This is a genomic window from Nitrospiraceae bacterium (genome assembly GCA_020632595.1).
Classification (GTDB): domain Bacteria; phylum Nitrospirota; class Nitrospiria; order Nitrospirales; family UBA8639; genus Nitrospira_E.
Genome location: JACKFF010000009.1, coordinates 1 through 57,671, shown reverse-complemented (window position 1 = coordinate 57,671; position 57,671 = coordinate 1). Strand labels below are relative to the sequence as shown.

Here is a 57,671-nt window from a genome sequence, read left to right as displayed (position 1 = left end):
GGAGCCACTCCTTTACCCAAGGACTGGCGCCCAGAAGTTTTATGGAGCAATACTCTCAACAGTCTTCTTTAACCTGTCCGTGAAACCGGGGGAAGACCAAAGCTCGACCTGTAAGCGCTGGCCGTTCTGTGGGAGTCGGCGTCTGTGCGAAGAACTCCGGCAGCGAGGGGAACGGGTGAATTGGAAGCGGGTGCGCCGGTTGATGCGGCAGATGGGCCTCCGGGCCGTCTATCCGAAGCCGCGCACGAGTCAACCAGGGGCCGGGCATAAAATCTACCCCTATCTCCTCAACGGCCTCATTATTGATCGGCCTAATCAGGTGTGGGCGAGTGACATCTGCTATGTGCCGATGGCGAAGGGGGGGCATGTACCTGACAGTGATCATGGATTGGTATTCTCGCCGCGTGCTGGCCTGGCGCGTGTCGAATACGCTCGATGCCGAACCTTGTATTGCCGCCCTGGAAGAAGCCCTCATGCGCTACGGCCCCCCGGAGATCTTTAACATCGATCAGGGAGCCCAATACACCAGTGAGGCTTTCACGAAGGTCCTACGGGCCCACCATATTCACATCAGTATGGATGGCAAAGGCCGGTGGGTCGACAATGTGTTTGTTGAACGGTTATGGCGCAGCGTGAAGTATGAGGATGTGTACCTGCGGGCGTATGAAACTCCAGCCGATTTACGCGCAGGTCTAAATTGCTACTTTCAATTCTATAATGCCCAACGGCGGCATCAAACGCTCAACCGCCAGACACCGGATGCCGTGTATTTTGGGGAAACAAAGGAAAAGACGGCGGCATAATGACAGGCAGAAATTGCACTTATCGAGCTGTCTAAAAATCGGGGACCATTTCTGTGTGCGCGGCCGATTTCATGGGCGATGTCCTGCACCACGCCGCGCGGTTTCGTGCCTTCAAATCATTGATGACTTGAATTGGGAGACCTTATCCACTGAAATTTGTACCTCCCTTCTGGCCGAGCGGGTCATTCTAGTCCTCGACCTGTTGAAGGAATCACGAGAGTCACCGCATAGGATTCGGGTGGTTAAGGTACCAGAGGTCCTCGTGTAGCGCCTCCAAGACCACGGGAGGGACAATCGTGTGCCGATCTATCACATTCAACCCGGCCACCCTCACGCAGAACGCTTTTATGGAGCGGTTTAATCGTACCTGTTGGAATGAAGTATTCAATCTTTATTTATTTCGGATTTTGGAAGGCGTTCGGGAGATCATGGCTCGTCGCGTGGGTGTCCATAATGAATACCGACCTCCATGACGTTTTACCCGGATAGCCTCGTGACTCTATCAGAAATCACCGCTGGGAAACTCTACCCTGCAACTGTCCGCTTGACGGGGAAGCTTTCATTGGGAGGACATATTCCCCCAAAATTATCCTTAAAGATTCTTGAGAAGCTCTGCCCCTTGGTGTGCAAGTTTACCTAACATTTGGTGAAGAATCTAATTTCTTTACCACCGAATCATTTTCGCTGGCTTTGTATTGGTAACTCATTGCACAGTCAAATTTAAATTTTGTGGCGCTGCTGGTGGTATCGTGTCTCCCCCTCCACCTCCCCCTCCAGAGGAGTGTTTGTACAAGTACACAGCGGAATTGCTGAAGTCATAATGTATAAACATAATGACTCCATAAGTGGCTATTGAGGCTTCGATAGTTCCCCAAGCAGGGTTGCCGGAGGGGTAAGTGACTCCAAGGGTAGTCCATTGATCTTTTACGACGTTATAGGCATACATTTTTCTATCCGACTTTAACACAATATAATCACCACTGACTGGATCTACCGATACTCGACTTTCATCGGTTCCCACTCCCAAACCAACTGGAGCATCTCCCATCCGTGTGATGGAACCCCCAGAATCCATTTTGTAGACCGTTTTGTCATTTTGGCCACCGCCAAATATAACAACCTTATGTACCGGATTGTATTCAATAAATGTATGGTAAGACCCCATTGGAAGGGCATTACTTCTTTTGGTCCATGATCCGGTGCCGAGGTGACGGGTCCAGACTCCAATGTGAGAATCGACATACACCAAACTGTTCATTTCTGGAAAAAATTCGAGCCCTCCGGTGATTTGAAAATTGGATTCTGGTAAGGAGAATTGTGACCATGTCCCATTTGATGGGCTGAATTTATGAATGGTGGAGTTATTAAATGGTCTGTGAAAAAAATCACCAGTGGTTGTGTTGACAGCATTGTGGTCATAACCGTGGAGGGTGCCATTTGGTATAGGAGTTGGAATCGTGGCCCAGGAGTTAGTGGAATCTGCGTATCGCACATAGGTGGTAAGGCTATTGTCGTGCGACGCACCAATAAAATGAACGGTTTTATACTTGGGGTCCCACTCTGCGCTGTCGCTAAACATGGTGATAAAATTTGAAGGCCCACTTGGCGCCAATATAGCCCCGTTGCTGAATCCATTCGTTTGTAAAGTTTTAAAGGTACCGGGTTGCATGGAATTGGCCAGGTCCCCCAGGGCTGTACCTGATGCAAGGGTGGGGCTGAAGGAATTGAGACCTAGGGTAATTAGGCTGGATATCACAAACAGCACCGCTTGCCGTGATCGGAAAAGGCGCATCATTATTTTCCTCCATTGGTAATCATCATCGGATGGATTTGAGAAAATTTGTGTTTTACTCTAAAAAGATTAGATGACTTTCGGAGACAGAATTCTATCTTTCGAGTCACCCCTCCGTAACTTCTTTGTTGTCGGTAAAATAAAAAAAATCTTTAGCTGGGGGAATCATTCCCAGCAACCTAATTAATAGGGGGATTTGAGGCAACACAGGATCTTGAACTTCTTACTATCCTTTAAAAAGTGGGAAACTTCATGAGCCCTCCCCAGGGAGCTATGGGGCTTTGCAGGCTAAAAAAATGGTTTTCAAATTCCATTAGTCAATCATTTCCAAACGTTAGGCATTTATGATTTGAACCCGATTCTTGTTACTGAAAGATTTTCTTTATCAATACGGATGTAGGGTCCGTTCCCTCTATCTTCTAGACTGGATTGCCCCTCCGAATTAAATGACCGTTCCTTTCATCGAGAGCACGCTGTAAGTCACAAATACATGCTCTCCAGCGATCAGATCAAATGGTATGGATTTAGGTGTAACTGTCCTCTCGGCTGACACTGTTACTTCCGCATTCCTGGTCCCACTGCATGTGAATTAACGGTTGGGCACATTTACGCTATTAAGGGTTTTTCTCTCTCGCTCCACCATAGAGATAGATCCACTGAACGATGTCATCCCAGGCAGTCTGGTCATTTATGGTCAGTTAGGCCATGGTTCCGTTTATGGTGATGTTACTTCTATCGAGTAGGCTCAGGAAATTCCGATAATCCCTAATGGAGTTGCTTAAACTGCCACTAGGGTTTTTATCGGTGGCCTACCCGGTAACAATGGGTGCTCCTCTCCCTTTCAAAGATTACTGTGTGTTAGAAGATTTGACCTGGACATAGTTGAGCTTGCTATTGCTGCTGCTGGGGCCAAGGGTAATGGTCAAGGCGCCATCAGCAATGGTGATGGGAACGTCGGTGATGGTTATAAAAGTATTTGGCGTGGATGTGCCAAGATTGTCAATGACCACCTTCCCTTCGACGGTGACGCGTTGGGGGCTTAGGGCATAATCGGGATCGCCACTTACCAAGGTAATGGTGTAGTTTCCATTGGGCATATCATAACGCCAGGTATTTGCTTCCTCGGGCTTTAATTGGACGAAGGTATCCAGGCGTTGGTCACTGTTGGTGTTACGCTCGCGCATGGTATTGCCGCCGTTGGTCCAGCCATATCCCCGGCTGCTGGTGTAGACACTGCCGTCATCTTTTTGATAGCCGGAAGGCACCGTGGCATTGGCCGGTTGAAAGTTGACTTGAATACTTGACGTTGAGGGCGGAGGTGGCGTGCTGGTATTGCTCACCGTGACCGTACGGGGAGCGGCGGTGGTCGTATTGCCCGCGGCATCGCGGGCGATCGCCGTGAGGGTGTAGGAGCCATTGGGCACGGTGGTGGTATTCCAGCTGGTGCTGTAGGGATTGGTCGTATCTTCAGCCCCGAGGTTGGTGCCCTGGAGGCGGAATTGGACGCCGGTCACGCCGACATTGTCGCTGGCGCTGGCGCTGACCGTCACCGTGCCGGAGACGGTGCCCGCACCGGGGGCTGTCAGCGTGACTGTCGGTGGGGTGGTGTCTGCGGGCGGCGGGGGAGGTGTGGTGGTATTGCTCACGGTGACCGTGACGGCGGTGGCGGTTTTTGTATTGCCTGCGGCATCGCGAGCGATCGCCGTGAGGGTGTAGGAGCCATTGGGCACGGTGGTGGTATTCCAGCTGGTGCTATAGGGGTTGGTCGTATCTTCAGCCCCGAGGTTGGCGCCCTGGAGGCGGAATTGGACGCCGGTCACGCCGACATTGTCGCTGGCGCTGGCGCTGACCGTCACCGTGCCGGAAACGGTGCCCGCACTGGGGGCCGTGAGTGTAACCGTGGGTGCGGTGGTGTCCCCTGAGTTGCCGCCATCTGATTTGACGATGACGGAATACATGCTGCAACATCCTCCGCTAGTATTGCCCCCGAGGGTAATGGTGCCGGCGGGGAAGGACCGCACGAACAGCCGGAGGGTCGTATCCGAGTTCACCAAATTTGTGCCGGTATCCGTAAAGTTGGTCAACCATGAAGGCTTCGTGGTGATTCGCACGTCATGGGCGACATACACGGCTACGGGTTGATTGGCCGTAAAGCTGACGAAATTGGTATTGGTCGCTGCCTTGTCGTCATTTGCAGTTCGGATATATGCCGCTCCCTGCACGAGAGCAGGGACGGTCGTATAGGTAAAGGGGCGGTCGATATAGACCGTGCCTCCAGCTTGGAGACCGGAAGAGGGTACCAGATAGGTTTTCCCACTGGCGACGGTCAAGTTCGAAATATTCAGTGCTGTGGGAGGCGGGGGCGTGCTGGAATTGCTCACCGTGACCGTGACGGAGGCGGCGGTTTTCGTATTGCCTGCGGCATCGCGGGCGATGGCCGTGAGGGTGTAGGAGCCATTGGGCACGGTGGTGGTATTCCAGCTGGTGCTATAGGGACTGGTGGTATCTTCAGCCCCGAGGTTGGCTCCCTGGAGGCGGAATTGGACGCCGGCCACACCCACATTATCGCTGGCGCTAGCGCTGACTGTCACCGTGCCGGAGACGGTGCCCGCACCAGGGGCTGTCAGGGTGACTGTCGGTGGCGTGGTGTCTGCGGGCGGCGGGGGAGGTGTGGTGGTATTGCTCACGGTGACTGTGACAGATGTGGCGGTTTTCGTATTGCCTGCGGCATCGCGGGCGATGGCCGTGAGGGTGTAGGAGCCATTGGGCACGGTGGTGGTATTCCAGCTGGTGCTATAGGGACTGGTGGTATCTTCAGCCCCGAGGTTGGCGCCCTGGAGACGGAATTGGACGCCCGCGACGCCGACATTATCGCTGGCGCTGGCCGTGACCGTTACCGTGCCGGAGACGGTGCCTGCGCTGGGGGCCGTGAGCGTAACCGTGGGTGCAGTGGTGTCCGTTGGGGAACCGCTATCTGGTTTGACGATAACGGAATACATGCTCAAACTATTTCCGGCATTGGCACTGCTGACATTACCCCCGAGGGTAATGGTCCCCGCAGAAAAGGTCCGCACAAACAGACTAAGGGTTGTATCCGAGGTCACCAGATTTGTGCCGGTATCGGTAAAGGTATTCAACCACGCAGGTTTCGGGGTAATGCGATCGCCATGGGCGACATACACCGACACGGATTGATTGACCGTAAAGCTGAGGAAGTTGGTATTGGTCGCTGCTTTGTCATTGTTGGCGGTTTGGATATACGTGGCTCCCTGTACGAGAGTAGGGACCGTTGTATAAGTATAGGAGCGGTCGATATAGACCGTGCCTCCAGCTTGAAGACCGGAGGAGGGTACCACATAGGTTTTCCCACTGGCGACGGTCAGATTCGAAATGTTCAGTGATGAGGGCGGTGGTGGCGTGCCGGTGGGTACAGTAATTTGTTTCTCAGCGGAAGGGGCGCTTTCATTTCCGGACGTATCAAATGCGGTTGCAATAAATCCATAGGTTTTTCCCTCAGAAAGTCCCGTTACGGTCGTTGAGGGTGAGGACGGATTACTGGGCATACCTGAAAATGTGGGTTGTCCAAAATCTAGAGAGGGAAGCGTCCTTTTGTAAATTTTGTATCCTGCTAAGTCCGATTCGGTGTTTTTGTTCCAGGTCACCGAAACGTTAGCTGAAAAAACCGGAGAGGCAGGTATGACGGTTATCAATGCTAACAAGAGAATGTAAAACGAAATTTTTTGGGAGTTGCAAGAAGTTAGGCCATCGATGGATTTTGTAAAAGCCTCTACGACATTTTTGGGAAACCGTTCAAAGGTTTGCTCTAGTTGAAAAATCGGGCTTTTAAATTTTTTTGTAAGGAGGCTTTTTCTAAATAAAGGGAAGGTGCATGGGTATTTCATTATTCATCTCCTGTTTTTGGTAGACTTTTTCCATATCCTAAGAAACAGCGGAGTATACCTCTCAGCTTGCTGGGGGGAGCTCCACTTTTAAAAATTATTGTTCTTTCGATTTAGGCTTTCCTCTCGGACATGCTTGTTTTTAAGTCGGTTCCTCAAGTGTCGTTTCGATCTGAGTGAAAAACGATAGCTGTCCTTTTACTCAAATCCCTCCAAGGAGGAACAAGACAAGGCAAAATATTCGTTTCAGCAATAAAACCTGATCTTCCAAGTACTACCTAAGAAAACGGGAAGATGTTTTCAATCCTTAGGGGGAGGATAATGAAAAACTATGAAGATGGATAAATTTGGGGGCGGCGACTTTGGGAGATCCATAATGAGGTAAAGTTATTATCACTATAAATAAAATGCCAATATCAAAATTTTCATCAGACAGAAGTATTTATTGAAGAAGTAACCTTTTGATGGAATGGACGGGTTCCTATATTATTATGGTTGCTACGGTGGCATATGCAATATAGGGACCATCGAAATCTTGCCCAACCTATCGGATTGTTTATAAAACGAAAAATTCGTGGGTAGTTTTCCAGAACCTTCATAAAACATTGGAATTCTGGTGTAGGATTACTCAATCTCATGTAGGAAATAGAATTCAGCATTGCTACGTAGCCAACTTTTATGTGAAAGTTCCTTGGTCTAGCTGAAAAAGGAGGAATCCTTGAATTTGCAATGGAGAGAACAAAAACAGTTTGTTTGAAAATTTTTTCACTCCGACTAGAGTCCATAAATACAGATACTTTTGTTGAAATGTTTCTCTTCGTTTTGGTGGTTTAAAAATGTTGACACGTCTATCTATATTTTGGCGATTAACCCTTGGGTACCTGACAATCCTTGCGTTGGTGGTAGGCGTGAATTTATATATTCTCCATCAATTTCGTGCCTTAACGGAATTAGGCGCTGAGTTAGCAACCCATCACTTTCCAGCTGTGGAGACGGCCAAGCGACTCATTACCAGTCTATATGCGCAATTAAAAAGTGATAAGCAATATTTGGTGCTTCGGGATACCACTCTTCTGAAAGATTTTCTTCAGGAGGCTGAGAATTTTCGCAAAACCCTAAAGGCGCTCCAGGAACAGGAAAACCCTGGCAGTACGCTGGAAGCCCTTGCAAAAACCAAAGAACTTCATGAAGAATTTCATACCTTATTTTTGAGTGTTGGCGTTGAACAAGCCGACCGTTCTCCTCAGGCTATCGCCAGCTATGAGCAAAACCGGGATACCTTGATTACGGCCATAACCCAATCCATTAATGCTTATATTACTGCTCAGGAAGCCAGTGTCGGTGCGATTCTCAAGGATTCCCATCTTCGTTCGGTGCAGGCCCAGGAAATTACGAAACAGCTTCTGGTGATGGCGTTGGTTCTAGGTCTTGGCTTGGCCGGGATCGCCAGCTATAGTATCCTTCGGCCTCTTCGACGAGTCAAAGCTCAAATCCGCAGAATTGGACAAGGTCAATTTGGAGGGACGATCTCCCTTTCTGTTCCACAGGAGTTACGTGAACTGGTGGGCCAGGTAAATTGGATGGGCGAAAAACTACAAAAGTTAGATGAAATGAAGTCGGAATTCCTGGCAAATATTTCTCATGAGTTACGGACCCCGTTAACGTCCATTCGTGAGGGCTCGCAGCTTTTGCTGGATGGAATTCCTGGAACGCTGACGAAAGACCAGCGCGAAACGCTCACCATTATTTCTGAGAGTAGTCAGCGGCTCAATCATCTAATTGGGAATCTCTTAGATTTATCCCGGATGGAGGCCGACATGGTCTCCTACAATTTTAGTCCCACCGACTTAAATCGTTTGGTCGTCCGGTCGACAGAAAAAGTCAAATTTCTCGCAGAACGAAAAAATATTCATCTGACTCTCGATTTGTTTCAGAACAAGGTGAGGTTCTATGATCTGGATGGGCCAAGGATGGAACAAGTGTTGGAAAACCTTTTATCAAATGCGATTAAATTTAGTCCTGAAGGAACGACCGTGTTGATTCGATCAAGGCCGGATAGTAGCGGAGAAGGGCTGCAATTTTCCGTGTCTGACACGGGACCGGGAATTCCCGAAGCTGATTTGCCTCATATTTTCGAACGATTTTACCAGGGGAAAACCCAAGAAGGCCGTGTGTATGTGGGGAGTGGAATCGGGCTGGCTTTGGCGAAGCGGGTCGTCGAAGCCCATGGTGGAAAAATCTGGGCTGAGAGTATTCTGGGAACCGGGACGGCATTGCATTTTACCATTCCCAAACGAAAACATACGGGGAATGCCCATTGACACGCAAAAAAATTGAGTTATTCATCCTGGTGTTTTTGGGGTCCGTAATGGTCCTGTATTTTCTTGAATGGGGTGGGTTGACCCTCATCAATTGGAATTCTTCTGCCATGGCTCAATCGGGTTCAACCGGCTACTCTGCGATATCCTCGGTGTTAACTCCTGATCCTGAAGATATTCCATTTTTTCGGGCCATTGCAGATGATCAGGAAAAGAAGCTGAGTACGTGTAAAAGTGAAGATGAATGCCGTGCGGTTCATTTTCTTCGCGGAGTCGTCGCATTATATGAAAATAGGGAATTAGCCGCACTGCATTTTCGAAAAGTGGTGGCCTCCAATCCCAATAGCGTTTTGGCGGGTGAGAGTCGATTTTGGTTGTGGTTGTTGGACGTATTGAATGCTCCGGGAGGAGGGATTGCTTCCGAAGGCTTAACGAAACGATTGGTTCGTGAAATAGTGAATAAAGAATTACTGGTCCATGAATTAAGTCGTCAATTGGAAGCAGATTCGGTTGACGCACTGAAGCAAGAATTGACAAACCGGGAAAAAGCTGTCGACGAATTGAATCAGGCACTCTCGAATCTTTCCAAACAAACAGAACAATTAAAAAAGGAGCAGGCGCTCCGCCAGGATGTGCAGCAGGAACTGAAGTCCAGTGAGAAAAAAGTTCAAGAACTGACGAATCAATTAGAGGCTTTACGCCGTATCGATCAGGAAATTCGGGAGAAGGCCCCACCGACCCGCCCGTCTGAAAAAATGGCCCCAACCCCCAAACTCGAAAGAGCCGAGGAGAAAGAATTACCACATGAAGGTGAAGGAAAAAAATAGAGGTATTGCGATGGCTGATGAACGAATTCTTGTTGTTGATGACGATCCAAGTTTACTGACCCTCCTGAAAATGCGCCTGCATTCCATGGGGTTTGTGGTGACGGCGTGTGGTTCCGGAGGGGATGCGTTGAGTCGGGTCCAGGAAGATCCCTATGATTTTGCCATTTTGGATCTTCGATTGCCGGATGCTGATGGCTTGGATCTGATGGAGGAATTGCACCAGCATCAAACGAATCTTCCAATCCTGATTTTAACGGCGCATGGCTGTATTCCTAATGCGGTGGAAGCCATGAAAAAGGGTGCGTATGGGTATTTAACCAAACCGTTTGATGACAAAGAATTACTGGAGAGTATTGATAAAGCCCTCACTACCAAACGAATGAGTCAGGAGATTCATCGCCTACAACTGCTGGTGAACGAATTATATGGGCTTGAAAACGTCGTGGCCCGGAGTGCGGAAATGCATACGGTGTTGAAGCAGGTGGCTCAAGTGGCGAAGACCGATACCACCGTCTGTATTTCCGGAGAAACCGGAACAGGGAAAGAAGTTATTGCACGCGTGCTGCATTGTAATAGCCCTCGAGCTTCGAAACCGTTTATGGCTGTCAATTGTGCAGCTATTCCAGAAACGTTGTTCGAAAGTGAGTTATTCGGGCATATGAAGGGTTCCTTTACCGGGGCCCATCAGAATAAACGGGGATTAATCCAAAGTGCTGACAAGGGAACGTTATTTTTAGATGAAATTGGTGAAATGCCTTTGTCATTACAGGGAAAACTCTTGCGGGCCATTCAAAATCGAGAGGTGGTGCCCGTCGGAGGGCAAGTGCCCGTGAAGGTGGATGTGAGAATTCTGGCCGCAACCAATAAGGATTTGGAGTTAGCCGTCCGGGAAGGACGATTTCGAGAAGATTTGTATTATCGGATTCACGTCGTTCCCTTGTGGATTCCTCCGCTACGGCAACGACGGGAGGATATTCCTTCCCTCGCCCAGTTTTTTCTTAAACGGAGCATAGAGCATCACGGAAAAATCGTCAAAGGATTTTCCCCGGAAGCCATGCAGGCCTTAATTACGTATCCTTGGCCCGGGAATGTTCGAGAGCTTGAGAATATGATTGAACGCGCGGTCGTCATGTCTCCTCAAGATATCATTACGGCAGAATTTCTTGCACTTTCTCCTCAGGAACAAAGCAAGCCAGGTGGCCTTCAGCCATTAACTGATGCGAAGGAGGCATTTGAGAAGGAGTACCTCCAAGACCTGCTCAAAGCCACCCAAGGAAACATTTCAAAGGCGGCACAAATTGCCGGGCGCTATCGGGCAGATTTTTATAAACTGCTCAAAAAATATGGATTGCATCCCTCTGATAGACAGGATGATGCGTCTCATTCGACCGGCCAACCAGGACTTCAATAATTTGGGTACAGCAGTCAAGATGGTTCTATCCCACCATAGGGTCTGGAAGGTGCTCGATTCGCTCTACTTAAAAAACGACAAATAGTCGTCTGCTCGTTCATACTTTGAGATTCCCTGCAGAAATGGGCTGAAGGTCCATGTTTCCCTGATAGTTTCATCCCGGCAGTTCAGACACGTCGCTCCGTCGGACAGCATCACGTTCCCATTATCGGCTGACGAAATTTATTGGCTCAAACGGAATGGCTCAGGCTTTTTTGATGGAGAACCTAAAAACACTCCTATTCACCAGAACCGAACCCTAGCTTTCGTTGCCAGGCGAGAGGCAAGGTCGATTTGAAAGGCCGAACCCTACAGTCCCCCTCCTCATCTTCCGAAAAAACTACTACAGCTTCCTTCTGATTATTGTCCTGTGAGGCAGGCTAGGGTGGTGCTTCATCCTGGGCTCTCTTTCCGTGATAGATGTGTCAAAGAAACCTGTTGGGAGAAATTCCTTCATCTATTTACCCAACCTTTAGTAGCTTGGTGAATGAATCCTCATGAGCTTGGCCAGAAGGGATAATTTACCGTAATACCCAAAGGGTTCGATGGCCAGCGTGGGTAGTCGGTTGCCACTTCCATGCAATCAGGTGCGCCCGAGTGCGTAAAACATGTGTTACCCAGCATGGGGCCATCAATCAGAACAACGAAAAGGCTGTGTCCTTTGGTAGCAGCGAGAAATGAACATGTGTCTGTCTCTAACTCTCAATAGGTATGAAGGGTCAGTATGAGTGTGTGGGCTATTCCATTTATTCTCACGGCAGGAGTTTCCCTATTTTTGGCGACGATCATATTTGTGAAGAGAAAAGATGGGGCACATTTTTTCCCTTTATTTTTGCTGATGGCGGTTATGATTTGGATCCATGGGCTGAATGGGATACAAGAAGTGTTTCCAGCCCATCTCATTATCTCCAAAAAACTTATTCTCATTGGTGAGGTCATGCTGCCGGTCATGATCGGCCTGGTCGGTTTTTCATTGTTACATGAATTTTCTGCGAATTCTGTGGCATTGGGCAGAGGGTGGTGGAAGATCATCGGGTGTGGAGCTGCTCTCTTAGCAATGGTGATCCTGGGTACTCCAGATGGATTCATGCAGGTCAATCCTGAGGGGGAAATTGTATTCAGACAACCAGAGGGATTGATGATTTGGGGGTTTATCGTATTGGCCTCCTTTGTGGGAATATTTCAGCTGGAACGAATCCTTCAGTCTTTTCCCGATCCTCTGCGATATCGATTGAAATACGTGCTGATTGGATTGGGTGGTCTGGCCTGCATATCAATCGTGCAGGCCTTTCATTTGATCGTGGTGTCGGTGTGGCGACCGGAAGATGTGTGGGCGGGGGGACTCGCATCGTTCAGTTCCCTGGTTATCATGGCACTGGGATTGAGGCGATGGCGAGGACCGCAGGTGGTCCAGAAGATTCAGGTCAGTCACCAGGCTCTATACGCCTCCCTGGTCGTCGTGTGTGTTAGTGGGTATTTCGTTCTTGTCGCTATGGTGACCGTAGTGGTGCAACAAACCGATTGGGAGGTCAAGGAATCACTGGGAATGGTTCTCATGTTTCTTGCCGTTATGGGTTTGGTGGTTGCCATGCTTTCCAGGCGTGTTCGAGTCGAATTTCTGCAAGTCGTTTCTCGTCATTTTTTTAAGGCGAAATATGATTATCGAGAGAAATGGTTAGAGGTGACTGAAACGTTTTCGGCCTGTCAGGATGTCTCTGAGCTTTTAAACCGATACCTTGAGTGGCTCGGTCGAACATTTGGAACGTCTCGGGTCACAATTTGGAAACTTTTCGATGTTGATGGACGGTATCATCAAATACGAAAGGAACGGCGTCGAAGGAAATTGACGGAGAATGATCGGTCATCGAATGTGTCAGAGCCGATTCCTATTCCTGCAACACACCCTCTTATTCAGCAATTGAAAAAAAACCAAGAACCCGTGTTGGTGAAAGGGGGGCAGCGGACGGCTGAGGATTGGAGGGAATTTCTTGATATTACTCACGCCCATGTGTGTGTGCCTTTGGTAACGGATCAAGGCAGACTGCTTGGGTTTTGTACCTTGAGTCAGGAATCGGTGCATGACCATTACGATCAAGATGATTTGGATTTACTCCGAGCCATTGCGCATCATGTGACCATGCTGCTCATTCAATTTGAGTTAGTTGAAGAGCGTAGTTCATCCGCCAAATGGGAAGCCGTGCATCGGTTCTCGGCTTTTTATTTACATGATTTAAAGAATTTGGCGTCGAGTTTATCTATGGTGGCTCAGAATGCTGCACAATACGGGAGTAATATTGAATTTCAGGCATCGGCCATGCAGACCGTTAAAAATACGTCTCAGCGAATTATCGATTTAATGGGAGAATTATCTCGTCAGGCGAATGAATCAAATTTGAGTGGAGAAGTCCCGACAGAGCCCGTGGATGTGAATTTGTTGATCAAGGACATTCTGGCGGCCGTCAACGGCCCTGAATGCCGACCAACTTTTTCCCCGGGGCTAGAGGTCCCGGTCCTTCAGCTCAAAAGGGAGGCCATCAAACAGGTTCTGTTAAATCTCATTCTTAATGCCCGCCAGGCGATCCAGGGGCAAGGCACGATAGATATATCCACCGCCTATGATGGCAAGCAGGTGATCGTTGAATTGGTCGATACAGGGGGTGGTATGTCTGCGGCCCAGCTTGAAAATATTTTTCAGCCATTCAAAAGCTCCAAGAAGAATGGATTGGGTGTCGGACTCTTTCAATGTAAGCGAATTGTGGAGGACCATCATGGGGTCATTCACATTGAGAGCCAGGAAGGGCGAGGCACAACGGTGATAATTACATTTCCCGTAGAAAGTGCCGATAACGCAAGTACTAGTGTCTTTGGTGTGTCTCCAGTCGGAGTAGAATATGACTCCAGAAGAAACAAGTGATCATGAAGTCTAATCCGCCTGCTGAACATTCACATCGTCCTTCACTCCTTCTGGTTGATGACCGGCAAGAAATTCTTGAACAGATGAAGTGGGGATTACAATCCTCCTATATGATCTATGAGGCAGATCACCGTGCGGCAGCTGTCGATATTCTTCAACGAGAGAAGATCTCACTGGTCACCTTAGATTTAGGTTTGCCACCTGATGCCGGTGGGGTGACGGAGGGACTGTCTGCCTTGGAACAATTGCTTTCGGTGAATCCTTTGGTGAAGGTGGTCGTCATCACGGGGAATCAGGATCGAGCGAATGCGCTCAAGGCTATTCAATTGGGTGCATATGATTTTATGGAAAAGCCTGTAGACTTGGATGTGTTAAAAGTTGTTCTGCAGCGGGCCGGATATTTGGCCGGCCTCGAAAAAGAAAACCAAAAACTTCTGGAGCGTGAGGCGAAACGGGGGTTTCCTCAAATTATCGGGAGCAGCCCGGTCATGGTTAAAGTATTCGATACCATCCGGAGAGTGGCCGGTTCGGATATTTCTATTTTAATTGTTGGAGAAAGTGGGACAGGAAAGGAGTTAGTGGCTCGGGCGATTCATCAGCAAAGTCACAGAAAGGATGGCCCCTTTATCGCGATTAATTGTGGGGCTATTCCCGAAACGTTGCTAGAAAGCGAGCTGTTTGGACATGAGAAAGGTGCGTTTACCGGAGCCCATCTCCAGCGTCCAGGTCGAATTGAGTCGGCCCAGGGCGGGACGCTTTTTCTAGATGAGATTGGTGAGATTTCTCCTGCATTACAAGTCAAGTTGCTTCGGGTTTTACAAGAACGAAGTATCGAGCGGGTCGGCGGACGCGTCGAAATTCCAGTAGACACAAGGGTCCTGGCAGCCACCAATATGGATCTTCAACTGGCAATGAAAGATGGCCGCTTCCGGGAAGATCTATATTATCGATTGAATACCGTGACCATTACGGCTCCCCCCTTACGGGAGCGGGGTGGCGATATTGTGATGTTGGGCAAATCGCTGCTTCAACGTTACTCAGAAGAAGCGAAAAAGAAGATTTCCGGCTTTACCAGGGAAGCTTTGATGTCACTCGAGCAATATCATTGGCCCGGGAACATTCGGGAATTAGAAAACAGGATTCGTCGCGCCGTGACGCTAACCGACAATCCAAGAATTGCTCCGGAAGATTTAGATTTATCCCCTCCCGATGAGAGTCAAGATGGGCTTACGTTGAAGGTAGCCAGAGATACGGTCGAAAGGCGAGTGATTGAGCAAACTCTAGCCAAGACAGGTGGAAATATTACCAAGGCTGCGACCATCCTTGGAGTGAGCCGCCCGACCCTGCATGATTTAATCTCCCGCCACCATATAAAAAAATAACTATCCCTCTTCGATAATAGACAATTCCCAATTTCCAAATTGAACAGAGAAAAAGAGTTAGGATCGATAAGATGCGTTAATTTTTACGTAATCGTAGGTCAGGTCCGTTGTCCAGATCTTGGAAGATCCTTTGCCCATTCCGAGTGAAATAAGGATCTTCAGAAAGGGCTTCTTCATTTCCTGTTTAATTCGGCGCTCGACCTGAGGCCCCAGCCCTTTCCCGTTTTTGACGATGGGAATCTCATTGAATCCAATGAGAAGGTTCTCCGCTTTAACAGGGACACCGGCCCGTCCTAATGCGGCCACAATTCTCCCCCAATTGGGATCCGTCCCAAATATAGCGGTTTTGACTAAAGGAGAGGTGGCCAGGGTATTGGCACATTGTTTGGCGGCCCTGTCACTGGAGGCATGCGTGATCTGGAATTCAATGATTTTGGTGGCACCTTCGCCATCCCGAACAATTTCCAGGGCCAGATGGTGACAGACTTGAAATAAGAGGGCTTCAAATTTGCCATGCGCCGTCGTTCCGGTTTTGATGGGTAAGTTTCCGGCTTCCCCGTTGGCCAGACATAAGGCCGTGTCATTGGTGCTGGTTTCCCCATCAACAGAAATACAGTTAAATGTTTGGTTGGTGACAGCGCGAAAGGTCGTTTGTAGCGTTTTTTTGTCAATGGTTGCATCTGTGGTGACATAGGCTAACATGGTCGCCATGTCCGGGTGGATCATTCCTGAACCTTTGGCAATTCCCCCTATTGTCACTATTTTTCCGCCAATTCGGTCTTGAACCGCGATTTCCTTGGGAAAAGTGTCTGTTGTCATGATCGCCTTGGCAGCTTCCTGGTGACCGGTCTTACGTAGACGTGAGATCAAAATGGGGATCCCGTTTCGTATTGCCGGCATCGGTAAGGGAACCCCAATTACACCAGTGGATCCGACAAACACATGGTGAAGGGGAATTGTGAGTGCGTCGGCAACTCTCCGGCCCATTTCCCTGGCATGGGCCAATCCTTCCGATCCGGTAAATGCGTTAGCGTTGCCACTATTAACAATGAATGCTTGACCCGTGCCTCTTTTAAGATTAAGCCGGTCGAGAATCACGGGAGCAGCCGGAAGCTTGTTGGCAGTGAACACCCCGGCAATAGGTCCGGGCTTCTCTGACACGATCAAGGTCATATCAAGCTGCTTGTTCTTTTTGATTCCAGAATGAATGCCTGCGGCTAGGAACCCTTTGGGGGCAGTGATCCCGCCTTTTATGCGTTTAGACATGAGAGCATCCTCTTCTCGTCAGGAGAAACCGGTTAACAATGTTTTAGGGAAAGAGGCCTGGCGCGGCCAATCCGAGTGTTTCGGGAAGTCCTAGCATAAGATTCATACATTGAATCGCTTGCCCGGCTGCGCCTTTTACGAGATTGTCCAGTGAACCTGTGGTGATGAGATACCCCGTTCGAGGATCATAGGTGCAACTGAGATCACAAAAATTTGATCCTCGCAGATTTTTCGGATTTACCGCCTCGGAACTGGGAAAGAGTCGAATGAAATATTCATCTCGGTACCGACTGTCATAAGCTGCATCCAGATGGGTTTGCTCAATACCAGGTTTCAATTTGGCATAGGCCGTGCTAAGAATGCCTCGGTTAATCGGTATTAAGTGAGGCGTGAAAATTATGGATGGACCGGATAACGCTGTTTTTGAAGATGGAGCAGGAATCAGTCGTGTTAACTCCTGTTCGATTTCCGGCACATGGCGATGTTTGCCGATCTTATAGGCATGAATGGCTTCATGAGATTCAGGAAAGTGGGTTCCCAGTGCAGGTGTGCGACCGGCTCCTGAAATGCCGGACTTTGCGTCAATGATAATTGAGGTATGCTCAATGAGGTCTTGGGCCACAAAGGGCGCAAGTTGCAAAATAGCGACGGTGGGATAACATCCGGCAACGGCGACAAGATTGGTCTTGGCGATAGCCGCGCGATTGAGTTCTGGGAGTCCATACACCGCATGTTTGAGCAGGCTAGGGAAGGTATGGGGTGTTTGATACCATTGCTCATATACCATCGGATCTTGAAGACGATAATCGGCACTCAAGTCAATGACATGTTTTCCCTGTGAGAGAAAATCGGCTACTGGTTGCAGGGATTGCGTATGAGGAAGCGCGAGAAAAACCACATCAACTTCCTTGGCGATCGAGTCGACATTCAATGAAGACAATGAACAGTCATAAATCTTCGTAAGATGAGGAAGTAACGAAGCGACAGTGAGGCCTTCAGATTTTTCAGACGCTACCACACGGGTCAGTATGACCTGAGGGTGGAGAGTGAGTAATCGAAGTAATTCTCCACCTGTATAGCCGCTGGCTCCAATTACCGCGACACGAATTTTTCCATCCATGGGCATTTTTCAAGAAAGTTGATTGAGGGGGAGAAAGGTTGAGCAGGATACCTATTGTGAAATGAATTTCCTTTGGGCCAACCGATAGTTGGTGAACAGTTAGATTGGAATGGCAACGGCATCATACAGAAGTTGGATTAAAAAAGGGGAGGCCGGAAGGCCTCCCCCATAATTCTGCGTGAATGGTGAACCGGCCAATTATCGTTTGGAATATTGGAACCTGGCTCTGGCGCCTTTTTGCCCGTATTTTTTCCGTTCTTTCACCCTGCTATCTCTGGTAAGCAATCCGTTTTTTTTCAGGGGATCCCGCAGCGACGGATTATATAAGGCCAAGGCCTTGGCAATCGCATGGCGAAGGGCTCCCGCCTGACCTGAAACGCCTCCCCCTGTCAATGTGGCTTTGACATTAAATTGCCCGCCTGTTTTAGTGACCTCGAATGGCGTTTGTATTTGGATTTGATGCGTCAGTCGAGGGAAATATGAATCGACTGATCGTGCGTTGATGAGAATGTCACCTTGCCCTGGTTCTACCCAAGCTCGGGCAATCGCGTTTTTCCTTTTTCCGGTTGCGTATTGAATGGTATCGACCATGTGAGAATAGGTCTCCTTTTTTCGTTGGAACAGTAACTGATGAATTTAGAGGTTTAGAGGCGTTGGGCTTTGCGCTTGATGCAGATGCTCGGCACCAGGATAAATTTTGAGCTTTTTGGCCATTTGTTTACCTAAGGTACATTTTGGAAGCATCCCACGAATGGCTTTGGTAAGGACTTCGGTTGGTTTCTTTGCATGAAGATGCTCAGCGGTAATGGCTTTGATTCCCCCAGGGTAACCGGTGTGATGATGATAGATCTTTGTACGAAATTTATTACTGGTGAATTGAATTGCACTGGAATTTATGATGACGACATGATCGCCTGTATCGACATTCGGGGTGAACGTCGGCTTATGCTTTCCACGAAGGATAGAAGCAACCTTCGCGGCCAAGCGTCCAACGGTTTTCCCTTTAGCATCGACTAAGAACCATTGTCGTTCAACTTCCAGCGGTTTAGCTTGATAAGATCGCATGAGTGTCAGAGTTCCTTTCCTCTACTTGATTACATCTCTAGATATCGGTTTGTTCTAATCCTTTTTGATCGAGCTTGGAAAGCCAGGTATCCAAATCTTCCCCCCCGCGACGTTCCAGCACCTCCGGGGTTACGTAGATGGGGCATTGACAACGGAGAGCTAGGGCAATCGCATCACTTGGCCTTGAATCGATCGATTTCTCCAAGTCATCTTTGGACAGAAACAGCGTTGAAAAATACGTATTATTTTTGACTTCCGTGATCACGACTTTGTTAAGGGAAAATCCAAGGTGCGAGGCAAAGCTGCAAATAAGGTCATGGCTCATGGGGCGGGGCGGGATGACGTTCTCCAAGGCCAACCGAATCGATGTTCCCTCGGCGGTTCCGACCCATATGGGAAGAACCTCTGAATTTTTTTCATCCCGTAAGACCACGATTTGCGTGTCGGTATTCGGATCGACCAAAACTCCATGGACCTTTAACGGAATTAATGTGTTTGTTTCAGTCATCACCAACATACTCACTATCAATCGTAAATATTTCTGATGGCCACATGAACATCAGCTAGACATCTGATTTGCCAAAATCCTCAGGCTTGAGGTTTTCCAGCCATCGTTCCAATTCTTCTGAGTTTTGTTTATGGAGCACTTCCCCGGAAGCAAAAATAGGAGCATCCGTGCGAAGGGCCACGGCAATCGCGTCGCTTGGCCGAGAGTCAACGGTGAACTCGGAATCTCCAAAAAGGAGATGGATTTTGGCAAAGTACGTATTGTCTTTCAAATCTGTAATGACCGTACTGATGACCTTAGCGTCCATGTTATCAAGCACCGTTTTCATGAGATCATGGGTCATCGGCCTTGGAGGAGCGATCCGCTCTAAGGCAAAACTAATCGCGCTGGCTTCGGCCTTCCCAACCCAGATTGGGAGCATGTCGGAATTTTGTTCATCTCTCAGGATGACAATATAGGCATTGTTATAGGGATCAAATAAAAGACCCCTCACGTTCATTTGATTCAACATACGCTCTGCCAGTCATAAATAAAGGAAGTGTATTGTACTTGAAAATCAAACCTTGAAAGTTAGCATTCAGGAATATGTATTGTCAATGAAAAGAAGGGCTTGTCTATCTCTGCCCTGGTTTGAGATCTCGACATTGGTCGTCCCCAGGAAAGAGAGCATTAATTCTCATCAAATTATACCATGTATGAGGGGGCATCGGTAACCAACCTGCATTTGATCTGTTTTTTATCATCTTTGACATTCGAGCTTTGCTCTGACTGCGGCAGTTATCCACTCACAGGCTTTCTCACAGGAAATGTGATGCTTTTCGCCAGTTTTACGGTCTTTGATTTCAATGGTATTTTGTGCCAGCCCCTTATCACCAAGGATAATATGGAAAGGAATGCCGAGCAAATCTGCATCGTTAAACTTCACTCCACCTCGTTCCTCACGGTCGTCAAGTAACACCTCTATCCCATTTTGGGAAAGGTCCTGATAAAGCTGTTCGGAAGCTTGACGGACATTTTCTGATGCCGTGACCGAAAGAATGTGGATCTGAAATGGGGCAATCGGCATGGGCCAACAGATGCCTTTGTCGTCATGGTTTTGTTCAATGGCTGCCGCCGCTGCTCTGCTGACACCAATGCCATAGCACCCCATCACAGCAGGAAGGGTCTGACCTTGAGCATCAAGGTAGGTTGCCCCCATTTTTTCACTATATTTTGTCCCCAGCATAAAGATATGGCCCACTTCGATTCCTCTGGCTGTTTGGAGAGAGCTGCCTCCACGTGGGGAAGGATCACCGGCCTGGGCCTGGCGAAAATCTCCTATGCTCTCAATGGCAAAATCCCGATCAATATTGACATGAATGAGGTGGACGTCTGGTTCGTTTCCACCCACAATAAAATTCCTCAAAGCGGCCACGGCCTGATCAGCCAGAATTCGAATTTTCTGAAGACCGATCGGGCCGACAAAGCCGACAGGGGCCGTTGTGAAGCGGAGGACCATCTCTGGGGTCGCCAAAGATAATTCATGGATACCGAGATGTCGTTGGATTTTAATTTCGTTCGCTTGATGGTCCCCTCGGATCAGGACCGCGGTTATCTCATCCGTACCCGTCTGATACAGAAGGGTTTTCACCAGGCGGGAAGGAGGCACGTTGAGCAAGGCGCACACCTCTTCAACAGATTTGGCATTGGGTGTGGAGACCTTTTCCAGCGGAAGTGGGGTCTCGGGCTCCCCGATGGTGGGTGGGGCAATCTCGGCCCTTTCGACATTGGCTGCATATTGCGTGTCCGGATCAAAAACGATGAGTTCTTCTCCCGTGTTGGCTAGGACCATGAATTCGTGCGAAGAGATGCCACCGATCAGGCCGGTATCGGCCTCCACTGGGCGAAATTCGAGGCCCATGCGGGCAAAAATACGGCAATAGGCGTCGTACATGTCTTGGTATGTACGTTTGGCTCCTTCCACATCCTGATCAAAGCTATATGCATCTTTCATGATGAATTCCCGCCCTCGCATGATGCCAAACCGGGGGCGAATTTCATCCCGAAATTTCGTTTGGATTTGATATAGCGTGACAGGCAATTGACGATAAGAACTGACCTCTCGACGGAATAAATCGGTGACGACTTCCTCGTGAGTGGGGCCCAGGCAAAAGTCCCGCTCATGGCGATCATGTAATCGAAATAGTTCCTTTCCGTAAAAATCCCAGCGATCAGTTTCTTTCCAAAGCTCGGCTGAGGAGAGAATCGGGAGTAACAGTTCTTGCGCTCCAATCCAGTTCATCTCTTCGCGAACAATGGTCTCAATTTTTCGAATGACCCTCAATCCTAATGGAAGGTAGGAATAAATACCGGCGGCGACCTTTCGGATCATACCGGCGCGAAGCATGAGCCGGTGGCTGACCACTTCGGCTTCCCCGGGATCCTGTCGCATTGTTGGAATTAATGATTGTGATACACGCATGAAGACACCTGGTTATAGGGTTGAGGACAGGCTGAGTCGCAGAGAGAACTCACATGGATAGCAAAAGGCAATGAGACGTTCAACTAGGTGGAATTATTGGAGTAGGCGACTAATGTCATTCCAGGTCGCATAGGCCATCAGGAAGACCAATAAGACCAATCCGATTTGTTGGGCCATTTCTCTCGACCGGTCTCCTAACGGGCGACCTAAAATGCCTTCGCAGGCAAAAAAGAAGAGATGTCCACCATCAAGAATGGGAATAGGTAATAAATTCAAAATGCCCAAATTAATACTTAAGATCGCAATAAGCCACACGACGCTGGCAAGGCCTTGTTGGGCTTGTTCGCCTGATACACTGGCAATCATCAGCGGGCCACCCAGATGCTTTGAAGAAATTTCTCCCGTTAAGAGTTTGTATAAACCAATAACGGTGAGTTCACACCATTTCCATGTGGCCTTGAGTCCATCCCAGGGGGCAAGAAATAGAGAGGGGCTTTTGAGCACCGTACCCGCACCGGCTAGTTTAATCCCAATGCGGCCGACAGAGTTGGTTTCCCCATCGGAAGAGGTAACGGTTTGGCTTTCAGGCGTGATGCGAAGAGAGACGGTCTGTCCTCCGCGATCAACCTGAACTTCTAAAGGGGTTCCGGGGTGTTGGCGAACGATCTCGGTCATCTGAGACCAGGTGACAATCGGCGTGTCATTAATTTGAATAATTCGGTCATCTTGCTGAAGACCTGCGGCCATGGCAGGGGTATCCGGCATGACTCCCCCGACAAGTGGAGCATGATCCTCAATGCCCAAAATGTATTGAGGTTCGTCCGGGCGATCTGGCACCATTTGAACCGTTGGAGTGATGATCAGCGTTTTAACGGTATCCCCACGAATGACATCCAGGGTGACGGGTCGCCCATGGGCCTTACCGACCTGTTGGTATAGTTCGCCCAGAGTTGAGATGTCTTCTTCATTGGCCCGGATTATCCGATCACCGATGTGTAATCCGGCAGTTTCGGCTGGGGAGTCTGGGGTGATGGCTTCGATGACCGGTGTGATATTGTCGATACTGGGCACAAACAGGGGTGACCCCAATGCCAGCATTCCTGTAAAAATCAGGTAACTGAGAATAAAGTTAAATCCTGGGCCAGCCGCCACAATCAACGTTTTGTGTGGAAGCGACTGGTGAATGAAGGATTCACGTTGTTCAGCAGATGAAACAGCCTCTGACGCTTCCTCGCCATATAATTTGACATATCCTCCAAGAGGAATCGCTGCCAATAGATATTCTGTATCACCAATCTTGCGACCAATGAGTTTTGGTCCAAAACCGATGGAAAATTTGAGTACCCTGACTCCCACCCATCGAGCGGCCAGATAATGGCCGTATTCGTGAAAGGTTACAAGGATTCCCAGTACGACCAGGAACCACCATAACTTTTGCCCAAATAGAAAGATGGAATCTGGAGAAAATGCCAGCAGGTTATTCATGGGTGTTTATCGCGGGTTCATATTGGTGAAGAGGAGCAGGCTTTCATCATTTCTGTGGCTGTGCGTCGGGCCCATTGGTCTACCTCCAAGGCATCTTCAATGGATGTGACGGGAGTTGCGGTATAGGCATTCATCGTTTCCTGAATCACTCTGGGAATATCCAAAAAGGCAATTTGTTTCTTGAGGAATGCCCCGACAGCAATTTCATTTGCGGCATTTAATGTGGGTGGAAGCCCGTCCGCTCCTGCCAGTGCATCGTAGGCTAACTGGAGACAGGGGAATTTTTTCGAATCAGTCGGGAAAAAGGTAAATTTCCCAATTTTTCCCAAATCCAAGAGTGGAGGATTCAAAGGAATGCGTTCCGGGTATTTGAGAGCATAGGAAATCGGTGTTCGCATGTCGGGATGTCCTAATTGTGCGATGACTGACCCGTCACAATATTCTACCAAAGAATGGATAATACTTTCTCGGTGAATGACGACATCAATTTGATTGTGAGGGATATCAAAGAGCCATCGGGCTTCAATCACCTCCAGGCCTTTATTCATCAAGGTGGCGGAGTCGGTGGTGATTTTAGCGCCCATTTTCCAATTTGGATGTTGCATCGCTTGTTCGGGGGTTACGTGTTCCAGGTCATTGATTGGCCAATCCCAAAACGGTCCGCCGGAAGCGGTTAACACGATCCGGCGAATATCTATCTTTCGGTGGCCCTCCATGGATTGGAAAATGGCGCTATGTTCACTGTCGATAGGAAAAATGGTGACGCCATGCTTGTGCGCTTCCAATTGCATCAACCGGCCTGCCATGACCATGGGCTCCTTGTTGGCAAGCGCAACCTGCCGGCCTGCTTGAATGGCTGTCAAGGTGGGCTTGAGTCCTGCTCCACCGACGATCGCAGAAATCACTAAATCACTTTTTGATGCACTGGCGACGGCGCAGAGCCCCTGTTCCCCGTCCAAAATTTCCGTGGCGGCGTGTCCCATTCGTGCTCGCAATCGATTGGCAGCATCCGGGCAGGAGAGCGCAACCACTTCTGGGTTGAAAATGCGGATCTGTTCCTCAAGGGCTTGATCATTTGAACCGGCGGCCAAGCCGACTACTTGAAATTCTTCTGGGAATCGGGAGATGACATCTAATGTACTCTTCCCAATCGATCCAGTAGATCCTAAGATGACGATGTGTTTCACCAGATTCTCTCCCTATGGTTGTGCACGGTCTGGTTATTGGGTTGAGCCCGCGAAGAGGGCATAGTAGTAAAAGGCCGGGCCGGTAAAGAGCAGACTGTCCACACGATCCAACACTCCCCCATGGCCTGGAATGATTGTGCCTGAATCCTTGATACTCACGCTACGTTTGATCGCGGATTCTGCAAGGTCACCAAGCGCTCCGATTATGGCCATACCCATGCCGAGAATAGCGCATTCCCCCAACGAGAAAAAGGGGAGAAACCAAAAGTGGCTGATGAGGCCTCCCACCACGGAAAAAAGTATCCCTCCGATCAAACCTTCAATCGTTTTTTTAGGACTCAGGGCTGGCGCCAGGGCATGTCGTCCAAGAGACAAGCCTACGACAAATCCACCGGTATCAGCTAACCATGTGATCGCTAAGACGAAAAAGATTAAGGCGATTCCATGGGGCAATTGCCGGAGGAGTATGAAATGCCCGAGCAGAACCACGACATACAGTATTCCAAAGGGATAGGCCGCCCATAGGGGGAGCCGTTGCCTCATGGCAGTCGGGGATATAAAAAACCCCGTTAAAACAACCATAACAATTCCTAAGAGCCAGAGATTCAAGGCTTGGGAGAAGCCGGTATACATGGCAATAAGGAGTATGACGGCACCCAGACAGGAGATCATCTTGGTGCGAAGAGTGCCGGTTGGCCCGAAATAGAGCGTAAGAAATTCCCATAATGCGAGGAGAGAAGCTGTGCCAATCAGGAGAGAAAGCAGCCAGGGTGGGGAATAGCGTATTCCCGCATAGAGCAAAGGGATAAATACGATGGCTGAGTACAGTCGGCGGGGATCCATTATTTATTGGAGTAAAAGGGGCAGTGCGTCAGATAAACAAGAAGAAGGGTGCCGGGTATGCAGGAAAGCCACAGACGGTTTTATGGCGAAACAGTTTGGGTGATTCGGCCAAAGCGACGCTCCCGTTTTTGATAATCAAGCAAGGCGAGCAGAGTCTCAACGCGACGAAAATCAGGCCACAGGGTTTTGGTAAAATAGAGTTCGGTGTAGGCAATTTGCCAGGGAAGGAAATTGCTGATTCGCGCCTCTCCGGATGTACGGATGAGCAAATCTGGATCCGGCAGGCCCCAGGTGCTGAGATATTGTTCAAACACGGACTCATCAATTTGGTCTGGTGTGAGTGATCCCATCTGAATCTCGATTGCGACTTTCCGCACGGCATCCACAATCTCGGTTCTCCCCCCATAGCTGAGGGCGACTGCAAGCGTCCGCTGAGTCAAATGGCGGGTTTCTTCTGCCACCTCCAAGGCCAGAGAACGGACGGAAAGGGGCAATTGTTCCAGTCGACCAATTGGTAGAAATCGTACCTGGCGCTCCTGAAACCGTTGGCGTTCTTGATGCAGGTACTGCTCGAGTAATCCCATAAGTAGTCGAATTTCGGAATGAGGGCGTTTCCAATTTTCCTGAGAAAATGCATAGATGGTGATATAAGGAATCGTGAGTTCATGCCCAATTTCCAGAACATCTTGAAGTGCCCGGAGACCTTCTTTGTGGCCGGCAATTCGCGGCAACCCGCGTTGAGCGGCCCATCGGCCATTGCCATCCATGATGATGGCGATATGTCGGGGAAGGGAGGTGAGGTCAAGTTGATTCAACAATTCGCCTTCAGCAACCTGTCTTGCTTCCACCGCGTGAAATTCATCCATGGAGTTGTACTGAACCCGATCGTATGGGAAAGAGTTGCGTTGGAATTCTACTGAAAGATTTTAGGAGCTCGGCAAAATTTCACCACAAAATCAGTCTAATAATGAAAGCGATTCTTGTCAAATTACCAACGGGACGATCTTCATTGAAATTGCGCCCACATGGGAGATGGGCTATACTCCGTTTTTGTTTCTTAGATAGCTTGCTAAATAGATAACGTGCTTCGCTGTAATTGATGTCCTATGGTACCCAGCCTTTCAGATTTTGCCCTCCAAGAAAAGGATGTCCTCCAGGCCTTAAGTAAGGCCACTGCTCGGGGAGTGGATTACGTGGACATGTATGTCGAGTCCTGCGTGACTGATTCCGTATCTATGGAGGAAAGCCTCGTTAAACGTGCAGTCAAAAGTATTTCCCAGGGGGCGGGTGTTCGAGCGGTGGCGGGAGAACGAACCGGGTTTGCCTATTCAGATGATCTATCTGTTCGAGACCTGGAAATTGCAGCTGATACGGCACGGTATATTGCCGATTCTCCCCATGGAAACAACCCCATAGCCGTTACGCATCGTTCTCAGCCCTCCCAGAATCTCTACCCGTTGTCTCAGCCGCTTACCGATATTTCAACAGAAACCCGAGTTGACCTCCTGAATAAAATTGACGTGGAAGCCAGACGATATGACCCGCGAATTACCAAGGTCATGGCCTCGTTTAATACGGAACAGAAAATATTTTTAGTCATCAACTCCCAAGGGCAACTAGTGGGGGATGTGCAGCCTCTTTCTCGTCTCCAGATTACCTGTATTGCCGAAGATGGGGCCAATCGCCAGGTTGGATCTTTTGGAGGAGGGGGACGAGTCGGATTTGCCTTCTATCTGGAGCAGAACCGCGCGATGGAGTTTGCCCGGGAAGCCGCACGTCAGGCGATTGTGAATCTCGGAGCCGTCGAAGCTCCCGCCGGCACCATGCCCGTGGTTTTAGGTGGGGGATGGCCGGGCATCCTGCTTCACGAGGCTATCGGGCACGGGTTGGAAGCGGACTTTAATCGTCGCAAAACGTCAGCCTTTAGTGATTTAGTGGGAAAATCCGTTGCTTCCGAATTATGTACAATTGTGGATGACGGGACACTCCCATTTCGGCGTGGTTCGATGAATATTGATGATGAAGGGACACCGACGTCACGAACCATGCTCATTGAAAAAGGTGTATTGCGCGGCTATATCACGGATCGGCTCAATGCCCGTTTGATGGGGATCCCGTTAACGGGAAATGGAAGACGGGAAGATTTCCGGAGTATTATCCTTCCACGTATGACGAATACCTTTATGTTAGCAGGAGAATCCGATCCGCAGGATATCATTCGGTCGGTGAAAAACGGATTATATGCTGTGTCATTTGGGGGTGGGCAGGTTGATATCACCAGTGGAAAATTCGTCTTTTCAGCGAGCGAAGCCTATCTAATCAAGGATGGGAAGGTGACCAAACCGGTCAAGGGTGCGACGTTGATTGGGAACGGTCCTGATGTGCTTAAGAAAGTTTCTATGGTTGGACATGATATGAAATTAGATGAAGGAATTGGGACCTGTGGAAAAGATGGTCAATCGGTTCCGGTCGGCGTGGGACTTCCTACCATTAAAATCGATGAAATGATCGTCGGTGGCACGGCGATGGGCTGATGGATAATCCTCCCGTTTTGTTTCTTCCCATTTACTAATGTCAAAACTCCCCACCACATATGGTGACCGTTTCCCCGAGTTGGCTGCCATGGTTCTCAAACGAGCCAAGGCTTTAGGGGCAACGGAGGCGGATCTTCTTGTGGCGGAAGGCGATTCAGTCTCAGTGCAGGTGCGGATGTCAGAGGTGGATCGGCTTTCCAAAGCCCGTGAGAAGGTCTTGGGCATTCGGGTGTTTTTTGGCAAGCGTTCAGCCAGTTCTTCTACGTCGGATTTTTCCAAAGCCTCGTTAGATCGTTTAGTCAGTGACACATGTAGTTTGGCCAGGGCTGTGGTTGAAGATGAAACTTCAGGCCTGCCGGCGCCGGATCAAATGGTGGTTGATATCCCCGACATGGATATGAAAGATGATCGGCAATTGGCAGTTGATGAGGAAATAGACCTGGCCAAGCGAACCGAACAATCCGCGTTTTCGGCAGATCCCCGTATCACCAATTCTGAAGGGGCTGAGTGTTCGGCCGGCTATGGATCGATCTTGTTGGCGAATTCCCATGGGTTTGTTGGATCATATGCCAGTTCTTCCTACTCACTCTCTGTGTCGCCCATCGCGTTGGACAGCCAAAATGGCGGTATGCAGCGGGACTATTGGTACTCCGCGAAGCGTAAATTCCATGAATTGGATAGCCCGGAATCGATCGGCCAGGAGGCCGCTCGCCGAACCGTGAGGCGGCTAGGGAGTCGGACCATTACGACACAAGAAGTTCCCGTGATTTTCGATCCGGAAACGGCCAAAGGCCTCCTAGGGCATATTTCCTCAGCGGTATCAGGGTATTCCTTATATAAGGGGGCCTCGTTTCTTTTGGGACAACTCGGAAAGTCAATTGCTTCAGATTTGGTGACAGTGATTGATGATGGTCGGTTAGCCGGAGGGCTGGGATCTCGACCCTTTGATGGGGAAGGGTTGGCCACGAGAAAAACCCTGGTGATCGATAGAGGGGTGCTGTCGAGTTACCTCTTAGACACGTATTCAGGAAGAAAATTAGGGATGGCATCCACGGGCAATGCATCAAGATCCGTGGGCGAAAATCCGACAGTGGGTGCCACGAATTTATTTCTCTCGCCAGGCTCCTATTCACCAGATGAAATTCTCAAATCTATGAAGCGAGGGTTGTACGTCACGGATCTGATTGGATTTGGTGTGAACCTTGTCACGGGAGACTATTCAAGAGGAGCGGCAGGGTTTTGGGTTGAAAATGGAGAGCTGACCCATCCGGTGGAGGAAGTCACCATTGCCGGGAATTTACAACAGATACTGAAGGATATTGAGATGGTCGGGAATGATCTCGAATTTCGTGGCCGAGTGGCCAGTCCTACCGTTAAAATTCGCAAGATGATGGTTGCCGGTCATTAGAGGTATTGCCGACAAGATCTTATTCTAGAGTTTATCGATTACCTATCTATTTCATAAAGTCAGAAAGCGGCCCGAGGGCCATAAGGAGTCAGGATGCCACTGGAAAAAGAGGATGGGGCAAAAGTTCTCCAGTTGATCACTTCCCGGTATAATGCACGGGAATGGAGAAAGAAAATTGAAAAGACTTTGAGTTTGCCCCCATCCGGGTTGAAAGACGAAGATCAACGCAAAGCCTTTCTTTACCTTAAGGTCGGGCTGCAAGCCTACAAATCCCGCCGGGCGGATCCACCTTCTTGGATTGTGGGCGGCTTTGCCACCAAGGAAGTAATTGACCGGGCATTGTTTAAACCCACGGTCATTGATCCGAGTTTTACCAAAGACCAGGTGACAGGATTGTTTGGAGAAGATCCCGGTTCGGAAGTCAATGAGGCCTGGTGGGAAGACATGCTCGTCAATTGGTTTGAAGAGCCGGAAGAAGAGGGAGATGATGATGCGGAGGCGGAATCCTCTGAGGAGTCAGAACCATCTGCTGAAGCCGGGGATCATTCCGACTCTAAAGAAAATCCATCTCACGCTAAAAAACCCACCATTTAAGTTATTCTCAGCCAGGCTCCTCTCAGGTCTCTTGTGCCTACTTTCAAAAATCATGGCATGCAGAGACCTCGTTCTATTCCGGCTCATCCCCCCTTTTCCTTTTCATCGTTGAAGGTTCCAGGGACACAATCCGGCTTCGTCTATCCTGTCCTGCATCGATTAAACTTCTTGGTCTGTCGGCTCATGTATGGTGTGGGGGTGATAGAGCCATCTCAGGTTCCCATAGACGGACCAGCGTTGATTGTGTGTGACCATACCTCCATGGGGGACCCATTGGTCTTAATGGCCACCGCAGGACGGCCTATCCGGTTTCTAATGGCGAAAGAGATCTATGCGCAGTCCCATCTCCGTTGGGTGTTTCAGTCGTTTCGCTGTATTCCGGTACAACGAGGGAAGCGGGATATCCGTGCAATTCGTATGATGTTAGGTGGTCTGGCAGCACAGGAGGTGATCGGCCTTTTCCCCGAAGGCGGGTTGGATCGATATCGTTTAGATGCGGGGTATTTAGGCATTGGCTATCTGGCCATAAAATCAGGTGCGCCCGTCATTCCGTCGTCCATCGTGTGGGATGGTCCCCATTCGGTGACGTCGATGGTTAAAACCCTAGTGATTCCGAGTAAAGCGAGAATTCGATATGGAAAACCCCTGCAATTCCCCCAAGAGGTTCGTCCGAGTAAGGAATCCCTTCAATTGTGTACGAGGGAAATTATGAAACAAATTGAAGCGTTGCGGCAAAGTATTCTCTCGGGTGACTCCTGATCCTAGTTTGCTCTGCCGTTCTTGGTAGGGGTGGGCATATCCATCACATTTCCGTCATATCCGCAGTTGTAAGTCGGTATCTGTCTTGAAAACCTGTCTACAATGTTGAAGGTTTGCCGGGTTTCGGCCCGGCAGCCGAGCCACTTTTGTTTCGGCAAAAGTAGCCAAAACCATCTTGGCCGTGCTGTGGCCCTTCGGGTTTCCTGCGCGGTTCGCCGACCCCGGCGGCGCGCAAACTCGCAAGGCTCACACAATGCGCGCCTTTTCTCCGGGGTCGGCTGCACTGCTCGGCCACATCACAAGGCCAGGGGAGTCTGCTGATACGAGGATTCCTTTAATTATAGTGGGGCAACTCACGGATCCTGCCCTGAGTTTTCGAAGGGCTCAGACAAGGTCCGCTGGTTGATGAGAGGGTCCACCCCTAGGGCCGGGCGGCAGGCGTTTGACAGAGGCAAGCTGGGTGTATCGGGGGTTAGGCTTCTGCGTGTGTAGAACACGTTTCATACGCTAAGTAAGCGACATACCTCGCTTGTACTCATGAAAGAGGCTCGCACAAGTTAAATTGCCTTGTACATTGGTCTTGTCGTGCAAAACGCCAGTCTTGGCGACAAGTTCGAGGCGGATATGATCAATGTCGCTGTACGAAAGGCCCAACGCTGTAGCAAATACGGATTCTGTTCGCGCTCTCGGTTCCGAGCCGGTATTTAAGAAAAGCAACTCAAGATTCAAGCGATGGAATGCGAACCCGAGAAAGATTAGACGCTGCGCGCCGAGCACTGCAGCTCTGATCGATTCAATGTCGCTGGTCGATGGATCAGTGCCTTCTGCAAAGGTTCGAAGCTGCTTTGAAACGCTGAGCAGCTGTTCGGCGTTGGGTATTGCTCCAAACTTGACCGCACCAGATTGGTGCATCCACGGTAGTTCGCCGACTTTGCCGTAGGGATGATGTACTTCGAGCAAAGCGAGTAGATCTGCCGCTTCCTCTGCAGAAATACCGAAGTAGTTCTGGAGGGCGAAGTACAGGTAGTGCTCAAAGCAGCGGTCGTAGTTGAAGCTCACGACTGCGACTTGTTGAAGCCTAAGTCGTAGGTCGTCCCTCTGGCAGTTTTCGGTCAGGAGCTGAAAAAACTCAGTAAACCAGGTGTTTTTGATAGCCACGAAATTGATTTTGTTGTGGATGTTGGAGGAATCTACCAGCAGATTGCTTTTTGCTTCTGCCTGCAAGATGGATCTTACAATTGCTAGCTTGCCGCAAAACGCAATGTCTTTATTTGTGCGGTGTACGTTGATGAAGTTATCAATCGATTTCGCCTGTGGCATTGCATCGCGGATCATCCCTGACGCGTGGAGCAATAGATTGATGTCTCCGTGCTCCTCATTGGGCGCAGCAGTGGCAAGCCGAAAGGCCTCTCCTATTAAATGGTCGCCACTCCTCTGGGAGCCGGCATGAAAGCGAATGTCTAGCAATTCAGCGATCCGCTGCTTCAGTTCACCGCCAACAGGTAGATTAACCTCTTTGCTAGCTCCTGCTCCAAGTACGAGAACGAGTGATTTCATATGCATCGCGCCTTCGCGGGGGTGAATACGTTGGCATTCGGAATGCCCAACGCCCGGCTCACGCGCCGGTTTGGAGCCGCGAAGCGGCGGAAAATCGGTCGCAGTGCAGCCGATTGTTAATTGTTGATGCACAAGGTCAATGGCACGTGGTCACTTATTGAAATCCATTGGTCGTGCTGACCAACCTGCAAAGTACATTCTTCCGTAAAATCAGACGAGGTAAAAACGTAATCGATGTGATACGCCTTCTGGCGGTTCCGCTGTAAGTAAAATGTGGGGCTGGTCTCGTTTCCCTGCTCTTCCTCGAATACTCGGTGATACTGGCTATTAAAACCCAATTCTTTAAGCTCCGCGACTACGTCAGAATGATTCCACCAACGGTCAGTCCTATCCCAGCGTACATTACTATTAAAATCACCAAGAATAATTGTCTTTGGCCCGCTAAGATCTTCACGGTGGATCTGAAGGTACTTCCAGAATTGCCCCATGTAACCAAATGCTTCTTCATTGCGCCCCTTGGTCCAGACGGCCAATACAGTGAAGTTCCCATCGATGTTGAAAGGAAGAAAAAGTCTTAGCTCTTCCGTATTCCAATTCAGTGTTTTACTACTGCTGAGTAGCCCGGGCACAGAAAAGCTGCCACTCCAAGCTAACTTTTCAACTTTATGACCGTTGCGAGGAAAAATGCCGATGCCACGACTTTTTGACTCGCCAACCCACAGGTAAGAGCCAGCCCACTCACTATAGTCAGGAGTTGATAGCGCTGGGTCTTCGCATTCCTGAATCACCAACACATCAGCTTGCAAGCTATCGGCCTCTGCAAGTTTTCGCCTCAGTGCTCCGTTACAATTCCAAGTTACTACTTTCATAGATAGAGACAGTTAACAATGTTTAGACGGATCCGCATAAGAGCCGGTTCTGTGTATTCCTGTCCGTCTAACACGCCAACCAATTTTCAGAAAAGTTCCATGTTTGCCGTCGTTTTCATGAGGTGCACCTCATGGTCTATTTATCGCGGCATGTTATCCGAATCCGCATAACATCCCCTCGTATAATTAGCTCAATTTCAAACCACTGGCCTGCGGTACCACCCAATAATCCCCATGAACATATCAAGTCAGGAAATGATTTAATAATCGTCGGAATATGTCAAGGAAAGATTCGTGTCTCTTTGAGAATTATTCGATGCTGAGACAAAACGCATACATCCATCTGTTCCCTTTTTAAGTACGAACACTATCGTTGAGCTGGGCACAGATTCTTCGCGGAGCCTGCCCTGAGCGAAGTCGAAGGGGCTCAGAATGATCGAGTAGCTGAGAACTCCGACGCCTGCCGTCTGGGCAAAGGGAGGGACGCTCTTTTCCCCTGCGGACCTTGTTTGAGCCAGGCGAGTTGGTCCGCTCTCCGCAAGTTGGCGTCCGTCCCCTCTCATGAGGCCAGACGGGGCGTCAATGGTTTTGGTCACTTTTGCCGAAACAAAAGTGGCTCGTGGCGCGGGGGCGAAACCCCGCATCTGCTAGTAAATTGATTAAATGGTGTCTAGAACAGGCTCATTTGGGTGGGTGGATCGGCTGGAGTTTCCTTTTTGGAGGAGGCTTTGGAAGCAGGAAGGGTTGGTGGTGACGCGGTTTGCGGAAGCGTGGGAGTTTTGCTCATATCGTCCAGAACCGTCTTGAGTTTTTGAAAATCTTCCTTGAGAGGAATTCGCAGATTGCCCTGGTGGAGTGCGGCTGCCGGATGAAGCAGTGGGAACACGATGAAGTTGGGCATTCGGATGACCTGCCCGCGAACTTTGGTGATACCGACTTTTCTTTCCAATAATGTTTGTGTGGCAAAGTTTCCTAAAGTGCACACCAACTTAGGTTTGATGAGTTCGATTTGTTGAAGCAGAAACGGTTTGCATGTCTCGATTTCCTCTGGAAGAGGATCTCGATTGTTGGGTGGCCGGCACTTAATGACGTTAGCAATAAAAATATCCGTACGACTGAGCCCGATAGATTGTAGTAACTCGTTGAGTAATTTTCCTGCCGCTCCGACAAAAGGCTCTCCCTGCCGGTCTTCATAGAAACCCGGGGCTTCTCCGACAAACATGATGTCAGCTTGAGGATGCCCTGTCCCAAACACCACCTGCGTGCGTCCTGAAGACAAGCCACATCGTCGGCAGTCGTGAAGGGATGATTTGAGTTCATGAAGATCCATTGAGAGGGGATCTTAGGTTTGACGGTTTAGGATGTCAATGCGAAGGGGTCTGGGCCCATTCAGTGACAGCTCTGGCGCAGGCATAGGCACTCAGGACGGTGCTTTCCAGAGAAGGGGGAAGCGGGGTGGCCGTCCAGGGACCGGCAAGAAAGAGATTGGGAATGGGTGTCTTGGACAGAGGACGAAAGGTGCGGAAACCAGTCAGGCAAGGAATATACGGGTAAACGGATAGCGTGTCTGTTGACTCTCTATATTGCAATGACTGCTTAGGGGAAACGTTGAATATCTTATTGATATGAGGCCAGACGGTTTCTTTCAGCCAGTCGTCGGTGCGTAATGGCGATGGTAAAGATGAGAGGCTGATACCCGTAATCAACGTCGTTGGGCCATCCGTGTCTGGAACGGCCTGGCTGGTGACCCAATCAAATACACCGGAATTAAGAATAAGCCGAGGGGGAAGAAGTGCGTCGTTAAGGGTCAATCGGACCAGTGTTCCCGAAGATTCCTGCAGTTGAGCCAAATGGGAAAAACACGAAAAACGTGCCGGAGCTCTTTCCGGTAGGAGTCGAAGTAGCTCTGGAGGGGAAAGGGGCGAGACATAGATGTCGGCGTTAAGGCGCTCGCCGTTAGCCAGGCCAATGGCTTGAATCCGTTCGATGTCGGCATGGATGCCGGAGATGGCGTTTGAGGGATAAAACGTGACCCCTTTTTCTAATAAGACATGTCTGAGTTTTTGTTGAAGATGGCTCTGCGTGTCAGGTGAGGCTAGGAATGTTTCTGGTCCATTCGGTTTGGATAACCAGAATCGAGAAAGTACTTCCAGGAAATACCCGAGGGATGCCTGGATTACATCGCACCCTAAAAACAATCGACAGAATGGATTCCAGATACGTTGTCGTGCAAGAGCCGATTGTTGAGCGGAAATCAGCCAGGAATCAACGGTGAGCATGTCAGGGTGGTGATCTGGTGAACGGGGCTCTTCCCATTTTTTTTCTAAAAAATTAATCAAGTGCCAGCGATCTGCCCAGGGAAGGGCGCGAAAGCAGGCGAGTCGAATCATGGGATGAAGAGTCGCGATTCCCTTCGCGTTGGAGAGGGTGAGTGTTTGACCTTCGGATGTCCCGAACTCCAGGTTGACCGGTTGAATGCATTGGGCTGCGTGCTCGAAGGCCAGTTCCTGAAAAAGTGCCCATGTGGCATGGTAATAGCGTGGGAGAATAAGTGGGAAGGGCTGCGTCGTGAGGCGTTGAAGGGATGGTGGATAATCCGGTTCTATCGGTTTCGCAAAATGCGAAGATAATGGGGCCGGAGAGACAGGATTGTGGTTCTCGAGGATGGTGATCCGGAATCCGTAGGGGATGAGCCGATAGGCCGCGAGTAATCCTGGCAGATTTCCGCTCAGTATCAGAATGTGGTGTGTCACACTGTTGGCGCAATATTATGGGAAAGAAAAGATCGAATCCAAATATGAGCGGCAATCCCGAGTCGTTGTAGAGGGGCGACTCGAACCCGTGGGCCGAATACCTGGTAGTGCGGGTCTTCGAGTTGTTGGAGAATGCGGCTGTAGACTCCACGCATGATTTCTGAAACCACCAGCGATTTTTGATCGGAAGGAGGGAGGGTTTGAAGAATTTCTTGAGCTTGACGGTAATAGGTGCGAGCTCTTTCGCATTCAAATTTCAGAAGTTCAACCAGCGCCGGCGACTCCTGCTGGTGCAGGAGAGCATTTTCCGAATAACCAAAACGCTGTAAGTCTTCGAGCGGAAGATAGATGCGGTTCTGCTCGGCATCCCCCTTGAGATCACGAAGAATATTCGTTAATTGAAATGCCAATCCCAAGTTGACCGCATAGTCCTCCGCCGCAGGGGATTGGGTTTGGAAAATCTTGAGGCAAATCAGACCAACCACCGAAGCAACCCTATAGCAGTATTGATACAGATCAGCAAACGTCGCAAATCGATTGGAAGTCAGATCCATTTCTACACCAGAAATTAATTCTTGAAGGAGAGTTTCCGGGATATCAAAGGTCTGCAGGTGGGCGGCGAGACTCGTCGTGACCGGTTGGGTTGGATGACCTTGATAGGTAGCCGTCACCTCTTGTCGCCATTTACGGATTTCTTCGATGGGATGGCTTCCAGGTGCCGGCTCATCAACGGCGCTATCCACCATTTTACAAAAGGCATAAATGGTGTACATGGCTTCCCGCCGTTGCTGTGGCAGGAACAAAAACGAGTAGTAGAAGTTGCTGCCACTTTCTTTTGTATATTTGGTGCAAAACGTCTGTGCTTCAATAGGAGTCATGGGTTTCATGGAGTATTTCCCAAAGGCGGTAGCCGGGCAATGATCGTGAAACGCGGGGACAAATGTGTAACTGGGTAACGGCGAATTTTTTATCTCAAGACAAGGAGTGTGAGGTTAAGCCACCGACGATATTTGCGCTCCTTGCTGCGTTGGATGGTTATGTTGTGGACTCCCTTATTTTTTTGCATAGCGCTTGAGGGCTCATCAGTGGGGCACTGGGCTCCAGTATGACAAGGATTACATTGGCGAATACACTACCGTGAGCAAGGGTCCAGAGTAGCAAGGTTTGCGAAGCTCTTCAATGCAGGGGGAGTGGATAATATCCAGGATGGGGTGGAATGTTTTGCGGTTGATTCAACAGAACATCGAATAATTCTGGGTAACCGAACCCCTGATCCTTTAGGTGACGTAAGGCCGGCCAACCCATTGAAGATTTGGAAAGCTGCTCCTTACTGGGTGGAGCTCTTTCCCGTATTTTGAGGCTGTGACTTGAGTTTTTCGGCAGAGATCCAACCTGTTTTTCCCGTTGGTGTTCGAACCTGGTAGACCCATCCGTTTGCCTGATAGGCTCCATCCAGAATTGTGAGTGTTTCTCCTGGTTTCACTATCGGACCAGGCGTGGTGTTGGCAGGATCACCCATCAGCAGAAACCTTCCCAGAGTATCTGTCAGTGACACCTCCTGATTCTCGTGAAAGGTTGGAGGTGTGATGCCGGTCTGGTCTTGATTTCTGGTAATGGCAGCCGTATCGGTGGCGGTCCCTTGAGGCATCAAGATATTTGAGTTGAGAACCCAATAGGCCCCCCCAACAATCAACAACAACAGGACAATCCAAAAAAGTGGTTTCCTTGAAGGAGGCTTGGATTGGTTGAGATCGTCCTCTTCCAATCCTTCGTCGAATTCCAAGTCTTTGTCAGGCTCCTGGGCAAGGAGCACGTTCCATCGAGAAGGTTGTTCCGGGGAGAACACCGCACCGATTGTCGAGGTCATCATGCCTATCTCCTTTTTGTCGTGAGGTCTGCAAGCAGTGTCAATGCCGGATTGGCGTGGTATGAAATTGCCAAATCAGCAGGTCGTGTACGAAGAAATACCCATTCATGAAGTTTATTAACATCACTTCTATTTCCTGTCAAATCCTCCCAGCATATTGATGAGGGAACATGGTCTTTTCTTATGACAAACAGAGCGCCCAGGATGAAACGAGCCAGTTCATTCCAAGCATAAAATGATTTGAGTTACCTGTTGTGTCTGGCAATGAGGATTGATATCGGGATCAGCGTTATGGAAAATACACCTCGGATATAATTTGTGGTTGGGGAGGGAACATGAAATCGTATCGGGAAGAACTCTGGTTTCAGACCAAGGAACGCAGGGAATATCGGAATATTACCTCTCAGGTGGAACAGGTGGTACAACAAAGTGGGATTCAAGAGGGATTCGTCCTTGTGAATGCCATGCATATCACTGCGAGTGTCTATATTAATGATGACGAAGCCGGGTTGCTGCAGGATTATGAACAGTTCCTTGAGCGCCTTGTGCCGCAGACGGGAACGTACCGGCACAATCTAACCGGAGAGGACAATGGTGACGCTCATATTAAGCGTCAAATCATGGGCAGGGAAGTCGTTGTGGCTATCACCAAGGGACGCTTGGACTTTGGTCCATGGGAACAAATTTTTTACGCGGAATTTGATGGGAGACGTCGCAAGCGGGTGTTGGTGAAGATCATTGGAGAGTAGTGAGTTGGCAAACGGGTTCCAGTCATGTGAAAATACCGTGGAAATTTTGATGATCTGCCTTCTCCGAAAATTTTTACCTTCGCCTGGAATCGTGAAAACCCATGAATGCAATGTCTAGTTGGTATCGTCCTGATCCCCTCACCCGGGATTTAATTCATCTCATTAATGCCCGGCGGCATGAACATGGGGATCCCAGTTTGGCCATTGAGGTGTTACAGGCTTTATTAGATCAGGATCGTGAACATGAGGTCCTCACCGTTCTTGCAGCCTTAGACGAGAGTATGGCGGAGTGGTTATTTGATTTGCTGGCGGAAGCGGCCAGCTCCTGTCTGATGGAGGATGAGAGCGAAGACAGCGAGATGTATGGAATTCTTGCCTCATTTGAAGTATCGCTCCAAGCTAATCTGGAATATCCATTGAAATTGAAAATTGATCCGGTGGAAACGGCGGATTTGTTACGGAAACATCTGCATGTCCCGCCAGGGGCGGTAATTACCGTTGAGCCAAGGCTTCTCACCGATTCTACATTGGAATTTTTAAGTTTGCAGAAGATTCACGACCATATTTCCAACCTGGCTGAAGGACAGCCACGTCAGACGATTGCGGCGAGGCTTCATCCACCCGTTGAAGCCACCGCATTTTTATTTTTTGAAATTCTTGGTGTTCCTGATACGACGTTGCCGGAAGCGCTTTCCGAAGACGACTGTCAGGCTATTATGGATCATCTGGTGAGTCAATGTCCCGAAGTCGCCAAGGCGCCGCAACTCCTGGAGGCTCCTAATTATGCGGCCTATGCCTTGTATGATGCTCAAAACGCCGTTCGTCTCCATCGATTGGCTGATGAAACTGCTGCGGTGTGGCATGACCTGGAAGGCCCGGTTCGTAGTCGAGCCGTGGTGCATCTCCATACCCAATGCGGGAATGGCGTGTATATGCCTGTGTGGACCGATCTGTTTGATCCGGATCTTCCTGAAGACCATGGACCGATTTGGACATCGCCGGATGTGTGGGTGTTTACGGCAGATTTGCCAATTGAATGGCCGGGGGAATTGTTAACCAATCGCCTGCTGGCTGAGGGCTGCACGCGATTTGAAAATCATATTGTGGAAGCCACTGACAATTAAAGATCCTCCTGCGGCGGTTATGGAGCCTTGTTCATTTTCAGGGGGCCTGATCGGCCCGCCGCCTGACGTAAGTGATCGACCAACTTGGGAGGAACCCGTAACGAGCCCCGCCCCGTTCCGACCAAAATCTCAGGCTTGAAGGTGCCGTGAAAATCACTGCCTCCCGTCATAAGTAAATCGAATTTTCGGGCTAAGTTGAGATTGATGGAAATTTGGCGAGCGGAAAACGTCCCATAAAAGACTTCAAGGCCTCGTAATCCCTGCTCCACTAACGCCCGGCATGAGTCCGTCGTTTTATCGGTACCTAATCCCTCCCAATAGGGGTGAGCAAGGATGGGGATGCCGCCGGCCTCAGTAATCCACATCATGATTTCAGCCGCCTCGGGGACGACCCGCCGAACATAGGCTGCGCCTCTGATTCCCAGGAAACGATCGAACGCTTCTTTCATCCCCTTCACGTAGCCCTTTTCAATTAACAATTGCGCGATATGTGGGCGACCCATGGTTCCGCCTCCGGCGACATGCTCCACTTCATCGAGAGAAATCTCCATTTTGAGGGTGTGGAGCCGGTCAAGGATGTGATGAAGGCGATCAACGCGTGTCGCGCGGAGCTGCTCGAGTCTGGCTTGAAACTGAGGATCAGCGAGATCAATGAAATAGCCGAGCATATGCGTTTCCCGTCCCTGAAACTCTGTACTTAATTCAATGCCGGGTATGATTTCAATCGGGAGATGGTGAGCCGCTTCCATGGCTTCCGGGAGACCCTCAGTCGTGTCATGGTCGGTAATGGCCAGGATGTTCACGCCTTGTTGATGGGCTATTTCCACCAGCGCGGTGGGTGACACACTACCGTCCGAGAAATGGGTGTGAGTATGCAGGTCGATACGGCTCATGAGATCGGATGGGATTTATGGTTTTCGTGCCAACATGCGAGCGGTAAACGCCCGCCCCGAAGAGCTTTCATGATCTCCTTCGTCGTAATGGAGAATTCTGAGCCCTTGAAGAAGTGTGAGCAATTCATTGGTTTTAAGGCAGAACTCCTTTCGTCGTGGGTGTTGCCGATGAATATGGTTGTCCAGAAGGAAGGTCTCATACATGATGACGCCACCGGATTTCAGGGCGTTAACCAGTTGAGGAAAGAGCGGCCGGTACAAGTAGAAGAAGACGATAATGACATCGTACGCGGCTGTGCCCAAGTCCGGAGGGAATTGCGGATTCGCTTCTAAGTCTATGCATTGGGTCGTTATCGAGGGTAGGCCCGCTTCCTGGGCTTGCTCCTGAAGTTCATGGAGCGCGTCGGCATCGCGATCGATGCCATGAACCAAAAACCCTTTGGAAGCCAGATATATGGCATGACGACCTCGTCCCGTTGCCACATCCAATACCGTTCCGTGAGGCAGTCGGGAGAGCTGGTCCACTAGAAAGGGAGAAAGATGCTTGTGATCATGGGAAGTGAGTGGTTTGCGCGATCGGATCAATTGGACCCCGACAGACCCCTCAATGCTCTTCAACGGAGGGCGGATTTTTCTGACCCATATTTTGAGACGGGTAATGGGAAATTCATGAAGCAGGGCTTGGCAGATTCTCTCCGCCAATGTTTCAATCAGTGAAAAGGCCTGCCCCTCCCCAATGTTCTGAATTCGTTGTGTGATTGTTCCGTAATCGACTGTATCGGATATTTGATCACTCTGAAAGGCGGATTGATTGTGGCATCGGAAGGTAAGATCGACCAGAAGGGGCTGAGGTTGCTGTCTTTCCGTTTCAGTCACACCGCATCGTGCGGCCAACTGGATACCTTTGAGAACGATAGATGAAGACATGGGTCATTATGTCAGAACTTCCTTGTCCTGTGCATGTGATATTTGTAAGGAGGGGATTCGTCGTCCCAGGCGTGAACCGAATTAAAGAGATTGGAGGGTTTCATTCAGGAGGTGTTAATGAAATTCGGTCAATGGATTTCCTGCCAGGGGTGGAATAGCCGAAAGGCCAGCCCTGGATTGGGGTGGATTATCGGTTGCCTCCCTTGTTTGGTTCTGCAGGGTTCCTGTGAATGGGATGGATCATCCACGATCATGGTGACGGCTGAAGAGTTTCGATTTCATCCTACCAGGATCGAATGGGTATCCGACCAGCCTCTTCGTCTTCTGATTCGGAATCAGGGACGGGAGCGGCATGTGTTTCACAGCCCGGAATTGTTCGGTCCTGAACCTGGCGTCCTCTGGCATCAGCCAAAGGTGGTGCTTCAGGAAGCCAATACGGTTGTCCTTGAACCTGGGCAATCGATTGAGTTGTCTTTCACCGCGTCTGCCGGTCTCTATCCCTTTCGCTGTTGGATAAAAGGGCACACGGGCATGGAGGGCACGATCCTCGTCAAAGATCGTTCTTCAAAATTATGAATGGTTTATCGAAAAAATCACAAAAAGGTCGTCAGACAACCACAATGCTTTGGATTTTTTATCAGCTTAGATTGAAAATTTAAGAACCTCAAAGACCTGAGGGACTTTAATGATCTGGAGAATGTTGGAAATGCCAATGGAGACGGCTGACAGAATGCTTGCTGGTGTCAGTCAGTCACCAGCAAGCTATGCTTTATTTGCCTGGGACAGCATCAATGGAGGTTCTGGCCTTGGCGTCACGTTCGCAACTCATTGTGGCGAGCATTTTTTGGCCAGCAGTCGCATCACTTGGAATTCGGGAAAGACAGGCTTCAAGCGTGTCGCCTTGCGTGCCGGTGGACACTCGAGTCGGTCCAGTCGTCACGGCTTTTGCTTCAGTGTTTGACGATGGTGAAGCTGGAGAGCCGCTTGCACCAGTTGCGCCGCCATTCATCTCAGCACAGCCCATGGTCAAGGTTGCAAGGCCGAGAGAAGCATAGAGGAACATTCTAGAAAATGGTTTCATTGGTTGAACCCCTCCTCAATGGATAAACAAGTCGCGAAATATACTTGAGACTTCAGAAAAAAACAAGGTGCGGACGTCAAAATCTTCGTTCCTGATCTCTTCCGCGTATGGGTTGTTTCCAGTCTGATTATCTTGACTGGTATAGGGTTTATTGCTACGGTAAAATCTTTCCCTTACCTCCACAGAACGAACGGAATTATTCATGGCATACCTCATTGCTCGGCTGTTCCAGGGTCAACCTAGGAGCCAAGGTCAAGTGTTGTGACCTTTCAAGATATTATTCTCTCTCTTCATCAGTTCTGGAAATCCCGCCACTGCATTTTGACTCAGCCGTATGATACTGAAAAAGGGGCTGGGACGTTTAATCCGGCGACATTTCTTCGCGCGATCGGCCCTGAGCCCTGGCGTGCAGCCTATATTGAACCCTGTCGAAGGCCAACCGATGGACGATATGGAGATAATCCGAATCGCCTTCAGCATTATTTTCAATATCAGGTGGTGTTGAAACCGGCGCCTGCGGATTCGCAGGATCTGTATCTTCAAAGCCTTGCCCATTTGGGGTTAGATCCCTATCAACATGACATTCAATTTCTTCAGGATGACTGGGAGTCTCCCACATTAGGGGCGTGGGGGTTGGGATGGGAGGTCCGGTTAGATGGAATGGAGATCACGCAATTTACCTACTTTCAGGAGATCGGGGGGTTGGAGTTAGATCCGGTTACGGTGGAGTTAACCTACGGATTGGAACGCATTGCCATGTATTTACAGCAGGTCGATAACGTATATGACCTGATGTGGACAGAAGACGTTCGATACGGCGAACTCTATCATGCGTCCGAAGTTCAGTTTTCCGTCTATAACTTTGAGGCGGCGGATGTGGATTTGATTCAGACAAGCTTTGATCGCTACGAAAAGGAATGCCAACAGTCATTGGAGCATCCTCGGGGACTGGTATTACCGGCCTACGACTGCTGTATGAAATGTTCCCATCTCTTTAACTTGCTGGATGCGAGAGGGGCGATCAGTGTGGCCCAAAGGACAGGCTATATCGGCCGGGTACGAAATCTTGCCAGGAAATGTGCCCAAGCTTATCTTGGTCAGCGGGAGCAGATGGGCTTCCCGCTCTTGCGCCACGCGGCGGCTTCCGCCCGTCCTCATAGAAAACAAAAGATTATTTGAATCGATGCCCCGATGGGGGATTGTGGCAGATACGCGTATGGCAACATCAAGAACACCACGCAAAAATGTAAGGGCTAAGTCGGTTTCGAAATCTCAGCCCAAGTCTGTTCCCTTTTTATTAGAAATTGGGACGGAGGAATTGCCGTCCGCTGTTCTTCCCCAGGCATTGGAAGACCTGGCAAATCTTGGGCAACGGCTTTTTGCGGACAGTCGGTTGAAGTATGAGTCCTTGGGGACTCTTGGGACACCCCGGCGTTTAGCCCTATTGGTCAAAGGGGTGGAGCCTCAACAAGCTTCTCTGACTCAAGACATCTTGGGCCCGCCAGTGTCGGCAGCCTTCGATGCTTCGGGACAGCCCACTAAGGCGGCATGGGGGTTTGCTAAATCTCAAGGGGTGCCTGTTGACCAACTTCGTATGAAAGAAACCCCCAAAGGGGTCTATATGGCGGTTGAAACGCATCAACGAGGTCAGTCGGCCAAACGGGTAATCACGGAGGCGCTTCCCCAGATCTTAAGTAAATTAGCTTTTCCGAAATCGATGCGGTGGAATGCCTCGCGGGCCAAATTCGGTCGTCCGATTCGCTGGCTGGTCGCGCTACTAGGGGAGCAAGCGCTCACCGTAGAATTTGCCGGAATTCAATCCACCGCCATGACAAGAGGGCATCGATTTTATCGGCCGAAAGGTAAAAAGCGGGGGCAGACCTTTCCACTCACCACCGCCAACAATTATATCGAGACCATGAAGCGACTGGGAGTGTTGGTTGATCCGGAAGAGCGTCGGCGTCTCATTACGCAAGAAGTCTCTCTCTTGGCCAAATCTGCTAAGGCTCGGGTTGACCCCATGTATTGGGATGAGCTCATTGAAGCCGCCGTCTTTGGCGTGGAATACCCTCACACCATTCTCGGAACGTTTCAAAAGGAGTTTTTAGCGGTTCCCAAGCCGGTCCTGATCTCATCAATGAAAGAGCATCAAGGGTTTTTCTCGCTGATGACAAAGGATGGCGTCCTCCTCCCAAAATTTATTGCGGTGACGAATATGCCGTGGGGCAATACCGCGCTCATGACCAAGGGGAATGAACGAGTCCTGGCAGCCCGCCTGAGTGACGCTCAACATTTTTTTAAAGAAGATTCGAAACGCCCACTGCATGAACGGGTGCCGGCATTGGAAGGCGTCCTCTTTCATCACAAGTTGGGAACCGTGCGTCAAAAAGTGGATCGTGTGGGTCACCTGATCGGGTGGATGGCTGAGCAAATTGGCCGAAAAGATCTGGATGAGGTGTGCCGACGCGCCGCTCTCTTGGCCAAGGCGGACTTGACGACCGGAATGGTTGGAGAGTTTCCGACCCTGCAAGGGGTGATGGGGGAAGAATATGCCAGACACGATGGCGAATCTGCAGAGGTCTGTCGCGCTCTTGGCGAACAGTATTTCCCCAGATTTCCAGAAGACCGGTTGCCGATCGGACTTCCGGGTGTCCTACTCGCAGCCGCCGATCGGTGTGATTCCATCGTGGCTTTTTTTGCGGCCGGAATGGCCCCATCCGGCTCAGAAGATCCATTGGGGTTACGTCGAGCCGCGTATGGGTTGGTGCGAATATTGGCAGAAACGCCACTCCGGCTGAATATCGCTTCTATGGTGGATCAGGCGTTGCAGATCTTGGATGGACAAGGTGGGCGGGTGCGTGGCACTCCTCAGACCGGGTCAGAAGTGGTGGTGTTTGTTATAGACCGGCTTCGATTTTATGGCAGGCAACACCTGGGATTACGAGAAGATGTCATGGAAGCGGTCATCCGGATTCCTCATGCGATGGACTGTGACATGGGTGATCTGGTCGCACGCATGCAGGCCTTGGAGGCCATGGTGCCTCAACCGGATTTTAATCCGCTGATGATCGGATTTAAGCGAGCTCACCGAATTGTCGAAAAAGAACAATGGACCAACGCGCAGGCCCTGCCTGGACAGTTTGTGCATGAATCGGAGCGTCGGCTGTTTCAGGCCTTGGGGGTGATACAACAACAAGTCCTCAGTTCAGTGAATGACCGGAATTACGGAAAGGCGCTTCATGCGTTGTTGGAACTCAAGGGCCCAATTGATGAGTTCTTCGGAGCCGTGATGGTCAATGATTCAGACCCACTGACACGGGCCAATCGCCTTTCCCTGTTGAAGGCGACGGATGCCCTGTTTCTCACGGTAGCCGATTTGTCCTGTCTGCAATCGGCAAGTGGATAACAGTCGTTAATCGAAGAAGATTCCGGGCCGCCCTTGTGAAAGCGAGACGGTCATGGGAAGGAACATCCGATGGGGGATGGTACCGACCGTGTAGAGAGCCCCGAGATTTCAAGACGGCTGAAGCGCTTCACTCTGGTCGTCACGGTGGCCCTTATTATCGGCTGCAATGCCTTAATCCTGACAGGTCTTTGGGTGAGCGGAGTCGATTTGGAAAAGATCTTCTCAAAATCGGAGCTCTATGATCCGGTAAATGGGCATTGTGTCCAGGTCACCTGGTTAAAGGTTGTGGGCGCGGATGGGTTAGTGAAGGTCTGCTCCGAATGGCTTGATTTTTCGGATATCTCGGGTGAAACGCATCTGTTGCCGGAAGGAAAAACCCTGGCGATGGGGCCGGATGGGAACCTGTACGTCTCCGGGAACCCGGCCGAGAATTACCGATTGATTGCGCTCATGATTTTTGCCATAGTTGTCATAATTTCCGGCATGTGGTCCAAGCAGATGCTGATAGCTAAATATCAGGACCGTCTTCAATCTGTAAATCATCATTCAACCTGAATGCTTGTGTATCCTACCTTTGTTCTGACAGCCAGCTCATATATTCATTTTCATACATCACGCCTGTCTCAGGCATCTTGGAGAAAAAAGACTGTTCCCTGTGAAGGTCTCCATTCATGGGGGAGAAGGGTTGGGAGAAGAATGTCAGACATTCAGTCTCCTCCTCTGCCGACGTCTTTTTTTTCGAAGGGCCGAAGGGTCGGGTAAAGGAGAGCGAAGAAATGCGGCACAAAAAATATGTCTATTTCTTTGGCGGCGGCAAAGCCGAAGGATCCGGCAACATGAAAGAACTCTTAGGAGGGAAAGGGTCGGGATTGGCTGAAATGACCAACCTGAAAATTTCTGTTCCTTCAGGATTCACGATTACCACTGAAGCCTGTGTGGAATACTTTCATGCCAAAAAACGCTTTCCCGCCGGGATGTGGGATCAAGCGCTGAATGGCCTGCGGCAGGTCGAAAAAACCATGAAGGCCAGACTCGGGGATCCGGATAATCCGTTGCTGGTGTCAGTACGGTCAGGAGCCCGAGCGTCGATGCCGGGTATGATGGATACGGTGTTGAATCTGGGCCTCAACCAACAAACGGTTCAGGGTTTAGGTAAAAAAACCGGCAATCACCGGTTTGCCGTTGATGCCTACCGGCGGTTTATCACCATGTTTGGCAGCGTGGTGATGGGCATTCCCCGTGAGCGATTTGAACATACCCTGGAGGCGATGAAACACGCACAAGGGGTCAAGCACGATACCGATTTGACTGAAGACGCCTTGGCGCAGTTAGTGGTGCAGTATCAGGAATTGGTTAAAACCGAAATCGCGCGAGATTTTCCGCAAGATCCGTTTGAACAACTCCGGATGGCGGTGGATGCGGTATTTGATTCCTGGTTTGGAGATCGTGCCGTGACGTATCGCCGGCTCTACGATATTCCTGATGAATGGGGAACGGCGGTTAATGTCCAGTCGATGGTCTTCGGCAACATGGGCGACACCAGCGGGACAGGCGTGGCCTTTACCCGAAATCCCGCGAACGGGGTCCCGGTCTTTTTTGGCGAGTGTCTGTTGAATGCCCAGGGCGAGGATGTCGTGGCAGGTATTCGAACTCCCCTGCCGGTCGTCGCGTTACAAGATACCTTGCCGGAGGCCTATAAGGATCTGATCAAGACCCAGCGTACCCTGGAAAAACATTACCGGGACATGCTCGATCTGGAATTCACGATCCAAGAGGGCAAATTGTATATGCTGCAAACCCGGATTGGAAAACGAACGGGAATTGCTGCGGTGCGGATTGCCGTAGATATGGTTCGTCAGGGACTTATCGACCGGCGAGAAGCCGTCAAGCGGGTTGCTCCGGAACAACTTTCCCAATATCTATACCCGATTTTCGAAAGCAGTGATGAGGCGAAATTTCAGTCAGTCGGTAAAGGGCTTCCAGCGGGTCCGGGAGCTGCGGCCGGCCGCATTGCTCTCACCCCGGATCAAGCCGTGGCCATGAAAGCCAAGGGGGAACGGACCATTCTGGTCCGTCATGAAACGAGTCCTGATGATATCCATGGCATGCATGCAGCGGAAGGATTTCTGACGGCCAAGGGCGGGATGACCTCGCATGCGGCTGTCGTGGCCCGGCAGATGGGAAAAGTCTGTATTGCGGGCTGTGATGCCGTAGAAGTTTTGTCGAACGGCAAGGTGCAATTTGGGTCCATGATTCTGTCTGAAGGAGATTTTCTCTCCTTGAACGGGTTTACCGGACAGGTCTATGCGGGAGACATTCCCGTGGTGGATTCCGAAGTGATCCAAGTCATTCAGGGAAGAATGGATCCAAAAGATTCTGAAAAGTATCAGTATTTCTCGACGATTTTGAAATGGGCCGATGCGTTCAGAGTGCTGAAAATTCGATCGAATGCGGATATTCCCGAGCAAGCGCACATTGCACGAGGATTCGGGGCCGAAGGTATCGGGCTCTGCCGGACCGAACACATGTTTTTTGCCGAAGACCGCGTACCCATCATGCAGCAAATGATCCTGGCATCCTCCAGAGAAGAGCGGGAATTGTATTTAGAGCAGCTGTTGCCACTTCAACGGCAGGATTTTATCGGACTCTATCGTGAAATGAAGGGATTTCCGGTCACGATTCGATTACTCGATCCTCCCCTCCATGAATTTTTACCCAAACGCGAACATCTGCTGGTGGAACTTGCGAAGTTGGAAGTGACCAATGGAGATCCTCAGGTCATTCAGGAGAAACAACGGATACTGGATCGTGTCGAAGAGTTGCATGAGTATAATCCCATGCTGGGTCTTCGTGGATGTCGGCTTGGAATAACCATGCCGGAAATTACGCGCATGCAGGTTCAGGCCATTTTTGAAGCGGCATGTGAAGTTGCGCGCGAAGGGAAGAAGATCGTGCCGGAGATTATGATCCCGTTGGTGGGGATGCCGTCGGAGATGAAAGCGCAAAAAGAACTGATTCAGGAAGTGGCGCAACGGACCATGTCGGAATATGGCATGACGTTGAATTACTTGATTGGCACCATGATCGAACTCCCTCGCGCGGCGGTGACGGCAGGGCGAATCGCCGAACATGCGGAATTCTTTTCCTTTGGAACCAATGATCTGACGCAAACGACGTTCGGGTTTTCTCGCGATGACGCAGGACCCTATATCGGGTTTTACATGGATCGCCAAGACCGGTGCCCGGTCTGTCAACGGACCAACGTGGATTGGAAGAAAATGGTATGCCGGATGTGTAAGGCCACGATCGACAAAAAGGCCGAAAATATTTTGGATGCAGATCCCTTTGCCGTGTTGGATCAAGAAGGGGTGGGAGCCCTCATGAAATGGGCAATTGAGGACGGGAGGAAGACCCGCCCGTTGATTAAACTTGGAATCTGCGGAGAGCATGGTGGTGAGCCAAGTTCCGTGGCCTTTTGTCATGAATTAGGCCTGAATTATGTGAGCTGTTCGCCCTATCGTGTGGCCATTGCACGGCTGGCTGCGGCTCAGGCCGCCGTTGCGGTGCTCGAACGGGAGGAGAGTCAACGGCAGCCTCGATCAACGCCGGGCAATAACGGTCAGTCCCGAACGGTGGCGACTAAATCCGGTCCTACCAAAACGACCCAAAAGACACCTTCCGCAAAAACGACCGGGAAAAAAGTTACGACCGGGAGAGGCGTGGCCGGGAAGAAACCAGCTACAAAGAACGCGGCAGCGAAGAGCGCAGTAAAGAAGGATGCCGTGACGAAGACCAAGAGCAAAAAGAGCCCATCCAGGAAAATGGCTACTTCCTCTTCTACTCGTAAAAAACGAGCTACGGCTGCTAAACGGCGGTGACCTCCGTCCCATCAGATGACACCTATATGAAGCGGGCCCTTTCCCTTGCCGCCAAGGGGAAAGGGCGTACGAGTCCCAATCCCATGGTAGGGGCGGTGATTGTCAAAGATGGGCAGATCGTGGGAGAAGCCTATCACCGTCAGTCCGGCGAACCTCATGCAGAAATTTTAGCGCTCCACCGTGCGGGCCCTCGAGCGCGGGGGGGGGTCCTGTATGTGACGTTGGAGCCGTGTTGCCATACCAACAAGCGCACACCTCCCTGTGCCCCCCTCCTTATTCAGTCCGGGCTTGAACGGGTATGCGTGGCGATGGTCGATCCCAATCCACAGGTCAATGGACGCGGGCTTCAACAACTCAAGCACGCGAATGTTCCGGTATCGGTTGGGGTCTTAGAGCAGGCGGCCCGGCATTTGAATAAGGTCTATGCCTATTGGATCACGACCGGACGCCCGTTAGTGACACTTAAAGGGGCAATGACCTTGGATGGAAAAATCGCAACGGCCACCGGTGAGTCACGGTGGATCACAGGGGAACGTGCACGTCAGGATGTCCATCGTTTGCGTAACCAGATGGATGCAATTCTGGTTGGCGTCGGAACGGTCATTGCCGACGATCCTGAATTGTCGGCTAGAGGAACAACGATGACAAACAAACGGGTGGGACGGCAACCCGTAAGAGTCGTTCTTGATAGCCGATTGCGCATTCCCTCCAATGCCAAGGTTTTGCAATGGGTAAGTGAGCAGCCCACCATTTTATGCACGACCACACAGGCTCCACCACAAAGAATCGCACACTTGAGAAAACGTGGCATTCAGGTGTGGGTGTTGCCTGGGCAAGCCGGCCGAGTTTCCTTAAAGGCCTGTCTATCCCGATTAGGGAAAGAGGGTCTCACCTCGGTGCTCATCGAGGGAGGGGGTACGGTGAATGCGGCTGCGTTTCAACAGGGACTGGTGAATCAGGTAAGATTGTATATGACTCCAAAGCTCCTCGGAGGTCAGGATGCCATCGGCCTCATTGGGGGGAAATCTCCGAAAACGCTGAATCGCGCTTGGCCACTTGCTGATTGCCAACTCAAAAAGCTCGGGAATGATTGGCTCGTCACGGGAACGATTGAGCCACGAGGGTGAGGATCTTCTGCCCCATCGACAATAAGCAAGGTGATGGTGTCTGCCATCCATGACCAGAGATAAAACTCCAATCGTGTGCTGAACAGAAAAACCTCGGAGATCGCGCTCATGACCACTCTCAATCATATCGACGAGCAGAATTTAGCATTAGCTGTAGATCTCTTAGAAAACCCCAGCTTTGCCGCGAAGGTCACGAATCTCATCGGAGGGCCGGTTGAAAGGGCCATCACCATGTTGCCCGAGGGATTCTCCAACAAACTCCTGACGACTACGCACAAAGCCTTGAACAAAGCATTGGATCTGGCTGTCTCCAGTATAGATGAACGGTATCGGGGTGAACCCGCCAATGGGGCCCACCGAGTATTGACCACCGTCAGTGGGGCAATCGGAGGAGCCATGGGGCTTATGGCATTGAGTGTAGAATTGCCGATCTCGACGACACTCATGTTGCGGTCTATTGCCGATATCGCGAGAAGTGAGGGAGAACCCATTATGGAGGCTGGGAGCAAGTTGGCCTGTTTGGAGGTGTTCGCCATGGGGGGCACCAGTCAAGCGGATGACGGGGCGGAAACGGGATATTTTGCGGTGAGGGCCGCGTTGGCGGGTGCGATGACCGAAGCGGGCAAGTACCTGATTGAACGTGGCTTGACGAAGTCAGGCGCCCCGCCATTGGTCAGGTTTCTGTCTGAAATTGCCTCACGGTACAGTATCCAGGTATCGGAAAAGGCGGCTGCCCAGGCGATCCCGTTGTTGGGAGCCGCAGGGGGAGCCACCATCAATTTGCTGTTTATGGATCATTTTCAAAATATGGCGCGTGGGCACTTTATCGTGCGGCGATTGGAACGCGCACATGGCAAAGAGACCGTCCAAGAGGCCTATCGAAAATTTGCCGCCAGGAATTAGATTCGCCGCGTTCTGTTTTGTCATCCCCGCAGGTGGGAGACATCAGCAACAGCATTGTCATGCTGAGCAGCGAGAAGCATCTCGCTCAGCCATGGACGGCTTGGACTGGGCTTAGATCCTTCGTTGCTTTCAAGAGGACAAGAAGAAGTGTGAAATCTTCTAGCGCCTGCTCTGCGCTTGGTCGAAGGGTTTGTCCTGCGAGCAACGTCGAAAGGCTCGAACCGTAATTTCGGTATGATTCCCCCAAAAGTCTATTTCGAATTCAGCGATTACCCCATTCCCTCTATCTTCTACAAAAATCCCGCATAGTCTTTGTTTCATTCTCTTTTGAACCTTTCAGGAATTTTTATCGTACGACTGTGACACTGAGCCCATAGGAATGTCCGGTAAAATATGAGAAGATTAAGTACTGAAGCCTCAGTGATTTGAAAGGCTTCATTGTCAAAATTGTTAGGGTAACACGGGATGAAAAAAAATATTGTCCTGCTTTCAGTCTTAATGGTGGCCCTGTTGGCTTTTCCCATTTTGGCCCATTCCCCTCCCGAAATGGAAAAGAGCGAGGCCTTCGAGTCTTCGGGCAGGAGTCTGTCCTCATTGGTGAAAGAATATGTGGAGGAAGACTCTCCGGAAAAAGCCAACGAGCTATTAGCTGACATTCAACATATGCCTGAGGCCAATGTTGAATCCATTTCAATTATTCTTCAGCAGCCGACCCCGTATGAGGCTCAACCGGTTGGAGCCCAACCCCACCGCTCTATTCGGGTGAGGGGAGTGGATGCTGAGTATGCCTTGTATGTTCCGCCTTCCTATTCACCTGAACAGCCTATGGCTTTCATTCTGTGTTTGCATGGGGCAGGGTTTACGGGTGAAGCTTATCTGGATCGCTGGATTCCACGTCTGGGTGAGAAATACATTCTGGCTTGTCCTTCGGTGACTATGGGGGCATGGTGGACCAGATACGGAGAGGAACTGGTTTTAAAGGTCTTACAGGAGGTTCAAACCCGCTACCATATTGATCCGGATCGGATCTTTCTCACCGGCATGTCCAATGGCGGTATTGGAACCTGGATTATCGGGATGCATCATGCGGATCGCTTTGCGGGTATTGCGCCAATGGCCAGTGGTATTGATGATGTGCTGTTTCCCTTTGTTGAAAATTTAGTTCACACGCCCGTCTATGTCATTCATGGCGCAGCCGATCAGGTTATGCCTGTGCAGTTGAGTCGTGATCTGGTGAAAGAGATGGAGCGCCGCGGCATTTCCTATCAGTACCAGGAGCATACCTGGACGCATCCTCATGCGGGAGGGCATTTCTTTCCCAAGCAGGCCTTGCCCGAATTGATGACCTGGTTTGATGCTCAACAACGCGAGCCATTGCCCCGGACCATCTCGTTGGTTCGGGATGCGACCCATCTCACGCCATTCTCCTGGGTGCGGATCGATATGACCGATCAGATTGCCGCCTTTACCGAAAACCTGATTGACAGCCGCGATGAATTTATAACGGGAGGGGTGTATGCCAAATTACACGCTCAGGTCACAGCTCCCAACAAGATCGTGGTGAGCACCAGTCGTATTCGCCGCTATACCCTGTTTCTGAATCAGGACCTGGTAGATTTTTCCAAACCCATCATCGTAGAAACGAATGGGAGGATATCTTTTGAAGAAATGGTCGAGCCTCGCATCGAAACGCTCCTCAAGGAAGTCCGATACCGCTCAGACACCCACACACTCTTTCCTGTCAAACTCACCATAGATGTGACCTCTCCTGATATCCCGAATGAGAAGTAGTGGCCTTGCCAGCCTGGGCGGCTGTGGCTTGTTTGAAATGAAAGAATACGATGAACGTTTTCAGGTTCAACTGAAGGCGGTGAAACCTCTTGGGACTAGACCTTTCTCCCGAAAGTCTTGATGCGGGTGGTGGCGATTATGGGTTCATGTGGAGGCGGTCGCATCGGTCAATTTGCAAAACAGATTGATGAGTTTCATGTCGTCCAGGGAGCCGGGAGGAGTGCCGGCGATTCGGGGATCAGCAACCACGATGGCCAGGCATTTCGCCCGGGAGATGGCCACATTCACCCGGTTCCGGTCAAGAATGAAGGTCAGACCGCGTGAACCGTATTCTCCGTAACTGGAGCAGAGTGACAGGATGCAGACAGGGGCTTCCTGCCCTTGAAATTTGTCAACGCTTCCAACGCGTGCCCCGACGGGGAGCGCGATCTGAAGGGCGCGAACCTGAGCGTTGTAGGGGGCGATGAAAAGAAAATCCTCCAATGTCAGTGGTTTGGTGCCGCCGTCTTTGTCGGTGTAAAGACGTCCATGGAGTGCGTCGTAAATCCCGGTGACCCGTTCCACTTCTTCGTCACTTTGTTGAACGTTGCCATCGTGCTCCACGCCGCTGAACAGGATCCCGCTTTCACAGGTAATGAGACCGTTGGCGCCAGGCGGGACCAGGATTTTCTGCCGGGTGCAATCGGCATGTGATTGAAGGCGGCCCTCATACATGCTTTCCGAGATGAAGCGGCAGACGAATGGGTGCATACGTCGGGATTCGCCGAGGAAAAGTCCGTAGTCCGGAGGTATCACGGCATGCATGATAGGGGAGTCGGGTTGGCTGGCTTCCAGGTCTTTGAGCGCGTATTGGAGGGCGGAAAGACCGGCATCACCGGGATGGGAGCCTTGCACGGGCTGTTCAAGTTGCATCTGATCACCCAGGAGCACAAGGTTCTTCGCGCATCGAGCCATCGCGATGGCGTTGGCCAGGGCAACCTGTCCCGCTTCATCGATAAACAGGAAATCGAGTGCGCCTTCCCACTCAGGTCTGGTAAAGAGCCAAGCCGTTCCGCCGACAACCCCGCCAGTGTAAGCCTGGTGCGCGGAGGTGGCGTCTTTGAGGTATTGCAAGCCGGGGTTGCAGGTGAATAATGGATCTTCGGCGTCCCCTCCGACTTTTATGCCCCGGAGCTGAGAGCCACTTTTTTTAGCCGCGTCGCCGCAGGCGGTGAGAAGATTTATCACGGCCTTGTGGCTGTTGGATGCGACGCCGATTTTTTTGCCGGAAGCGAGAAGCCTCGTGATGACCTGTGAGGCGGTGAATGTCTTGCCTGTGCCGGGAGGCCCCTGAATGACCAGGCAGCCACCGGCCATCGAACCGGCAATTCGGATCGCAGCCTGGGTTGGGGACTCATCGGTCTGTTGCAGCGGTGTGACGACGGGCGGCACACGGTTCAACAAGGCGGCCACGGGGGCATTGAGGTTGTGTGAGAGGTGTCTGGTCACAACTTCCGTCAGCGCATGCTGAATGGCCGTTGCCGGGACATGCTCGTCCGGAAGCAGTGAACCCTGCGAGGGGAACGCGCCTGAAAATTTCTCGCTCAGAGATTTCTTGCCGATCTTGAGGCTTAGACTGCCCGTGGATATATCCAGCTCCAAGAGGGTGAATTTTGCCTTCAGATTATGGGTGAACATCACTTTGGAGTTATCCCCGGCAGCTAGTTTGCATTCCTGAGAGGGGTCGAATCGATATTCTTGTACCAGTGAAAGTTTTTCGGGCATGGGAGGTCCCACAGCGCAGATCCCCTCGAGGCAGGACGGGTCATCCCGGAGTTCTTCGGGTGTCGCCGTGGCGCGGTCAAACATGCGCCACCACATGGGCTTTTCTTCCCGGCGATGGAAGTCGATCACATCGGCAAGAATTGCGGAGATGGCATCTCCTTGCCTACGAAGCTGTGCAGCGGTCTCCAATCTCGTCACGACCTCCGGTGGCAATTCTTTTGGCGCCGACGGAGCCGTTTCGGAATCCAGGGTGGCTGCAGTGATCTGATGTTCGACGACCACTTTCCGTAACCATTGCAGCAACTCTGCCGTGGATGTGCAATCGTCCTGGTTGTAATCGCGGATATCTTTCAGGATGGGGCTGTAATTCCAATCAGCCGGCTGTTGGCTTTCGATCCACCTGGCGTATTGCACGATCGAGTCAGCCGCAGTGGCAACCTCGGTGGCCCGCTTCGGCCGGTAAAGGCGCTCGACTGTCTTGAGTGAGTAGCTATTCTCGCCGAGGCGTAGGCCGTGACGGACAATCTGAAAAAGATCAACGAACACCTCGTTCCGGAGCAGCGCATCCACCTCGTCCTGACGGGTATCGTGACGGGTGCTCAATCGCCGCACCGCGCTTACCTCATAGGGTGCGTAGTGGTAGATGTGCATGCCGGGGTTACGCTGCCATCGATTGAAGACCCAGTCCACGAAGCCCTCAAAGGCCAGCTGTTCTTCCTCCCGGTTGTGTGCCCACCAGTCCATGAACTCAAATGAATCCGGCTGCCCGGTTCGCGTGCAGACTCCAAACAGATATTCCAGTCCGCCGGCAACCAGCGGGTACCCCTCCATGTCGAAGAAGACATCCGCCGGATGATCCGGGGGAAGAGCGGCCAGGCCCACCGGTTCGCCATTCGCACCGATTGGAGGCAGTATTTCGTAGCGCGGAGGGGCATCGGGATTTTCAGCCCGGTCGGCTCGCGTTTGGCATTGAAGCCGTGCCTGGGCGACAAGTTTTGCAAGTGAGTCGGGGGCCAATTTACGAATGGAAGCGCCTGAGGCTGCAGAGAGATCGGCTACCGTGGTGATCCCACCTTTCTTCAGCTTTTTAATCTGGCCCACGGTGATTCCGGCCACTTGCACCAGATGGTCCGTGTCGTGGAAGAATTTATCCGCATAGGAAGTCCATCGGCCGTGATCGGCTCGCGATAGAGGCTCCGGGTGATCCGTGATGTTCCCTGTGAAGGCTTTCTGCATGGTCAGGAAATTCGTTTTGATGCGCCCGTAGTAATGGATGAAGTCTTCGATCCGGAATTCAACCCGTTCCTTCGTGCCGAGGATGAGACCGAACTTTTCCGGCATCGTGGTCCCGGTGACGGCGGCGAGTAACTCCGAATAGCAACAAAGCTGAATCGCATAATATGGCTTGGGCGAGCGGGCCAGCTTCGTGTCCCACACTTGGTAGTGTCCAGATTCATCGAGCAGAAGAAAATCAGCAAACCCGGCGAATGGCTCATGCTCCAAAAACGCCTGATAAATAATTGGGGTCTTTGCGTTGATTGCGGAAATGGTCGTTGTCCGGGCAACGCTAGGATCGGTTCTTGGAATTTCGGCCAGCTTGGCGCCAGATGTTTTGAATTCATCAAGCACCGCGCGTTCATGCTGTGCGCCGGTTTGCGCGATCAGTCGTCCATCCTCGGTTTCCTCGTCAGGCGCAACGGCGCCGGGATTCTCCAAAGAATATCGGTCCATCCATGATGCGAACGGTGAGGCCAGATAGCGGATAAGATCGCTTGGCGAAAACACTAATTGGCCTGAGAGATCTTTTTTCATGCGGCGGTCGCAGGATCAGTTGGCGGTTTGCAGTTGTTATCTAATATCAAGGGTCTAAACCCGTAATCCTTCCATATGGACGGAATGGCCGAGCTTAAATAGAAGCATTTCTCCAGAAATTCCAGAATCATTACGTCTCACACTTTCTCACAAAACTTTTCATGGATGTTACGTATACCAATATCCTGCATGGGACGTAGTGACCTTCCTAGGTTAAATGGTAATGTGTGTATTTGGAATGAGGTGGTTTCAAGATTGACGTACAAATCTTTCTAAAGGATTTCGTGGGGTTCAATAAGAGGATGATTCACTATTCTGCTTTATTTGTGCTGTCAAATTGGTGGACAAATATCTGGAAAGAAGCATGGCCATTCGCAGATATGAAAGATGCTTTTATGGTAGAGAGATTCTTTGCGAAACCTATTTAACAGGAGAGGGGGATATAAGAATGCTAATTAGGTAATTGTGAGTATTGTTCTTCATTGGGCCTGATATCACAAAAATATCTTCGTAGGCTGTCATATATGGACTCCCCCTGTTTTGCAAGCGAGATTT

44 protein-coding genes and 1 pseudogene (1 of these 45 running past the window's edge) are annotated in these 57,671 nt (G+C 50.4%); 22 read left to right on the top strand and 23 right to left on the bottom strand.

What is annotated here, in order from left to right; all coding sequences use genetic code 11:
• From H6750_15235 to H6750_15225, 3 genes are all read left to right on the top strand, one after another.
• Positions 1 to 83: the 3' portion of a hypothetical protein gene (locus tag H6750_15235; protein ID MCB9775662.1), read on the top strand. The gene continues 37 nt to the left of window position 1, outside the view; 83 of the gene's 120 nt are visible here — the last part of the coding sequence; its start codon lies off the left edge, out of view; it ends in the stop codon at positions 81 to 83.
• A 282-nt stretch (positions 84 to 365) separates the two neighbouring features.
• Positions 366 to 803, top strand: a complete 438-nt coding sequence (locus tag H6750_15230) for a DDE-type integrase/transposase/recombinase (protein MCB9775661.1) — start codon at positions 366 to 368, stop codon at positions 801 to 803.
• A gap of 296 nt (positions 804 to 1,099) precedes the next feature.
• Positions 1,100 to 1,276: a transposase gene (locus tag H6750_15225; GenBank protein MCB9775660.1), complete on the top strand. Its 177-nt coding sequence runs from the start codon at positions 1,100 to 1,102 to the stop codon at positions 1,274 to 1,276.
• A 230-nt stretch (positions 1,277 to 1,506) separates the two neighbouring features.
• Here H6750_15225 and H6750_15220 read toward each other — a convergent pair whose 3' ends face one another.
• Together H6750_15220 and H6750_15215 are read right to left on the bottom strand one after the other, a co-directional pair.
• Positions 1,507 to 2,472 carry a hypothetical protein gene (locus H6750_15220; GenBank protein MCB9775659.1) on the bottom strand — a complete coding sequence of 322 codons (966 nt, stop codon included), beginning with the start codon at positions 2,470 to 2,472 and terminating at the stop codon, positions 1,507 to 1,509.
• A 971-nt stretch (positions 2,473 to 3,443) separates the two neighbouring features.
• Positions 3,444 to 6,497 carry a hypothetical protein gene (locus tag H6750_15215; protein ID MCB9775658.1) on the bottom strand — a complete coding sequence of 1,018 codons (3,054 nt, stop codon included), beginning with the start codon at positions 6,495 to 6,497 and terminating at the stop codon, positions 3,444 to 3,446.
• A gap of 833 nt (positions 6,498 to 7,330) precedes the next feature.
• On the opposite strand from H6750_15215, the gene H6750_15210 reads away from it, so the two are divergent.
• The 5 genes from H6750_15210 (at position 7,331) to prsR (ending at position 15,385) form a co-directional block, all read left to right on the top strand.
• Positions 7,331 to 8,815 carry a HAMP domain-containing histidine kinase gene (locus H6750_15210; GenBank protein MCB9775657.1) on the top strand — a complete coding sequence of 495 codons (1,485 nt, stop codon included), beginning with the start codon at positions 7,331 to 7,333 and terminating at the stop codon, positions 8,813 to 8,815.
• Positions 8,812 to 9,639: a hypothetical protein gene (locus tag H6750_15205; protein MCB9775656.1), complete on the top strand. Its 828-nt coding sequence runs from the start codon at positions 8,812 to 8,814 to the stop codon at positions 9,637 to 9,639. Before H6750_15210 ends, H6750_15205 begins: the two co-directional genes overlap by 4 nt.
• Before the next feature lie 10 nt (positions 9,640 to 9,649).
• The gene (locus H6750_15200) at positions 9,650 to 11,050 is read left to right on the top strand and encodes a sigma-54-dependent Fis family transcriptional regulator (GenBank protein ID MCB9775655.1); all 1,401 of its coding nucleotides are present in this window, start codon (positions 9,650 to 9,652) and stop codon (positions 11,048 to 11,050) included.
• A gap of 763 nt (positions 11,051 to 11,813) precedes the next feature.
• A complete protein-coding gene (locus H6750_15195; GenBank protein ID MCB9775654.1) occupies positions 11,814 to 14,003 on the top strand; it encodes a GAF domain-containing protein in 2,190 nt (729 codons plus the stop codon).
• A gap of 2 nt (positions 14,004 to 14,005) precedes the next feature.
• Positions 14,006 to 15,385 carry a PEP-CTERM-box response regulator transcription factor gene (prsR, locus tag H6750_15190; protein MCB9775653.1) on the top strand — a complete coding sequence of 460 codons (1,380 nt, stop codon included), beginning with the start codon at positions 14,006 to 14,008 and terminating at the stop codon, positions 15,383 to 15,385.
• Between the two features lie 57 nt (positions 15,386 to 15,442).
• Here the strand turns inward: prsR and argJ are convergent, their stop codons facing one another.
• The 11 genes from argJ to H6750_15135 all read right to left on the bottom strand — a co-directional run bounded on the left by argJ (position 15,443) and on the right by H6750_15135 (position 26,186).
• A complete protein-coding gene (gene argJ / locus H6750_15185; GenBank protein ID MCB9775652.1) occupies positions 15,443 to 16,651 on the bottom strand; it encodes a bifunctional glutamate N-acetyltransferase/amino-acid acetyltransferase ArgJ in 1,209 nt (402 codons plus the stop codon).
• Positions 16,652 to 16,694: 43 nt separating this feature from the next.
• Entirely contained in the window at positions 16,695 to 17,771 is a 1,077-nt protein-coding gene (locus H6750_15180; GenBank protein ID MCB9775651.1) for an N-acetyl-gamma-glutamyl-phosphate reductase, read from the bottom strand.
• 198 nt (positions 17,772 to 17,969) lie between these two features.
• The gene (rpsI, locus tag H6750_15175; GenBank protein ID MCB9775650.1) at positions 17,970 to 18,362 is read right to left on the bottom strand and encodes a 30S ribosomal protein S9; all 393 of its coding nucleotides are present in this window, start codon (positions 18,360 to 18,362) and stop codon (positions 17,970 to 17,972) included.
• A 45-nt stretch (positions 18,363 to 18,407) separates the two neighbouring features.
• Positions 18,408 to 18,836, bottom strand: a complete 429-nt coding sequence (gene rplM, locus H6750_15170) for a 50S ribosomal protein L13 (GenBank protein ID MCB9775649.1) — start codon at positions 18,834 to 18,836, stop codon at positions 18,408 to 18,410.
• Between the two features lie 37 nt (positions 18,837 to 18,873).
• Positions 18,874 to 19,344 (bottom strand): bifunctional nuclease family protein, encoded by a 471-nt coding sequence (locus H6750_15165; GenBank protein ID MCB9775648.1) that lies wholly within the window; start codon positions 19,342 to 19,344, stop codon positions 18,874 to 18,876.
• 55 nt (positions 19,345 to 19,399) lie between these two features.
• Positions 19,400 to 19,855, bottom strand: coding sequence for a bifunctional nuclease family protein (locus H6750_15160; GenBank protein ID MCB9775647.1), 456 nt, complete (start codon positions 19,853 to 19,855; stop codon positions 19,400 to 19,402).
• A gap of 228 nt (positions 19,856 to 20,083) precedes the next feature.
• A complete protein-coding gene (locus H6750_15155; protein MCB9775646.1) occupies positions 20,084 to 21,805 on the bottom strand; it encodes a proline--tRNA ligase in 1,722 nt (573 codons plus the stop codon).
• Positions 21,806 to 21,898: 93 nt separating this feature from the next.
• Entirely contained in the window at positions 21,899 to 23,290 is a 1,392-nt protein-coding gene (gene rseP, locus H6750_15150) for an RIP metalloprotease RseP (GenBank protein MCB9775645.1), read from the bottom strand.
• Between the two features lie 17 nt (positions 23,291 to 23,307).
• Positions 23,308 to 24,477: a 1-deoxy-D-xylulose-5-phosphate reductoisomerase gene (locus H6750_15145; protein ID MCB9775644.1), complete on the bottom strand. Its 1,170-nt coding sequence runs from the start codon at positions 24,475 to 24,477 to the stop codon at positions 23,308 to 23,310.
• A 33-nt stretch (positions 24,478 to 24,510) separates the two neighbouring features.
• On the bottom strand, positions 24,511 to 25,320 hold the full coding sequence (locus tag H6750_15140; protein MCB9775643.1) for a phosphatidate cytidylyltransferase: 810 nt from the start codon (positions 25,318 to 25,320) through the stop codon (positions 24,511 to 24,513).
• Positions 25,321 to 25,400: 80 nt separating this feature from the next.
• The gene (locus H6750_15135; GenBank protein MCB9775642.1) at positions 25,401 to 26,186 is read right to left on the bottom strand and encodes an isoprenyl transferase; all 786 of its coding nucleotides are present in this window, start codon (positions 26,184 to 26,186) and stop codon (positions 25,401 to 25,403) included.
• Between the two features lie 240 nt (positions 26,187 to 26,426).
• On the opposite strand from H6750_15135, the gene tldD reads away from it, so the two are divergent.
• The 4 genes from tldD (at position 26,427) to H6750_15115 (ending at position 30,615) form a co-directional block, all read left to right on the top strand.
• Positions 26,427 to 27,854 carry a metalloprotease TldD gene (gene tldD, locus H6750_15130; GenBank protein MCB9775641.1) on the top strand — a complete coding sequence of 476 codons (1,428 nt, stop codon included), beginning with the start codon at positions 26,427 to 26,429 and terminating at the stop codon, positions 27,852 to 27,854.
• Positions 27,855 to 27,891: 37 nt separating this feature from the next.
• On the top strand, positions 27,892 to 29,262 hold the full coding sequence (locus H6750_15125) for a TldD/PmbA family protein (GenBank protein ID MCB9775640.1): 1,371 nt from the start codon (positions 27,892 to 27,894) through the stop codon (positions 29,260 to 29,262).
• A 93-nt stretch (positions 29,263 to 29,355) separates the two neighbouring features.
• Positions 29,356 to 29,856, top strand: a complete 501-nt coding sequence (locus tag H6750_15120) for a hypothetical protein (GenBank protein MCB9775639.1) — start codon at positions 29,356 to 29,358, stop codon at positions 29,854 to 29,856.
• Positions 29,857 to 29,913: 57 nt separating this feature from the next.
• The gene (locus tag H6750_15115; GenBank protein ID MCB9775638.1) at positions 29,914 to 30,615 is read left to right on the top strand and encodes a 1-acyl-sn-glycerol-3-phosphate acyltransferase; all 702 of its coding nucleotides are present in this window, start codon (positions 29,914 to 29,916) and stop codon (positions 30,613 to 30,615) included.
• 507 nt (positions 30,616 to 31,122) lie between these two features.
• Here the strand turns inward: H6750_15115 and H6750_15110 are convergent.
• From H6750_15110 to H6750_15085, 6 genes are all read right to left on the bottom strand, one after another.
• The gene (locus H6750_15110; protein ID MCB9775637.1) at positions 31,123 to 32,304 is read right to left on the bottom strand and encodes a hypothetical protein; all 1,182 of its coding nucleotides are present in this window, start codon (positions 32,302 to 32,304) and stop codon (positions 31,123 to 31,125) included.
• Entirely contained in the window at positions 32,289 to 33,041 is a 753-nt protein-coding gene (locus tag H6750_15105) for an endonuclease/exonuclease/phosphatase family protein (GenBank protein MCB9775636.1), read from the bottom strand. The genes H6750_15110 and H6750_15105 overlap by 16 nt, the downstream gene beginning before the upstream one ends.
• A gap of 670 nt (positions 33,042 to 33,711) precedes the next feature.
• Complete coding sequence (locus H6750_15100; protein ID MCB9775635.1) at positions 33,712 to 34,371, bottom strand: uracil-DNA glycosylase; 660 nt, start codon at positions 34,369 to 34,371, stop codon at positions 33,712 to 33,714.
• Between the two features lie 34 nt (positions 34,372 to 34,405).
• Complete coding sequence (locus tag H6750_15095; GenBank protein ID MCB9775634.1) at positions 34,406 to 35,794, bottom strand: FAD-dependent oxidoreductase; 1,389 nt, start codon at positions 35,792 to 35,794, stop codon at positions 34,406 to 34,408.
• Positions 35,791 to 36,681 carry a presqualene diphosphate synthase HpnD gene (hpnD, locus tag H6750_15090; GenBank protein ID MCB9775633.1) on the bottom strand — a complete coding sequence of 297 codons (891 nt, stop codon included), beginning with the start codon at positions 36,679 to 36,681 and terminating at the stop codon, positions 35,791 to 35,793. The genes H6750_15095 and hpnD overlap by 4 nt, the downstream gene beginning before the upstream one ends.
• Before the next feature lie 440 nt (positions 36,682 to 37,121).
• Complete coding sequence (locus H6750_15085) at positions 37,122 to 37,664, bottom strand: SH3 domain-containing protein (GenBank protein MCB9775632.1); 543 nt, start codon at positions 37,662 to 37,664, stop codon at positions 37,122 to 37,124.
• Between the two features lie 332 nt (positions 37,665 to 37,996).
• Here H6750_15085 and H6750_15080 point away from each other — a divergent pair, with 332 nt between their 5' ends.
• Both H6750_15080 and H6750_15075 read left to right on the top strand, forming a co-directional pair.
• On the top strand, positions 37,997 to 38,410 hold the full coding sequence (locus H6750_15080; GenBank protein MCB9775631.1) for a YjbQ family protein: 414 nt from the start codon (positions 37,997 to 37,999) through the stop codon (positions 38,408 to 38,410).
• Between the two features lie 101 nt (positions 38,411 to 38,511).
• Positions 38,512 to 39,534: a hypothetical protein gene (locus tag H6750_15075; GenBank protein ID MCB9775630.1), complete on the top strand. Its 1,023-nt coding sequence runs from the start codon at positions 38,512 to 38,514 to the stop codon at positions 39,532 to 39,534.
• Between the two features lie 17 nt (positions 39,535 to 39,551).
• Here the strand turns inward: H6750_15075 and H6750_15070 are convergent, their stop codons facing one another.
• Entirely contained in the window at positions 39,552 to 40,427 is an 876-nt protein-coding gene (locus tag H6750_15070) for a PHP domain-containing protein (GenBank protein ID MCB9775629.1), read from the bottom strand.
• 15 nt (positions 40,428 to 40,442) lie between these two features.
• Positions 40,443 to 41,354 (bottom strand): dihydroneopterin aldolase, encoded by a 912-nt coding sequence (folB, locus tag H6750_15065; protein ID MCB9775628.1) that lies wholly within the window; start codon positions 41,352 to 41,354, stop codon positions 40,443 to 40,445.
• A gap of 117 nt (positions 41,355 to 41,471) precedes the next feature.
• Here folB and H6750_15060 point away from each other — a divergent pair, with 117 nt between their 5' ends.
• The gene (locus tag H6750_15060) at positions 41,472 to 41,930 is read left to right on the top strand and encodes a cupredoxin domain-containing protein (protein ID MCB9775627.1); all 459 of its coding nucleotides are present in this window, start codon (positions 41,472 to 41,474) and stop codon (positions 41,928 to 41,930) included.
• Positions 41,931 to 42,123: 193 nt separating this feature from the next.
• Here the strand turns inward: H6750_15060 and H6750_15055 are convergent, their stop codons facing one another.
• Positions 42,124 to 42,435 carry a hypothetical protein gene (locus H6750_15055; protein MCB9775626.1) on the bottom strand — a complete coding sequence of 104 codons (312 nt, stop codon included), beginning with the start codon at positions 42,433 to 42,435 and terminating at the stop codon, positions 42,124 to 42,126.
• 261 nt (positions 42,436 to 42,696) lie between these two features.
• On the opposite strand from H6750_15055, the gene H6750_15050 reads away from it, so the two are divergent.
• The 7 genes and pseudogenes from H6750_15050 to H6750_15020 all read left to right on the top strand — a co-directional run bounded on the left by H6750_15050 (position 42,697) and on the right by H6750_15020 (position 53,540).
• Complete coding sequence (locus H6750_15050) at positions 42,697 to 43,614, top strand: glycine--tRNA ligase subunit alpha (GenBank protein ID MCB9775625.1); 918 nt, start codon at positions 42,697 to 42,699, stop codon at positions 43,612 to 43,614.
• Between the two features lie 37 nt (positions 43,615 to 43,651).
• A complete protein-coding gene (locus tag H6750_15045) occupies positions 43,652 to 45,841 on the top strand; it encodes a glycine--tRNA ligase subunit beta (GenBank protein ID MCB9775624.1) in 2,190 nt (729 codons plus the stop codon).
• 69 nt (positions 45,842 to 45,910) lie between these two features.
• The gene (locus H6750_15040; GenBank protein ID MCB9775623.1) at positions 45,911 to 46,396 is read left to right on the top strand and encodes a hypothetical protein; all 486 of its coding nucleotides are present in this window, start codon (positions 45,911 to 45,913) and stop codon (positions 46,394 to 46,396) included.
• A 221-nt stretch (positions 46,397 to 46,617) separates the two neighbouring features.
• Positions 46,618 to 49,422: pseudogene (locus H6750_15035) on the top strand (pyruvate, phosphate dikinase).
• Positions 49,423 to 49,745: 323 nt separating this feature from the next.
• Positions 49,746 to 50,846, top strand: a complete 1,101-nt coding sequence (gene ribD / locus H6750_15030) for a bifunctional diaminohydroxyphosphoribosylaminopyrimidine deaminase/5-amino-6-(5-phosphoribosylamino)uracil reductase RibD (protein ID MCB9775622.1) — start codon at positions 49,746 to 49,748, stop codon at positions 50,844 to 50,846.
• 108 nt (positions 50,847 to 50,954) lie between these two features.
• The gene (locus H6750_15025) at positions 50,955 to 51,749 is read left to right on the top strand and encodes an EcsC family protein (protein ID MCB9775621.1); all 795 of its coding nucleotides are present in this window, start codon (positions 50,955 to 50,957) and stop codon (positions 51,747 to 51,749) included.
• Between the two features lie 465 nt (positions 51,750 to 52,214).
• Positions 52,215 to 53,540 carry a hypothetical protein gene (locus H6750_15020; protein ID MCB9775620.1) on the top strand — a complete coding sequence of 442 codons (1,326 nt, stop codon included), beginning with the start codon at positions 52,215 to 52,217 and terminating at the stop codon, positions 53,538 to 53,540.
• A gap of 144 nt (positions 53,541 to 53,684) precedes the next feature.
• On the opposite strand, the gene H6750_15015 is transcribed toward H6750_15020, so the two are convergent.
• Positions 53,685 to 57,116, bottom strand: coding sequence for a TM0106 family RecB-like putative nuclease (locus H6750_15015; protein MCB9775619.1), 3,432 nt, complete (start codon positions 57,114 to 57,116; stop codon positions 53,685 to 53,687).
• Positions 57,117 to 57,671: the final 555 nt, after the last annotated feature.

Excerpts from the sequence above, each read along its gene's own strand:
- H6750_15115 (MCB9775638.1), top strand. The coding sequence starts at position 29,914 with ATGCAGAGACCTCGTTCTATTCCGGCTCATCCCCCCTTTTCCTTTTCA.
- tldD (MCB9775641.1), top strand. The coding sequence starts at position 26,427 with ATGGTACCCAGCCTTTCAGATTTTGCCCTCCAAGAAAAGGATGTCCTC.
- H6750_15210 (MCB9775657.1), top strand. The coding sequence starts at position 7,331 with ATGTTGACACGTCTATCTATATTTTGGCGATTAACCCTTGGGTACCTG.
- H6750_15105 (MCB9775636.1), bottom strand. The coding sequence starts at position 33,041 with ATGAAAGTAGTAACTTGGAATTGTAACGGAGCACTGAGGCGAAAACTT.
- H6750_15025 (MCB9775621.1), top strand. The coding sequence starts at position 50,955 with ATGACCACTCTCAATCATATCGACGAGCAGAATTTAGCATTAGCTGTA.
- H6750_15220 (MCB9775659.1), bottom strand. The coding sequence starts at position 2,472 with ATGCAACCCGGTACCTTTAAAACTTTACAAACGAATGGATTCAGCAAC.
- H6750_15020 (MCB9775620.1), top strand. The coding sequence starts at position 52,215 with ATGAAAAAAAATATTGTCCTGCTTTCAGTCTTAATGGTGGCCCTGTTG.
- H6750_15055 (MCB9775626.1), bottom strand. The coding sequence starts at position 42,435 with ATGAAACCATTTTCTAGAATGTTCCTCTATGCTTCTCTCGGCCTTGCA.
- ribD (MCB9775622.1), top strand. The coding sequence starts at position 49,746 with ATGAAGCGGGCCCTTTCCCTTGCCGCCAAGGGGAAAGGGCGTACGAGT.
- H6750_15015 (MCB9775619.1), bottom strand. The coding sequence starts at position 57,116 with ATGAAAAAAGATCTCTCAGGCCAATTAGTGTTTTCGCCAAGCGATCTT.
- H6750_15045 (MCB9775624.1), top strand. The coding sequence starts at position 43,652 with ATGGCAACATCAAGAACACCACGCAAAAATGTAAGGGCTAAGTCGGTT.
- H6750_15165 (MCB9775648.1), bottom strand. The coding sequence starts at position 19,344 with ATGACTGAAACAAACACATTAATTCCGTTAAAGGTCCATGGAGTTTTG.
- H6750_15230 (MCB9775661.1), top strand. The coding sequence starts at position 366 with ATGTACCTGACAGTGATCATGGATTGGTATTCTCGCCGCGTGCTGGCC.
- H6750_15080 (MCB9775631.1), top strand. The coding sequence starts at position 37,997 with ATGAAATCGTATCGGGAAGAACTCTGGTTTCAGACCAAGGAACGCAGG.
- H6750_15100 (MCB9775635.1), bottom strand. The coding sequence starts at position 34,371 with ATGGATCTTCATGAACTCAAATCATCCCTTCACGACTGCCGACGATGT.
- H6750_15195 (MCB9775654.1), top strand. The coding sequence starts at position 11,814 with ATGAGTGTGTGGGCTATTCCATTTATTCTCACGGCAGGAGTTTCCCTA.
- prsR (MCB9775653.1), top strand. The coding sequence starts at position 14,006 with ATGAAGTCTAATCCGCCTGCTGAACATTCACATCGTCCTTCACTCCTT.
- H6750_15070 (MCB9775629.1), bottom strand. The coding sequence starts at position 40,427 with ATGAGCCGTATCGACCTGCATACTCACACCCATTTCTCGGACGGTAGT.
- argJ (MCB9775652.1), bottom strand. The coding sequence starts at position 16,651 with ATGTCTAAACGCATAAAAGGCGGGATCACTGCCCCCAAAGGGTTCCTA.
- hpnD (MCB9775633.1), bottom strand. The coding sequence starts at position 36,681 with ATGAAACCCATGACTCCTATTGAAGCACAGACGTTTTGCACCAAATAT.
- folB (MCB9775628.1), bottom strand. The coding sequence starts at position 41,354 with ATGTCTTCATCTATCGTTCTCAAAGGTATCCAGTTGGCCGCACGATGC.
- rpsI (MCB9775650.1), bottom strand. The coding sequence starts at position 18,362 with ATGGTCGATACCATTCAATACGCAACCGGAAAAAGGAAAAACGCGATT.
- H6750_15155 (MCB9775646.1), bottom strand. The coding sequence starts at position 21,805 with ATGCGTGTATCACAATCATTAATTCCAACAATGCGACAGGATCCCGGG.
- H6750_15200 (MCB9775655.1), top strand. The coding sequence starts at position 9,650 with ATGGCTGATGAACGAATTCTTGTTGTTGATGACGATCCAAGTTTACTG.
- H6750_15180 (MCB9775651.1), bottom strand. The coding sequence starts at position 17,771 with ATGGATGGAAAAATTCGTGTCGCGGTAATTGGAGCCAGCGGCTATACA.
- H6750_15040 (MCB9775623.1), top strand. The coding sequence starts at position 45,911 with ATGGGGGATGGTACCGACCGTGTAGAGAGCCCCGAGATTTCAAGACGG.
- H6750_15215 (MCB9775658.1), bottom strand. The coding sequence starts at position 6,497 with ATGAAATACCCATGCACCTTCCCTTTATTTAGAAAAAGCCTCCTTACA.
- H6750_15160 (MCB9775647.1), bottom strand. The coding sequence starts at position 19,855 with ATGTTGAATCAAATGAACGTGAGGGGTCTTTTATTTGATCCCTATAAC.
- H6750_15060 (MCB9775627.1), top strand. The coding sequence starts at position 41,472 with ATGAAATTCGGTCAATGGATTTCCTGCCAGGGGTGGAATAGCCGAAAG.
- H6750_15125 (MCB9775640.1), top strand. The coding sequence starts at position 27,892 with ATGTCAAAACTCCCCACCACATATGGTGACCGTTTCCCCGAGTTGGCT.
- H6750_15120 (MCB9775639.1), top strand. The coding sequence starts at position 29,356 with ATGCCACTGGAAAAAGAGGATGGGGCAAAAGTTCTCCAGTTGATCACT.
- H6750_15075 (MCB9775630.1), top strand. The coding sequence starts at position 38,512 with ATGAATGCAATGTCTAGTTGGTATCGTCCTGATCCCCTCACCCGGGAT.
- H6750_15140 (MCB9775643.1), bottom strand. The coding sequence starts at position 25,320 with ATGGATCCCCGCCGACTGTACTCAGCCATCGTATTTATCCCTTTGCTC.
- rseP (MCB9775645.1), bottom strand. The coding sequence starts at position 23,290 with ATGAATAACCTGCTGGCATTTTCTCCAGATTCCATCTTTCTATTTGGG.
- H6750_15085 (MCB9775632.1), bottom strand. The coding sequence starts at position 37,664 with ATGATGACCTCGACAATCGGTGCGGTGTTCTCCCCGGAACAACCTTCT.
- H6750_15135 (MCB9775642.1), bottom strand. The coding sequence starts at position 26,186 with ATGGATGAATTTCACGCGGTGGAAGCAAGACAGGTTGCTGAAGGCGAA.
- rplM (MCB9775649.1), bottom strand. The coding sequence starts at position 18,836 with ATGCGATCTTATCAAGCTAAACCGCTGGAAGTTGAACGACAATGGTTC.